Source organism: Cyanobium sp. T1G-Tous, from assembly GCF_024345455.1.
In the GTDB taxonomy this organism is placed as follows: domain Bacteria; phylum Cyanobacteriota; class Cyanobacteriia; order PCC-6307; family Cyanobiaceae; genus Cyanobium_A.
The window spans coordinates 168,328-222,354 of record NZ_JAGQBD010000002.1 but is presented as its reverse complement, the minus strand read 5'-3'; the positions used below and the strand labels follow the sequence as shown (position 1 = coordinate 222,354).

Sequence of the window (54,027 nt, the reverse complement as noted above, 5' to 3'; positions counted from 1 at the left end):
AGCACCATCGCCGGCCCCCGCAACGAATCCAACAGGTTGATTCGCACTCGCACAAAGGAAAAGGCGTGGGAGCCGTCGAATTCCTTGTCGCGTTGGAAGCCGTCGATTTCGGCGGGGCTGAGCATCTCTCTCATCCAGCCGCTGAAGGTGGCCGCATCAGTCACGGGCCATCCGGTGCCAGCCATCTCCCCCCGGGCCCGGAAGCGGGGTTCCTCTCCGACTCCCAGATGTACATCCGAGTAGCCCTTCTCGTTGGCGATGCGCACGATGCCTTCGAGGCTGTCGGGCTGGCTGCCGTTATCTACCCGGGTGGGGGCAGTTCCACTGTCTGCGGTGGGGGCCGGGGGCGCCGCTGCTGGAGCTGGGGGTGCGGCGGCTGGCGGTGCTGCGGCAGGGGGGAAAGGTGACGGGGGAAAGGGAGACGGAGGAAAGGGTGAAGTCGTCATCTGCTGCGGTCACCGGTATCTGCCCAGCTTCGCTGCTGCAGCGGCTCCTGTCAGCCCCGGACCCTTTGCTGATGACCTTCGTAGGATCAATCGGTCTGCAGCGCCTCGGTGTCCAAGCCCCTTGTCACGATCGTGCTGGGCACTCGTCCGGAGGCCATCAAGCTGGCACCGGTGATCCGGGCCTTTCAGAAGGCCGACGATTTCCGCACTCGGGTTGTGCTCACCGGCCAACACCGCGAAATGGTGAGCCAGGTAATGGGTCTGTTTGGCCTGACGGCCGACCACGATCTGGCCCTGATGGCTCCCAAGCAGACCCTCACCCACATCACCTGCGGCGCGCTGCAGGGGCTGAAGCAGGAATTTGGCGAGCATCGGCCCGATCTGGTGCTGGTGCAGGGCGACACCACCACCGCCTTCGCTTCGGCCCTGGCGGCCTTCTACGAGCAGATTCCGGTGGGCCATGTGGAGGCCGGGCTGCGCACCGACAACCTGCTCGATCCCTTCCCGGAGGAGGCCAACCGGCGCCTGATCTCCCAGCTGGCCCAGCTGCACTTCGCCCCCACGGCCCTCTCGGCTGCTAATTGCCGGGCATCAGGGGTGGTGGGCACGGTGCTGACCACCGGCAACACGGTGATCGACGCCCTGCTGTTGATGGCCGAGCAGGCGCCTCCCTACACCCTGCCCGGCCTCGATTTTGAGACGCAGCGGGTGATTCTGGCCACGGTGCACCGGCGTGAAAATTGGGGTGAGCGCCTACAGGACATAGGCCGCGGCTTCCGTGAGCTGCTCGAGCTCTATCCCGATACGTCCCTGCTGCTGCCCTTGCATCGCAATCCCACCGTGCGAGAGCCCCTGCAAGCCCTGCTCGGAGACCACCCCCGCGCCTTCCTGGTTGAACCCCTCGATTACGACCAGCTGGTGGCGGCGATGCGCGGCGCCACCTTGGTGCTGAGCGATTCGGGCGGTCTGCAGGAGGAGGCGCCATCGCTGGGTAAGCCGGTGCTGGTGCTGCGCCGCACCACGGAGCGCCCTGAGGCTGTGGAGGCAGGCACGGCCAAGCTGATCGGCACCGATAGTGCCGGCATCGTGGCCGAGGCAAGCCGTCTGCTGGATGATTCGGCGGCTTATGAGGCCATGGCCCGGGCCCACAATCCATTTGGCGACGGCCAGGCTTCAGGGCGGATCGTGGAGGCTGCGCGCACTTTCCTGGCTGGCTAAGCCTTGGGACCTGAGGTTCAGGGGCGCTTCTTGGCCCAGGGGGGCAGGTCGATGAACACCCGGGTGCCGCTTTTGAGCCCGGAGAGAATTTGGGTGTCCTTGCCGCTGCTGATGCCGAGCTCCACCGGCTGGAAGGTGGGCTGGTTTTTCGTGCCCACCAGCAGCACGCCTGGCCGCCCCGCCTCGGTGACGATCGCCACGGTGGGCACCAGCGTGTCGGCCCGCACCTGACCTGTCTGGAAGCCGACGTCGGCAGTCATGCCGATGCGCAGCTGGGGGGGCTCGCCAACCAAGCGCAGCACCACATCGAAGGAGGTGACGTTGTTGATCTTCACGGCCCGGGGGGTGACGCGCTTGACCCGTGCTTCAAAGCTTTTATCGGGAAAGGCATCCACCCGCACCGTGGCGCTCTGGCCTAGCTGCACACGGCCAATGTCGCTTTCCGGCACCTTGGCCACCACCTCCAGCCCCTGGGCTAGCTCCACAATCGAGGAGCTGGTTGCACCGGCGGTGGCCGAGGCGGTGGTGGTGGGTGTCACAAAGGCGCCAGGATCGGCGAAGCGCTGGGTCACCACCCCATCGAACGGCGCCCGCACCACCAGATCGGCTTGCTCCACCTGGCGGGCGGTCAACCGCTGGCTGGCGGCCTGTTCAGCCGCCTGGTCCACCAGGAAGGTGCTGCGCACGCTGTTGAAGTCGCTAAGGCTGATGGCGTTCTGGCGGTAGAGGCGCTCGTTGCGCTCCAGCTCGCTGCGGCTGCGGGCCAGCTGGGCCTGGGCTGAGCGCAATTGGGCCCGCAGCTCGGCGAGCCGCTCGTCGAGGTCGCCTCGATCCATGCGAGCTAGGGCCTGGCCGCGGTCTACCGGGTCTCCCTCCTCCACGTAGAGCGCCTCGATCACCCCCTGCCGTTTGGGGCTGACGTTTACGCGCTTTTCGGCCTCGAGTTCGCCGCTGGCACTCACCACCCCTGGCAGGTCGCCCGCAGCTGCAACAACGGTGTACAGCTCGAGATTGGCCCGGCTGGTGCCGCGCTGTCGCTGCACTAGGCCGATGCCAGCTACGAGCACAAGCCCTGCGGCGGCCGCGGCCCAAAGGCGCCGACGCTGCCAGGGCCGGCGCGGCGAGCTGGAAATCGCCGGCACTGAAGTGGGGGTGGAAATTGGGCTGGGGGCAGAGATCCCCATTTTCGCTGCTGGCGCCTCGACCTGCGGCCCGTAGATTTCGTTGATGCTTAAAGCCGGAATCGTCGGTCTGCCCAACGTCGGCAAATCGACCCTGTTCAATGCCCTGGTCGCCAACGCTCAGGCCGAAGCCGCCAACTACCCCTTCTGCACGATTGAGCCGAATTCCGGTGTGGTCTCCGTGCCAGACCCCCGGCTTGACCAGCTAGCTGCGCTCAGCTCCAGCAAGGAGATCATTGCCACCCGGGTTGAGTTTGTCGATATCGCCGGGCTGGTGAAGGGGGCCAGCCAGGGAGAGGGTCTTGGCAACAAGTTTCTGGCCAACATCCGCGAGGTGGACGCAATCGTGCACGTGGTGCGCTGCTTCGAAAATGACGACGTGATCCATGTGAGTGGCTCGGTTGGGCCGGCCCGCGACGCGGAGGTGATCAACCTCGAGCTGGGCCTGGCCGATCTCTCCCAAGTGGAGAAGCGCCGCGAGCGGCTCAAGAAGCAGGTGCGCACCAGCAAGGAGGCCCAGCTTGAAGATGCCGTCCTCGAGCGCATCCAGGTAGAGCTGGAGGCCGGCGGTGCCGCCCGCAATGTGGCCCTCAGCGATGAGGAGGCCCCGTTGCTCAAGCCCCTGGGGCTGCTCACCGCCAAGCCGATCATCTATGCCACCAATGTCAGCGAAGACGATCTGGCCAGTGGCAACGCCTACTGCGAGGAGGTGGCAGCGCTGGCCCTGAAGGAAGGGGCGGGCACGGTGCGCATCTCGGCCCAGGTGGAGGCTGAATTGATTGAGCTTCCCGAGGAGGATCGCACCGAATTCCTGGCGGGTCTCGGCGTAGGGGAGGGCGGCCTGCAGAGCCTGATCCGCGCCACCTACGACCTGCTGGGGCTGCGCACCTATTTCACTACCGGCGAGAAGGAAACCCGCGCCTGGACCATCCAGGCCGGCATGACCGCCCCCCAGGCCGCTGGCGTGATTCACACCGACTTCGAGCGCGGCTTCATCCGCGCCCAGACGATCGGCTACAAACAGCTGCTCGAGGCGGGTTCGCTGGTGGAAGCTCGCACCAAGGGCTGGCTGCGGGCTGAAGGCAAGGAGTACGTGGTGGCTGAGGGCGACGTGATGGAGTTTCTGTTCAACGTGTGAGCTCGGGGGCCGTTCACCAAGCCTGAACCTGCTTCAAAATGGATTTGCTGAGAGACACGCCATGACTACCCCCCAACCAACCAACCCTCAGCCCGAAGAAGCCGTGGACGTTGGCCATCCCCACGATTTTGAGGTGCAGAAGGAGCTGCACCAAAAGATCCGCAACGATCCCGACTACGACGACTGGGAATACGGCACCGAGCCCCTGCCCCACGAGGCCTGGGTGGCTAAGCAGGCATCCGCGCGCGAGCAACCGCCGGCCTCGGCTTGAAGCATGGCCCCCCTCTGAATCCGTACAACTCCTGCAACTTGCACAGCCTGTACAGATTTCGGATAGGGGTTTCAGATTTTGGACCGGGTTTCAGCTCAACTGGTCCGATCCAAAATCCGCAGCTGGCTTCGGCCTGAGCCGCTTTACCAGGTTGAGGCCTGCCAGGCATAGCAGGGTCATGCCGATCCAGAAGCCACCGGCGTGGCTCTGGGCATCGAGGGCTACACCCGCCAGCAATGGAGCACCTAGGGCGCTCAGGGCAAAACATTGGGAAAAAAGAGCCATGGCCAAGCCCTGGTGCTCCTTCGGGCTGAGCTCGATCACCGCTGCGGTGGCAATCGGCAGGAAAGCAGCTGCCCCTAGGGCCAGGGGCAGCTGGGCCAGCAGCACCAGCCAAAGCCCTTGGCTGCTCAGGGCCGAAAAGGCCAGCAGCACCGTGCCCATCGCAAAGCAGGTCAGGCTCAGCCCTAGCCCGTGCGCTATTGGACGCTTTGCCAGGGCCTGACCCACCGGCCACTGGATCAGCACCAGCACGCCCAGCTGCAGACCAACCAGCAGCGCCCCCAGGCTTTCGGGCATGGCCGCTCGCTCCAGGCCGCCGCGCACCAGATCCAGGGGCAGGGCGCTCTGCATCAGTGCCGGCAGCGAGGTGGCCAGCAGGCTGATCGCTAGTAGTGGCAGCAGTGGCGGCAACCATTGGCGCCAGGGGGTGTGGTCGGCTGGATCGAAGCTGGCAGGGCTAGTCCGCTGCAGGGGCTGCCTTAGCAGCAGCGCTACCACCACCAGCAGACAGATGATGTCGATCAGGTAGATGCCCCGCAGCCGGCCGGCTGCGGCCAGTAGCGCCCCGAGCAGGGCTCCAGCCGCAATCCCAGCCGCATCGGCGCTGCGCACCAATGCATAGCCCCGGGCGGTGGGGATCGGGGCAGGCCCCATGCGGCAGCCCAGGGGCACCGCCAGCTCAACCGCCGGCCAGTAGAGGCCGGCAGCGATGCCAATCAGCAATTGCCCCTGCACGTAGCCCGGGAAGCTAGCCGTGCCGAGCAGCCGCAGATCCCCCAGCAGGGCCGCCAGGGCAGCCAGTAGCACCGGTATCGAGCAGGCCAGGCCCCGATCCAGCAGCATGCCGCTTAAAAAACGACCCGCCGTGCCCGCCAGCGCCGCCAGCGCCAAGCCCTGGGTAACCGCCTGGGCGCTGAAGGCAGCCTGGTGGAACACGATCGGCGTTAGATAAAGCACCCCACCGGCTCCAAACGAAGCCACCAGTCGCACTAAGGCCACCTGGCGCAGCGCCGCCGGAAACTGGGCCAGCCAGCCGGACTGCGGCGGACTGGCGGAACGGAAGGGGCGCAAACGGGCCGTTAGCTAGGTGAGGGGAGTCTGGCGCCGCTTAGCGGCCCTGGAGCGAGAGAATAGACGTCCCCGCCTTTGGCCTTGGCTCGCCGCTCTTTGCGCCTTTGGTGTTGCTTTACCGGAGCCCTGGCCATGGGCTGCATGCCGGCTCGGGCTGCCGAGGAGTTGGTGCTGCAACTTGATGGCCTGGCGCTGCCCATCGACCTGGTGGCCCTGGAGTCCTGGACTCGCCAGCCCCAGCAGGCAGGTAACGACCTGAAAGCGTGGCTCAATCTGCTGGATGCCCAGAGTCGCCGCGACCTGGTCCGCTTGCTGCAGGCGCCGCTGCTGAGGGATCGCAGCTTTGGGCTGCAGCTGCTCAACAGCTGGACCGGAGAGCAGATGCTTAAGGAGGCCGGCAGCCTGCTCACCACCGGCCCTGCTGGCCGCAGCACGGCACCGCTGCTGCTCAGCAGCCTGCGTCAGTTGCTGGAGCGGCAGAGCAGCGTCTCCGCCTTGGAGCTGCTGAGGGCCCTGCCTGTGGCCAGCGTCACCCTGCGCCTCGATGGGGCGTTGCAGCTGGCTGGACAGTGGCGCAGCCAGCTGCAGCGGCAAAACACTGCCCTTGAGCGATTGCGCCAGCTGCCCCTGCCCCGGCGTAGCTCCAGTCCTTTGGGGTTCACTAGCGCCGTGCGGCGCCAGCCCCAGCGCCTGCAGTTGCCGGTGCCCCATCGGGTGGCGCCCCTGCCGCTGGAGCTATGGCCTGCCCAGCAGGCCCGCCGTGGCCCTTGGCTGCTGCTGATGCCCGGCCTGGGCGGCAGCGCCGACCAGCTCAGTTGGTTGGCGGCGGCACTGTCCGATCGGGGTTGGCCCGTGTTGGTGGTGGTCCATCCCGGCAGCGACCAACAGGCACTCCAGGCGTCGCTGCTTGGTGATGCCCCACCGCCCGGGGCCGAAACCTTGCCCCAGCGCCTGGCAGATCTGCAGGCCGTGCTCGAGGCCCAGCGGGAGGGCCAGCTGCCCTCTTTAGGCCCGGCGCCGGCGGGGGAGCAGGGCGTGGTGCTGGGGGGGCACTCACTTGGTGGCCTGGCTGCGCTGATGGGGGCTGGCCTGGTGCCGGAGCGGGGACTGGGTCGCCGTTGTGAGCTGGCCCTGGCGTCCTTGCCGCTTACCAACCTGTCGCGGCTGCTCCAGTGCCAGCTGCCTCGGATCACCGGTGATGGCGACGCCAGCGCAGGCCCCTTGCGGCCCCAGGCCACCCCCTTGCTGGGAGTGGTTGCCTTCAATGGTTTCGGCAGCCTGCTTTGGCCCCACCGCGGCCTGCAAGATCTCAACGTGCCGGTGTTGCTGGTGGGCGGCAGTCTCGATCTGGTGACCCCTCCGGTGCAGGAGCAGCTGGCCGTGTTTGCTGGTGCCACCCATTCCCGCAGCCGGCTGGTGCTGGTTGAAGGTGCCAGCCATTTCTCACCGGTGCGTATCGACAACCGGGGCGAAGCGTTGTTTCGACTCGGTGAGGAGCTGGTGGGCATCGAGCCCCTGAAGGTGCAGGCGCTGCTGCTCAACGTCACCAGCGAGTTTCTGCAGGGCTTTGAGCACCCATTGCTGCTTACCCCCCAACGCCGCGACCAGGACGGCGTCCGGGCCTACGTGCTCGATCGCAACCAGGCTCGCCGCTGGCAGGGGTTGCTGCCACCGGAGTGAGTTAAGGCTCAGAACTTGATCCGCGGATCGAGCACGGCCACCAGCAGATCCACCAGCACCGTCACCAGCACCACCAGGCCGGCCACCACCACCACGATGCCCTGCACCAGCGGGTAGTCGCGTTGGCCGATCGCTTCCTGCAGCCGGAAGGCGATTCCTGGCCAGGAGTAGGTGACCTCGATCAGCAGTGCCCCGCCGATCAGCGACGCCACGGTGATGCCCGTGATCGTGAGCACCGGCAGCAGGGCATTGGGCAGGGCGTGGCGCAGCACCACCCGGGCCTCTCCCAGGCCGCGGCTGCGGGCTGCTTCCACGTAATCGGAGCCGAGGGTGCGGCGCAGATTTAGCCGCAGCGAGTTGGCGAAGATGCCGCTGAGCAATAGGCCCAGGGTGGACGCTGGCAGCACCAGATGGCGCACGCTCCCTAGCAGCTGCTGCCATTCGCCCGTGGCCAGGCCACTGCGCAGGCTGTCGAGCAAGTAGAAGCCACTGCCTTGCGGCGGCAGCGAGGTGGGCGGGAAGCGCCCCCCCACCGGCAGCCAGCCCAGCCACACCGCAAACACAAGCTGCACCACCATTGCGGCCCAGAAGGGCGGTAGGGCATAGGTGCCGATGCCGTAGAGCCGGCCAGCTAGATCGAGCTTGCCTTCCGGGCGGGCAATGCCGGAAAAGCCCACCGCTAGACCGACAACGGCAGCCAGCAGCAGGGCCACCACCCCCAGCTCCAGGGAGGCGGGCAGGCTTTGGCGAATCACTTCCGTCACCGGTTCCTGGTTGGTGAGCGAGGCGCCCAGGTCGCCATGCAGCAATTTGCCCAGGAAGCCGCCGTATTGCTGCAGTAATGGTTGATCCAGGCCCAGCTGGGCCCGCAGCGCAGCGCGGGCGCTTTCGGGAGCGCGGGTGCCGAGCAGGGCGTCGATCGGATCCCCTGGCGCCAGCCGCAGCAGCAGAAAAACCAGGCTGGCGATCAGCCACAACATCAATGGCGCCAGCGCCAGCCGGGCGGCCAGGTAGCGCAGTAGGGCCCGGCGGCGGCTCATGGTTTGCTGCTCCCTTGGGAGGTCTGCTTACGGGTCAATTCCTGGAGCAAGAGGCGGCCGGAGCCATCGAAACGGGGCTGGCTGATGCTGGGCTGGGCCCAGGCCCGCGGTGCCACCAGCCACACCGGTAGGTAGGGGTTGGCGGCCGCCGTTTGGCGCTGGATGCGGCGCAACAGGGTGGCGCGGGCGGGGCCGGCTACAGAAGCACTGCGCTCCAGGTCTTGTTGCAGGCCGGGTTTGGCCCAGAAACTGCCACTGGCGGCGCTGGCCCCCTTGAGACAGCGCTCCCCTTGGGCTTCCTCACAGCCCAGCAAGGGTACCAGGTAGTTGTCGGCATCTGGAAAGTCGCCCATCCACTCCAGCAGGATTAGCGGGAAGGCCCCTTCCCCTAGCTGGCGGTAGGCGGTGGTGGCCTCCATGCCGGTCACCTCTAGCTCAACGCAATCGCCCAGATCTTGCTGCAGCTGGGCCTGCCAGGTGAGGGCAAACATCCGGTCGGCGGGGATGTTGGAGCGGAAGGTGAGCGGCAGGGCCAGGCGCTTGCCTTGGCAGTAACCGGCCTGGCGATAGAGCTGGCGGGCCTTGGCTGGGTTGTAGCTGGGCCAGGCCTGGGGGTCGGAGCCCTTGAGGCTGGGGGGCACCAGATCGCGCAAGGGCGGCCGCAGGCCCAGGGTGACACGGCGGCTGATGGTGTGGCGATCGAGGCTGTAGGCCACCGCTTGGCGCAGCCGGGGATCGTTGAGGGGTGGCTGGTCGGTGAGCAGGGTGAGGTAGCCGATCTCCAGTGCCGGACCGCTGCCCTCCCGCAGGCTCCCAGCTGCAGCCTGGCGTTGCAAGGCGGCCTGCTGGTCGATTTCGAGGCTGGTCGAGAGCAGCACATCCACCTCGCCGCTCTGCAGGGCGCCGTAGAGAGCGGTGGAATTACTGAGCGACACCAGGTCGATACCGCCATTGGCGGGTTTGGCTCCCCAATACCCCGCAAACGGCTCTAAGCGTTGCTGCTGACCTGTAAAGAAGCTGAGCCGGTAGGGCCCGGTGCCCACGAAGCGGTCGTTGAGGAAGCGATCGCGATGGTTTTTGTAGGCGCTGGGGGAGAGGGGCGTCAGGTTGACGGCGCTGAGCAGCTCGGCTAGCGGGCTGAAGGGGCGCTTGAGCGTCAGCTCGATTGTGTAGGGACCCACGGCCCGCGCGGCGCTTACCCGATCACCCAGCAGGTAGCTGAGCTTGCCGATAGCTAGGAAGCGCTCCAGGCTGAACACCATGGCCGCGGCATTGAACGGCGTGCCGTCGTGGAAGCGCACGCCCTGGCGCAGCTGCACCCGGGCCTTGAGCCCGTCGGCGCTTAGCTGGGGCGGCGCTACTGCCAGGCGCGGCTCCAGCTGGCCAGCGGCATTGATCGCATAGAGCGGATCGCCAATCGCGCTCAGCAGCTGCATGGCGCCGAAGGTGTAAGCGCCGCCTGGATCAACCGTGTCGATGCGGTTTTTGCTGGCAACTACAAGCCGGTTGGCCGAGGCCTCGTGCTTGGGCCGGCAGCCGGAGAGAGCCAGGCCAGCTGTCAGGCCGCTGGTCAGCAGGGCTGCTGCCAGGGTTTGGGTCAGCCGCGGAGCGCGGGGCAAGGGGCGGCCGTCAAATCAACGCCATTCAAGACCGACGCGGCCAGGCAGGGCGCACCTGTTGCAGGGAAATTTCAAACACTTCCGATCCCTGACGCGCCAGGGGCCAGCGGCGCAGCCAGCAGCGGTCGTGGTGGTCGTCGACGCCAATTACTTGGTAGAGCTGCTCATCGCTTTCAAGGTGCACGCAGGCGCCTTGGTGAAGGTTGACGGTGCTCGAGGACTGGGCACTGGAGCAGGTGGGGCCGGTCATGGGGTTAGGGGCTAACTGATTGGTGCTTGCTGGGCAGATGCTGCGGGGGACAGGGGCTGAACACTGTTCGCCTCGCTACAAACATCGGCCTGGGTGTGGGGATCTCGACAGGGCTTGCCGCAGCACTGGCCCTTTCAGATCAGGCCCCGCTGGGGTCTTAATAATTAATTTCGATTTATGCCCCTACTGTGACCTGCCGCTGGCCCCATTGGCCAGTTGATGGCGATTTGGAGACCTGATGGAGTCAATCAGGCCCGCTGCTACAGGGTGCGCAGGCAGGCGGCCACGGCCTGAATATCTGACAGGGCCTCGATTGCGGCTAGGGCCTGGCGGAAGTTGGCTTCGCAAACCTCGTGGGTAATCACCACGATTTCGGCGGCGCCGGCGCTCTGGGTTTCGAACTGCACTATCGATTGAATCGACACCCCCGCTTCGCCAAAGCAGGTGCCGATCGCACCGATCACGCCAGCCCGGTCGCTGGTGCGCAGCCGCAAGTAGTTGCGGTGGCTGGTTACGGCACTCTCGACCAGCTGGCAGTCGCGCCAGCTGCCGGCGGCCAGCAGGGGATCGAGGGGCGCCTGAATGCCCCTACCGCCAGTGGCCTGGCGGATGCCGGCGATGTTGAGAATGTCGGCCACCACCGCCGATGCGGTGGGTCCTGCTCCAGCCCCGGGCCCGTAGAACATCACCTGGCCCACGGGGTCTCCCTCCACCAGGATCGCGTTGTTGACCCCGTTCACCCCGGCCAGCGGATGGGACTTGGGCAGCAGGGTGGGATGGACGCGCACATCGAGGAGCTGCTCGGCTTGCTCACTCGGCATGGCCTGGGCCACGGCCAAAAGCTTCACCACGTAGCCAAGCTGCTCGGCGTAGGCGATGTCGCGGGCATCGAGCTGGTCGATCCCCTCCGTTGGGATGGCCTCGCGGCGCACCGGACCGCCGTAGGCCAGGCCCGCTAAAATTGCGATCTTGTCGGCGGCATCTCCCCCCTGCACATCAGCGGCGGGGTCGGCTTCGGCGTAGCCCAGCCGCTGGGCGTCGGCCAGCACGTCTGGGTAGGCGGCCCCCTCTGCCGCCATGCGGCTGAGGATGTAGTTGGTGGTGCCGTTGATGATGCCGCTCACCCGCTGGATCCGGTTGGCTCCCAGGGACTGCTTCAGGGGCTCGATGATCGGGATGCCGCCACCTACGGCGGCTTCGATCAGCACGTACACCCCGCTGCGGGCAGCGGCGGCGGCGATCTCCTCGCCGTAGCGCGCAATTACGGCCTTGTTGGCGGTTACTACCGGTTTGCCGGCCGCAATCGCCCGCAGGATCAGGGAGCGGGCTGGCTCCAGGCCACCCATCACCTCCACCACGATGTCGACCGCCGGGTCGTCGACCACGGCTTCTGGGTCGGTGCTGAGCAGTTCGGCTGCCAATTCCACAGTGCGCGGCCGGTTTGGGTCGCGCACGGCCACCCGCCGCAATTCGAGTTCGCCCACCAGCGGGTGGCGGCCGGCCGGGGTCGCCAGGATGGCCGCCACACCAGCCCCCACCGTGCCTAGCCCGAGCAAGCCGATGCCGATGGTCATGCGTTGGGGGGTAGCGGTGCGGCGATCCTATAAATCAATTGGCTTGGCCTAGGGGGTGGCCGCCAAGGACTGGGCCTGAGCCTGCATCAGCCGCAGGATGTTGAGAAAGCCGTTGGCCCTTGAGGGGGTCAGGCTGGCCTGCAGGCCGGTGGCGGCGATGAAGGCCGGATCGATGGCGGTGGCCTGCTGGGGCGTAAGCCCTTCGAGCCCTTCGATCAGCAGGGCCAGCAGTCCCTTGGTGATGGCGGCGTCGGAGTCGCCGCGCCAGTGCAGGGCGCCATCGACTAACTCCGCCACCACAAAAACCTGCGAAACGCAGCCCTTCACCTTGAAGGCGTCATTGCGAAATTCCTCGGGCAGGGGCTCGAGCTTTTTGGCCAGCCAGAGCACGTATTCGTAGCGGCGGCGGGGATCGCTGGTGCTGGCGAGGCGCTCCACCATGCGGTCGAGGGCCGGACTGCCGCTGGGGGTAATGCTCATCAGCGCCGGCCGCGGCGGCGCCAGCTCAGGGCTCCTCCCAGGGCGCCGGCTGCGGCACTGAGGCCGAGCAGTGCCAGCCCTGTTTGGCCTCCTTGCCCTGGTCGGGAGCTGTTGAAGCGAGTTGAAAGGGCCGGTGCTGCCCCTGGCAGCTCGAGATAGTCGCGGTGGCCTGGGCCGCGGTCTACCTGCAGTTCCCAGGCTGAGGTTGCGTTGCTGGGCAGCTGGAAGCGGAGCTGGCCTCTGGCATCGGTGCGACCTACTTCGATCGGTTCACCATTGGGTGGCACCAGAAGTACCACCGCATCATCGGCGGGTTCCCCATTGCCGAAACGGGTGTCGAGCACCAGTTGATCGGTGAGGCTGCTCAGGCGCTCCAGGCTGCTTTCAATCGCGTGGCTATGGGCCGGGGCGGCGCTGGCAAGCAGCAGCAGGGCCGGAATTACACGCAGATTCATGGCTGAATCAGGAAGCTTGCCAACGACTATCGCTACTTTTGCCGGCCTGCACCATCCGCACCATCGAACTCACCATCATCGAGAGGGCGTCGTGGCTCTGACCACGCACCTGAAGTTCGGCAGCCAAGACCCTTTCTGGGACCGAGGCGTAGCCGCAGGGAGCAGTAAGAGCTTTGAGATCCAAGGCGTGGCCTATTCTATGAGTTGATCTTGGCAAATAGCTGCTCGCAGCGCGTCCCGTGTAAAGGCATTGTCAAGAACGGTTCCCCCAAGAAGGGTTCCCCTAAGAACGGTGCCCCCAAGAAGGGTGCCCGAGACCGTCTTCATCGAGCCAGCCCTGCAGGGGCACATCCCAGGGGTCGCGCGGCAGCTGCTCAACCCGGCAGCCGCGGGGCAGCACCGCCAGTGCCGGCACTTGGGCCCAGGTGGGGTCGGCCCGCAGCCGGTCGTACCAGCCGCCGCCATAGCCCAGGCGGATGCCGGCCGCATCGCAGGACAGGGAAGGAATCAACAGCAGGCCCAGCTGCTCCGCGGCCAGCGCGCCGTCGCCATGCGCTGCGGATCGGGCCGCTGGTGCGGGGATGCCGCAGCCATCGGGCTCCAGGTCGTCGCCGCTCCGCCAGGGGCGGTACACCAGCCGGGCCGCCGGATCGCTTGGGGCGGCGGTGATGGCCGGCAGGGCCAGCTGGTTGGGCAGTAGGGCCTGCAGCGAGCGCAGGTCGACTTCGCCGGGCAGGGGCCAGTAGAGGCCCAGGTGGCGCCCGGGGGGCACCAGAGCTAGACAGTGCCGCCGGGCCTGGGCCTCGATGGCGGGCTGGGCCTCTGGCAGTAGGGCCAGGCGCCGGGCCCGGAATTGCTGGCGCAGGCTGGCTTTGGCGCTCACCGCTGGAACCAGCCGGTGAGGGCGGCGGCTAGGGCATCGGCGGCGTCGTCGGGGCGGGGCGGGGTGTCGAGGTTGAGCTCGCGCATCACCGCTTCGAGCACGTCGTCCTTCTGGGCGTGGCCATGGCCGGTGAGGGCCAGCTTGATCTGCATCGGTGGAAACTCCACCACCGGCACCTTGAGCCGCGCCAGGGTCATCATCAGCACGCCGCGGGCCTGTACCACCGAGATCGTGGTGCTGGAGCGGTAGAAGAAAAACTTTTCCACCACTGCCAGCTGGGGCTGCCAGGTGCGGATCAGCACCCGCAGGTCGCGGGCGATCTCCACCATCCGCTCCCCATCGCTGCGTCCAGGATCGGTGCGGATGATGCCGCAGTCGAGTAGGTGCTGGGCGCCGCCGCGGTGCTCCTCCACCTCAATCATCCCGTAGCCGACGCGGGCCAGGCCGGGATCGATGCCGAGGATCCTCATGGTTCAGCGCAGCATCGGCGGCAGGGCCTTGGCTGGAACTGCCCGCAGCAATTCGAGCTCCGCCCGTAGCGCCGGATCCTGCCGGAAGGCTCGCCACTGGGGACTGGCGATGATCTGCAGGGCGGCGTCAGCACCGAGGCGCTGGCCTGCCTCCACATCGGATGGGTAATGCACGCCGCAGAGCACCCGGTTGGCTCCACCCTGGCGGCCTACGTGATGGAGGCGCTCGCGACGCTCGGGAAGTAGATCGGCGAGCAGCTCGGCTGTGCTGCGGAACCACACGGCGTGTCCAGAGGGAAAGGAGCCGGTGTCTTCCCGTGGCAGACAGGGCTCCAGCCCAGGGTGGGCGATGTAGGGACGGATGCGGCCCTGTTGTTGCTTGATCCTTCGATAGGCGCTGTTCACCGGCGCCATGAACGCGTGTAGGCCGGCGCTGAGCATTGGCGTGGCCTTGCCGAGCTCAGTGCCCACAGCGCTGCTGAAGACATTGAGGTCGCGATCTAGTAGCAGCCAGGTGGTGGCCACGATCTCCGGGCTTCGGAAGCGCTGCAGCCACTCCAAGATCGCCAGATCAGCGGCTTCCGTGGCACTCCCGGGCGCTGGAGGGAGGCCAGCGATTGCGGCCAGTCGGCGCTGGTCGAGTTGGAGCTCCGCTGCTGCCGGTTCGGCTTGGGCGGCCAGGCATGTTTGCTGCAGGGCTAGGGCGGCCAGCAGACCAGCTACCCACTGAGACCGCCGCAGGGTGGTGCAACGGTGTGTTGCACAGGTGGCCATGGCGGTGAACGTTGCAAACAATTGGGGGGAGGCAATATTTGAGGACTTCAGGGCCGGCGATGGTCAGCTCCGCGGTTGCTGACGAGGCTCCAGGCGTGGTTCACAGCGCTGCTGGCCATCGAGCAGCTGGGCCTGGCTGTAGATCCGCACCTCGGGCTGCTTTAGGGACGGCCGGTAGCGGAGCACAACCAGCTGGTCGAAGTCGTCGTCGGCGATCGGTGCCATCGCTGGCCAGCCCAGGCCTGCGGCGAGCTGCGGCAGGCGACGGTGTTCCCAGAACAGCACCACCCTGCCGCCGGCAACGCTCGGATCGGTGAGAATTTGGCGTCCTGACTGGAAAGAATCCTCGCGGGAGGCGAGGTCGATGGCGATGTCTACGCCGGTAGCAACCGCTAGAGGCACGGCCGTCTGGTAACTGCGGGCGTTCTTACTGGAAATGGGATCGAGATAGAAGCTGCGGATCTGGCTGGGGCGCCCAAAACAGTGCGGCAGCAGCGAGGCCAGCGCAATAGCGCGCTCGAATCCCTGCGCCGACAGGTTGTAATTGGACCCCCCAGGACCTTTGTGGCCATGCCGCATCAGCACCACCAGCTCAGGCGTGGCCCGAGCGGAGGGGGCCAGTGGCATCAGGCCGATACAGGCGGTGAAAAGCATCACCCGGCCGATGCAGTCAGCAGATGAGGCTCGGGAGGCCATGGGGTGGTTCACCCCACCAATGCCAGCTCGAAGGCGCTGCGATCGCTGCTGTCGGAGCGCTCGAACACCTTGCAGAACACCTTCACCACCCGGTCGCCGGAGTCGATCGTTTCCAGAGGGTCTTTGCGCAGGCGATGGCGCAGGCAGCAGGCCACAACGCGAGCCACGTCTTCTTCGCCCACCTCGGTGCGACCCTCGAAGGCGGCCAGGGCCCGGGCGGCCCGGTTGGTGACGATGTCGCCGCGCAGGCCATCCACATCCAGCTCGCCGCACACCGCCGAGATGCGAATGCGTAGGTCGGCATCGATCGCCACTTGATTCAGAAGCTTCTGCGCCGCAATCACCCGGTCCTGCAGGGCGTCCTGGGTGGTTTGCACAGCGTTGTTGAAGCCGTCTGGATCGCTGTCGAAGGCGGTGCGCTGATCCACCACCTGCACCCGCAGCTCTGGATCGCGCACTGTGCGCACCTCCACGCTCATCCCGAAGCGATCGAGCAGCTGGGGCCGCAGCTCCCCCTCCTCCGGGTTGCCGGAGCCGATCAGCACGAAGCGGGCCGGGTGGCGCACGCTCACGCCTTCGCGCTCCACCGTGTTCCAGCCGGAGGCGGCTGAATCGAGCAGCACGTCCACCAGGTGGTCGTCGAGCAGGTTCACCTCGTCCACATAGAGCAGGCCGCGGTTGGCCTTGGCCAGCAGGCCGGGCTCAAAGGCCCGCACGCCCTCACTCAAGGCCTTTTCGATGTCGATCGTGCCGCAGAGGCGATCTTCCGTGGCGCCTAGGGGTAGGTCGACCATGGGCACCTGGCGGGGCTCCACCGGCAGCTCCTCACCCTGCTCGGCGCGGGCGCGCACCTCGGTGCTCTGCAGGTCTGGGTCGCTGGGGGAGCTGTTGTAAGGGTCGCCGGCCACCACATCGATTTCGGGCAGCAGGTCGGCCAGGGCCCGGATCGTGGTCGATTTGCCTGTGCCCCGGTCGCCCATGATCATCACGCCGCCAATGCGCGGATCGATCACGTTGAGCAGCAGGGCCAGCTTCATCTCCTCCTGCCCGACGATCGCGGTGAAGGGGAAGACCCTGCGCTTGCGAACTGGCGTCACGGCTGGCTGGCTGGAGTTGATTCGGATTGTTTCACAGCTGGGTTCATAGCTGGATCTGGAAGCGGCAACAGGCTGAGCACCTGGGGCGGGGTGGCATCGGCCGGATAGATCAGCCGCACCTGCAGCTGGCGGTTGGCCCCTGGCGCCAGGCTGATGGTGCCGAAGGCGGGGCTGGGTTCACCAGCACGCTGCACCAAATGGAAGCTGCGCCGGCCAAGGGGCCTGCTGCCCGGGCTGGCGCCATCGAGGCCCGTCACCTCCACCGTTCCGCGGAACATCACTGGCCGGCTGCCACTATTGATGCCGTTAATGCTTTTGAAGCGCAGGCCACCAATGGCGGCATCGCCCTTGAGCGGCGATTCCAGGGCCAGCTGCAGCGTCACCGGCTTGGTCGTGTCGTTGCGCAGGGGGATGCTGAGGTCGTATTCGACGCCGTAGTTGCCGTGGGCGGCCCAGGCGGTGCCCGGGTAGAAAGCCTGCAGCTCGGCGGTCTGCACCTGGCCGCTGCCGAGAGTGCCCCGCTCCAGGCTGCTGATCGGCCAGGAGATCGGCGCCCGGCTCACGCTCAGCCAGTTTTTACCGGGATCGCTGAGGCGGCTGCGCCAGGTGCTGCCCACCTGCACCCCACTCACCCGCGAATACACCATCCCCCCCTTGCTGCCCCGGGGGGTGGGGCTGTGCTCCCGGGGGCTGAGATCCCCCTCCAGCAGGGCGGCCCAGGCACCGGCCGGCGGTGGCGCGTTGCCGCTGCCAAAAGCGGCCAGGGTGGCCAGGCTCACAGGGGCCGAGCTCTCCAGCCGCAGCTGCAGGTTGCGGCCGTTGAGCAGGGGATCAAGGCCCCGCACCGGCAGGGGCAGCACCAGCAGGGTGGTGGCGGCGCCTGGGGGCAGGATCCAGCTGGCGGGCAGCTCGGTGCTGCGCTGGCGGGCCAGCAATTCGGTGGCCACCCGGCTGCCGGGGCCAGCCCACACCGGCGTAGTGCCCTGAACCATCAGGTCTGGCAGGGGCAGGAAGGGTGCGCCGGCCTGGCCGGGATCCACGGCCTGGGAAAGGGCTGTCGAGCCAGCCAGCAGCTTCAGGGTCACGGGGCCGGGGCCGCGGGGAGCGGCCAGCACCGCCAGCCACAGGGTGGAGTCGAGGCTCTCCGGCTTGCCCGCATACACGTGATGGCTGAACAGGTCGAAGCGGCCGTTCAAGGCCACATCGAGGTGGGCTGCAGGCACGCCGCGGCCGGCGCCGGGGAAAGTGGAGAGCAGGATCCCGGGCTCGCGAATCAGCTCGGGATTGTTGTCGTTTACCAGCAGCAGCCGATCCAGTCCGCCGCTCAAGGGCGCCACGGTCTGGGGGCGTAGCAGCGGGGCCGCTGGGTTGGCTTTGGTCTGGCTCAGGGCGGGGGCAGCCAGGCTGCTTAGCAGCAGCAGGGGCAGCCAGCTGGCCTGGAGCAGGCGAGCGCGGTTCATTTGCGACCTACCAGGGTTTTTGATACTTCAGCTGCCATGGCGCGGATCAGATCGGTGGAGCGGGGGTCGTTGAACGGACCTTTCACCATGAAGGCCGCCACGGCGCGCTGGCCGTTGGGGAGCTGGATCAGGGCCGCATCGGCGTAGGCAATGCCGATATCACCGGTTTTGTTGTAGACGGTGATGCCGAAACTGAGCAGCTCGCTGTCGGGGTCGGCGGCATCTTTACCGAGCCCCTGGAGTAAGCCGAGGGGAATCAGGGTGTTGGTGCGGGAGCTGCCCATGATTTCCCTAAACAGGTCCCGTGCCCGGGGACTAAGACTTTCGCCGATATCCACCATGGCGATCGACTTGGCCAGGTCGCGGCTGCTGGTGGTGTTGGTGCCGTCGAGATCGGGCAGCCAGTTATTGACTGCCGTCGCAGGCAGGCCCATGGCGGTGAAACGCTCATTGAGGGTCGTTTTGCCGCCTAGACGCTTGATCAGCAGGTTGGTGGCGCTGTTGTCGCTCACCCGGATCATCTCGGTGGCTGCTTCAAAAAACGGGAAGCGGGTGCCCACCGGTTTGTTGGCCATCCAGCCGGCTCCGCCGCCCACCACCTCTTTGGTGAGGGGCAGGGGCTCGTTCCAGCGCAACTTGCCGTTATCGAGGTCTTCCAGGCCTGCCAGCAGAATCGGCGTTTTGATTGAGCTGGCGGCCGGCAGGGGTAGGTCGGGTTGCAGCTGGGCAAAGCGGCCGTCGTCGAGCACCAGCAGGAAGGCGCTGGCGGTGAGGTCTTTCTGGGCCGCTGCCAGCTCACCCCAGCGCTTGCTCACGGCTGCCAGCTCCGTGCGGGCTTCGAACTGGCCTGGATCGAGGCCCTTGCTGTTGCTGGCTGCGCCGAGGTCGAGGCTGGGGGCCTTGATGGCGCCTTGGGCCAGGCGGGGGGCCAGCAGCTTCAGACTGGTGCCGGTGACTACGCCCAGACCAATTCCCATCACCACCAGGCGCAACACCAACCGAAAGGGGCCTCCCCAGCGGTTCTTAGGGCTACGGGGCTGACGGCCAGCGGTCACGGGCCACTCCAACGAAGTGACCTGAAGTTAAGGGGTCTGACCAGGGTTGCTCTCGCGCTCACTGGCCCAGCGCAGCTGGCGCACCATGCCGCGCACCAGTGCTACCTCTTCGGTGGAGATTTGGGCCCGCTGCAGCAGCCCCCGCAGCTTGGCCATGCGGGCGTGGGCAGTGTGGGGATGGAGGAAGCCCACGTCGAGCAGCAGGGCCTCGGCATCGCCGAGCATCGCTTCGAGGCCCTGGCGGTCGCTTGGCTCCGGCAGGGCGCCAACCTCAGGGCCGCTGCCCAGGCTGCTTTCTAAGCAATGCCAGCTATGCAGCACCAGGGCTGCAGCGTGGGAGAGGTTGAGGGAGGCGTAGGCGTCGCCGCTGCCCAGGGTGAGCAGCTGGCCAGCCTGGAGCAGCTCGTCGTTGCTGAGGCCCCGATCCTCCCTGCCGAACACCAGGGCGCAGGGGCCACTGGCCTGGGCCAGCCAGCGCAGGGCTGGCTCCGGTGCTTGCAGGGGTAGGGGTTCGCCGGCCCGCCGGCCGCTGGTGGCCACCACCCGGCAGCAGTCGGCCAGGGCGGCGCTGAGACTGGGGAACAGGCGGGCCTGCTCCAGTAGCCAGCCGCCGTGCACGGCCATGCGCCGGGCCTCCTCGCCGAGGTGGTCGCAGCGGGGCGCCACCAGGCGCAGCTCACCTACGTCGAAGTTGGCACAGAGGCGAGCGACGCTGCCGACGTTGAGCGGCCCGGAGGGTTCCACCAGCACCACGGCCAGCTGGGCGGCGCTGCTCACACAAGACCGTTCAAGTAGGCCAGCAGATCGGCCATGGCCTGGGGTTCCGGTTGGAAGCGGGGCATCGGTGGCGTGCGGCCACTCACCACCTGCTGGATCAGCTGGCGGGAGCTCTTGCGGGCGGCTACGCCATGCAGATTGGGGCCCACCAGCCCTTGGGCGGCGATGCCGTGGCAGCCGGCGCAATTGAGCCGAAACAGCCGGCCGCCTTTTTCACTGGAGCCGGTGAGCTCAAGGGTCTGACGGCTGTAGGGATCGGCCTGGGCTGCAGGCAGCACAAGCAACACCGCCACGATGCAGGCCGCGGCCGCCATGCCCACCAGGGCAGCGATCAGGCCGCGGCGCCTCTTAGCGGCATCTGGGTTTAGGGGTTGGCCGGTCACAGTTGGTGCAGGGCGCTCGCGGTGTGGGGGATGGGCGTGGAACAATTGTGCCCTGAACGCCTTGTCAGTGCTCCCATGATCGAACCCCTGCTCTGCGGCATCGTGCTCGGTCTGATCCCCGTGACCCTGGCTGGTTTGTTTGTAGCCGCCTGGAACCAGTATCGCCGTGGCACCCTGCTCGACTGAACTTCAGTCGGCGCCTCAGTTGACTCGTTAGTTGACTTGGTCCAGCAGCAGCAAGCTGGTGCTGCCGTAACGACGTTGATCGCGCTTGCTCCATCCGGCTGGAAGCGCTGGCAGCTCTGAGCTAGCGCATTCCCAGATCAAGGTGCCGCCTGGCTTGAGCCAGCCCCCTGCCAGCACACCATTTGCTATCTGGGCATAAAGGTTTGCGGCGTAGGGGGGGTCGGCATAGATCAAATCAAAGGCTGCCTGTTGATTTGGCTCCGCCAGCCAACGCCCCACCTCGCGGCAGTGCACCGCCCAGGCGCTCGCTTGGCGGCTGGCTTCTCCCAGCCCCTGATGCACCACCTCGAGATTGGTGCGGGCCACGGCGGCGATGCGGCGGTCCTGCTCGATCGCCACAACTCGGCTAGCACCCCGATGCAGGGCTTCGCAGGCCATAGCGCCGCTGCCGCTGCATAGATCCAGCCAGGCGCAGCCGGGCAGCTCGGCTGCCAGCAGGTTCATTGTCGCCAGCCGCACCCGGGAGCTGGTGGGGCGGGCGATGCTGCCCGGTGGACTCTGCAGCCGCCGGCCCCCGCTAAGCCGCAGGCTCATAAGACATCGAGCCAGGCCAGCCAGCGGCGCAGGATCTCCTCGCCGTGGGGGCCTGATTTTTCCGGGTGAAACTGGCAGGCGCCAATGGCGCCCTGCCAGACCGCGGCGGTGACGGTGGTGTCGGCGAAGCGCACCAGGGCGGTGTTGCAGGCCGGATCACTGGGTTCGGCGGCGTAGGAGTGCACGAAGTACACCCAGCTCTCCGGGCTGGCGGCCGGCAGCAGGGGACTGGGGTTTGCTGGCAGCAGGGGCTCCCAGCCCATGTGCGGAATCGGGTGGCCAGGTCGGCGGGGCAGGGCCCGTACCCGCCCCTGGAACAGGCCCAGGCCGGCGGCTTCGCCCTCATCGCTGGCCTCAAACAGCAGCTGCAGCCCCAGGCAAATGCCCAGCAGGGGCCGGCCGGCGGCGCACCAGGTCGTGATCGCCTCGGCTAGACCACCCTGGCGCAGGCGCTCCATCGCCGGATCAAAGGCTCCCACCCCTGGCAGCACCAGGGCCTTGCAGCCCTCCATTTCGGCGCCGCTATGGACGGTCTGCACCGTTGCGCCGAGCCGTTCGAAAGCCCGCTGCACTGAGTGCAGATTGCCCATGCCGTAATCGATCAAGCCGAGGCGACTCATGGGGCTGAAGAACTAGGTTGGCGGCGACCGGGCTCCGTCAGCAGCTGCTCTGGCGGTACCTCCAGCCAGTTGAGGGTGTCGAGCAGCTGGTAGAGCCGGCCGATGCGGCGGCGATTGAAGTGGAAATTCAGGCAGGGGCGCAGCAGGCCGGCATCGTCCACGGTCTCGCTCGCCTGGATAACGCCCTCATCCACCAGATCATCGAACTGCAGGTTGAGGGCAGCTAGCTGAACTGGCTGCAGGGCGCAGTTGAGCAGCAGCTCGATGCGGTTTTCGCCCAGCCTGGCGGAGTGAAAAAGGTGATAGAAGCGGCTGATGTGGGCCACTGCCTCCTCGGCACTGTGGGCCTCCATCAAGATGTCGCCGTCTTCGGGGGAGATCAGGCCGCTGGCGGCCAAACCCTGGTTGACGTCCCGCTGCCAGCCGCTCCAGAAGGGGTTGCCGGGTGGGGCAAGCAGCACCAGGGGAATCGGCGGGGTGCGGCCGGTTTGGATCAAGGTGAGCGATTCGAACAGCTCGTCGAGGGTGCCGAAGCCGCCTGGCATCACCACCAGGGCATCGCTCTCGCGCAAAAAGAAAAGCTTGCGGGTAAAGAAATAGCGGAAGTGGAGCAGCCGGCCATCGCAGCTGCTCACAAAGCGGTTGGCGTGCTGCTCAAACGGCAGGTCAACGTTGAGGCCGATGCTGGCCTCGCAGCCGGCACCGCTGTTGGCGGCCTCCATGATGCCGCCGCCAGCACCCGTCATTACATCAAATCCAGCGGCCACCGCGTAGCGGGCCAGCTCTTCGGCCAACGCGTAGCTGGGGTCGCTTTGCACCGTGCGAGCTGAACCGAAGACGGTGATCTTGCGGGTATGGCGGCGGGGGCGAAAGACCTCAAGGGCCTCACTGATGTCGGCTAGGGCGCCACTGATCAGCCGCCATTCATCTCGGCCACGCTCATGGCGACCCACCTGCAGCAGGGAAACAAGGGATCGCTCGATCAGATGCCGCTGGGGGTGGTCTTCGAGCTCATGGGCCAGAACCTGCAAAGGGCTCTGGCCGAAATGGGATGGGTCGCTCAGAACTAGATGCTCAACTGCGCTCAGAGGTACTTAGAAATCGTGGACGACAGGGTGGTTTTAGGCACGGCACCAACCACGGTGTCGACCTTCTGGCCCCCCTTGAAGATCATCAGGGTGGGGATGCTACGGATGCCGTACTGACTGGCGACGTTGGGATTCTCGTCGGTGTTTAGCTTGAACACCTTGATCTTGCCTTCGAATTCGGTGGCAATTTCGTCGACGATTGGCGCCACCATGCGGCAAGGGCCGCACCAGGGGGCCCAAAAATCGATCAGCACGGGCAAATCACTTTTGAGCACGTCTTGCTCAAAGGAGGCATCAGTGACAGCGGCAGCGCTGGACATCCTTGCAGGATCAGGGTTTGGCGAATCTAGCAAGGTTGTTTAAGGCCTACCCACGACCGTTGCAGGTCGTGATCCGGTGAGCCTGGGCAGCGGGAAGACAAAAGGCCCGGACGCGCCGGGCTGGAGGGTGTGAGGAGTGTGAGAGCCGAAGCTCGCACCTGTTGAGGCTAACGCTGCCGTCTGCCCTGGCTGTAGAAACGCCCGCCCAGGCCTATTTGCCCATGCCGAGCTGCTGGGCTTTTTGGTAAACCTTGCCCTCGGTGAGCAGGGATGGGGCAACCACCACTTCCACTTTCTGCATGTCTTTGATGGTGCGGGCGCCGAGGGTGCCCATCGAGGTGCGAATACAGCCCAGCAGGTTCTGGGTGCCGTCATCGAGACCGGCCGGACCCCGCAGGATCTTTTCCAGGCTGCCGGTGGTGCCAACTTTGATGCGGGTGCCGCGGGGCAGCACCGGGCTAGGGGTGGCCATACCCCAGTGGAAGCCCCGGCCGGGGGCCTCGCTGGCGCGGGCAATGGGGGAGCCGATCATCACGGCGTCGGCACCGCAGGCCAGGCACTTGCAGATGTCACCGCCGTTGACGATGCCGCCATCGGCCACGATCGGCACATAGCGGCCGCTCTCGGCGAAATATTCGTCGCGGGCGGCGGCACAGTCGGAAACAGAGGTGGCTTGGGGAATGCCAATACCCAGCACGCCGCGGCTGGTGCAGGCAGCACCGGGGCCGATGCCCACCATCACGCCGGCGGCGCCGGCCCGCATCAACTTCAGTGCCACCTCATAGGTGACGCAATTGCCAATGATTACGGGCACCCCGAAGGTGCGGCAAAGGTGCTCGAGATCGAGGCTCTCCTGGCCCTCAGGGCCGATGTGCTCGGTGCTGACAACCGTTGCCTGCACAAAGAAGAGGTCGGCGCCGGCTTCGGCGATGGCCTTGCCGAATCGCAGGGCGGCCACTGGAGTGGCGCTCACCGCCGCGATGCCGCCCTGCTGCTTGATCTCGGCAATCCGCTGACGGATCAGGTCTTCCCGCACCGGCTGGCTATAGAGCTCCTGCATCAGGGGCACGAAGTCCTCCTTGCCCACCGCTGCGATGCGGTCGAGGATGGGATTGGGGTCGTCGTAGCGGCACTGGACGCCCTCCAGGTTCAAAACGCCTAGGGCTCCTTGTTTGCTCAGTTCCACCGCCATGGCCACATCGACCACCCCGTCCATGGCACTGGCGATGATCGGAATCTCGCGGCTGATGCCGCCAAGGCTCCAACTGCTATCGGTGATAGCTGGATCAACCGTGCGGCCACCGGGCACCAGGGCGATCTCGTCGATGCCATAGGCACGACGCACAGTGCGGAAGCGACCGAGCTGAATGTCCACCTGGAGTCAACTAATTCGGGCCAAGCTATCAACCAGCCGCCCGCAGGCCACGGGGCAAGGCGGGATCAGTCCTTGCCGCGGAAGGCTTTCCAGCTTTGGTGCAGACCGCCCAGCAGCCGTTCGCGCTCGCTGCTGCGCAGCAGTTTGGGAATGCCATAGCGCACCGCCCACACCACCCCAACCAGCTCGAGCAGGCCGGGCACCAGGGGCAGGCTGTCGAGGGCGCCCAGCACGGCGCTGTAAACCCGTAGCACCAGCAGCAGGCCCACTAGGCCAGCCAGGATGGTTACCGGTTTGCGGGCCTGGGCCCACAGGTTGTTGAGCTCGTTTTGATCGAGCCACTGGCGCAGCTTGCCCAGCAGCAGTTCCCACTCACCACCTTCGCCGTTTTGGGGCTCGGCTTCAATCACCAGGGTGGCGGCGATGCTGGGCTCGGGGGGCGCCGCCTGTGGAGTGGGCTGTTCAACTGCCTGTGGAGCGGTTTGTTCAGTTGACTGTTGAACAGCCTCAACCTCTTGGCTGGGGCTGGCGGGATCGGTGTCGGGGTTGATGGTGGTGTCGTCGGCCATGGCGAGCGGAGCGGCGGGCGGCGCGGCGGAGATATGAATGTGGCGGGAGCTTAGGTGCGGTTGGCTGGGACACCAAGCCCTAGGCCTCAATCGGCAGCAAGCTGGGGCGGCTGCTCAGCGGCACGACAGGTAGGCGCAGGGGGAAGCTGCCTTCGATAAGGGCTTTTATCAGGGCCTCGCTGGCGGCGGCGGCCAGGCGCGGGCTGTGGGAGGGCGCACAGGCCACCGAGCGGCCTGCCACCTGGATCGTGCCGCTGAGCAGTTCGGCGTAGCTCACCGACCCCAGGCTGGGTTTGATGCGCCGCGGCACCGACAGGTCGAGCACGGGCGCCTCGAGCTCTTGGGGGCCAGCGGCGGCCTGGCGCGCTACCTCGGCATTGATCAGGGGCACCGGCGCCGCAATCGCAATCAGTAGGGCGCTGCCATGGCCCTCAAAAAAACAAGGCCGCACCCACTCGGGCCGCAGGCCATGCAAATCCACGCTCACGGCGGCGGCCGCGCCGGGGGTGCGGGCATGGCCGCTGGCCTGGCGCCGGCAACCGGGCTGGTGGCCGCTGCCAGCGCCAATCACCCAGCCGATGGCGCCGCCCACCAGCACCGGTGAGCCAGGCCCCAGCAGCGACAACCCCGGCATGGTGAGGCCGATGCTGCCGGCGCCGCCGCAGGAATAGAGGGCGTTGGCGGCTGGACCCAGCAGGGTGCCGTAGGGGCTGGGGCAGGGCCCCTGCGCCTGGCTGAGGGCCACTACGCCGTTTTCAGTGATGGCCCGCTGCAGCAGCAGCCGGCCAGCGCCGATCTGTTCCAGCCCTAGCTCCGTGTGCAGCTCCCGGCGTGGGTGCAGGGCGGTGGCCTCGCCGCTGGCGTTGAAGGGCAGCGACTGGCCCTGCAGCAGGGCGCCGAGCAGCTGGGCTCCGCCCATCGCATCACCTAGGCCGCCGCCGATCGGCAGCACCAGCTCGCCGCTGCCGCAGCCCGCTAACCCCGCCACTCCGGCCAGCTGGACGTCGCGCAGGCGGATGGGTGGATCCGTGGGGCCGAGGCTTAGGAGCAGGCTGGCCTGGTCGCTGAAACCCGCATCGGCTGCCACCACCACATCAGTGCTGGCGTAGGCCTCGGCCAGCCCGGCTTGCTGCACCAGGCTGCGAAAATCAGCGGCGGCGCGCACCTGCAGCTGGCCCCGTTGCTGCTTGAGCCTTAGCTCCGCCTCCTGGCGTGGCGGGAATGGATCGGATTTGGGCATTCCCCCTGGGCTTTAGATAAACTGACCGTTGCTAAAGACGGTCATCCATGGCGGACCCCAGCGGACCCGGTGCTGACATACCGGGGGAGTCCGGCGGCAACGGTGATTCGCGGATCATCCTGACCGATCTGCGCAACGAGATGTCGCGCTCCTATTTGGAGTATGCGATGAGCGTGATCGTGGGTCGGGCCCTGCCCGATGCCCGCGATGGCCTCAAGCCGGTGCACCGGCGCATTCTTTACGCGATGTATGAGCTGGGTCTGACCAGCGACCGGCCCTACAGGAAGTGCGCCCGTGTGGTGGGTGAGGTGCTTGGTAAGTACCACCCCCACGGCGACACGGCGGTGTACGACGCCCTGGTGCGGATGGCCCAGGACTTCAACATGCGCATGCCCCTGGTGAATGGGCACGGCAACTTTGGCTCGGTGGACGGCGATCCCCCGGCCGCCATGCGTTACACCGAATCACGGCTGCAGGCGCTGACAACCGACAGCCTGCTCGACGATATTGAGGCCGAGACGGTCGACTTCGCCGACAACTTTGATGGCTCCCAGCAGGAGCCCACCGTGATGCCGGCGCGGATTCCGCAGCTGCTGCTCAACGGCTCCACCGGCATTGCCGTGGGCATGGCGACCAACATCCCACCCCACAACCTCACTGAGCTGATCGACGGCACGCTGGCGCTGATCGCCAACCCCGACATCGACGATCTGCAGTTGATGGCGATCATCCCGGGGCCGGATTTCCCCACGGGAGGCCAGATCCTGGGTCGCCGCGGTATCCGTGACACTTACACCACCGGTCGCGGTTCAGTGACGATGCGGGGCGTCGCCTCGATTGAAACGCTGGAGGTGAAGGGCCGCCCCGACCGCGATGCGGTGATCATCACCGAATTGCCCTTCCAAACAAACAAGGCCTCGCTCATTGAGCGGATTGCCGAGCTGGTAAACGACAAGAAGCTTGAGGGAATCTCTGATATCCGCGATGAATCCGACCGCGATGGCATGCGGGTCGTGATCGAATTGCGCCGTGATGCCTACCCCCAGGTGGTGCTGAACAACCTGTTCAAACTCACGCCGCTGCAAAACAACTTCAGCGCCTACATGCTGGCGTTGGTGAAGTCGGAGCCGGTGCTGCTCACCCTGCGCAAAATGCTGCAGGTGTTTCTCGACTTCCGCATCGAGACGATCGAGCGCCGCACCCGCTACTTCCTGCGCAAAGCCGAGGAGCGCGACCATATCTTGCTGGGCCTGCTGCTGGCCCTAGACCAACTCGATCCGATCATTGCCCTGATCCGGGCGGCCTCCGATGCGGCCACTGCCCGCGTGCAGCTGCAGGAGCGCCACGGCCTCAGTGAGATCCAGGCCGACGCCATCCTGCAGATGCAGCTGCGGCGACTGACGGCCCTCGAGGCCGACAAGATCCGCCTTGAGCATGAGGATTTGGTCGCCAAGATTGCCGACTACAAAGACATCCTGGCCAATCGCGAGCGCGTACTCACGATCATCACCGAAGAGCTCGGTGCGATCCGCACTCGCTACCACTCCCCTCGCCGCACTGAGATTCTGGATCTCGAGGGCGGCCTCGAAGATATCGACCTGATCGCTAATGAGCGTTCGGTGGTGTTGCTCACCGAGAACGGCTACCTGAAGCGGATGCCGGTGAGCGAATTTGAGGCCACCAGCCGCGGCACCCGCGGCAAGGCCGGCACCAAGACCCAGGGCGAGGAGGCGGTGCGGCTGTTCATCAGCTGCAACGACCACGACAACCTGCTGCTGTTCTCCGATCGCGGTGTTGTTTACACCGTGCCGGCCTATCGGGTGCCGATCTGCAGCCGCGCTGCCAAGGGCACGCCGATTGTGCAGATGTTGCCGATTCCCCGCGAGGAGCAGATCACCTCGCTGCTGGCGGTGAGCGAATTCACCGATGACGGTGTGCTGGTGATGCTCACCAGTGGCGGCACGATTAAGCGCACCCGTCTATCGGCCTTTGCCAACATCCGCTCCAATGGCTTGATCGCCATCGATTTGGTGGAGGGGGATGCCCTCACCTGGGTGCGTTTGGCCCTGCCCGGCGACAGCATCCTGATCGGCTCGCGCAACGGCATGACGATCCACTTCCGTCTCAACGACGAGGAGTTGCGACCCCTAGGCCGCACAGCCCGCGGCGTGCGGGCCATGAATCTGCGCCCCGGCGACCAGCTGGTGAGCATGGATGTGCTGCCCGCCGAGCTCGCCGATCGGGTGGCGAGCTCGGCCAGCGCCGAAGACGACGACAGTGAGGAGGTGGCACCGAGCGAGGGTCCTTGGGTGCTGGTGGCCAGTGCCAGCGGCCTGGGTAAGCGGGTGCCGGTGGATCAGTTCCGCCTGCAGAAGCGCGCCGGCATGGGCCTGCGGGCGATCAAGTTCCGCAATAAGAGCGATGTGCTGGTGGGCCTCAAGGTGCTCGGGGCCGGCGAGGAGTTGCTGCTGGTGAGCGAGAAGGGGGTGATCGTGCGCACCCAGGCTGATGCGGTGCCGCAGCAGTCGCGGGCTGCTACAGGGGTGCGCTTGCAGAAGCTCGATGCCCGCGATCGCCTCAGCGAAGTGGTGCTGGTGCCACCAGCTGCCGAAGATGAGGAGCTGCCCGTCCTGGAGGTGGTTGGTGAGGCCCCGGCCGATGCCGCCCTAGATGCCTGAGCCATAGGTTCCATTCCCATGGCCGACCTCTGGATCGCAAACACCATCAGCGATTTGATTCAGGGCGATGTGAACGAGCACCTGCCCCTGGAGCGCATTCCTCTCCAGGGTGATGTGTTGGGATTGGGCACCACCACCAGCATCGACAACGGGGAGCTCACCTTCCTGCAGGATGCCGATGGCGTGGTCACCACGATCTGGAAATGCCAGGCCAGCGATGGCGGTATTCGGGCCTTGCGGCCTGGGGATGGCAGCAGCCACTTCCCTTACGTTTGTTTCAGCGGTGATGCCACCGCCGTGCGCACGCCGGTGGATCTGGCCAGCCTGAGCGAGGTGCGGGGCCGGCCGTTGCAGGAGCTGGTGGCTGAGGCGATTGCCCAGCTGCGGCAGCAGGGCCGGTTAGCAGAGGCGCCGATTTATGGCCTGCGCCTGGTGTCGCAGTGGGAGTCTCTGGTGATCACGGTGGCCTCAAAGTTGTGCATGGGGCAGCAGCGGCGCAACACCTCCGTGGCCAGCAGTGCGGCCAGCGATGGCACCGCAGCGCGAAGCATCTACCAACTGCTGCAGCACTACCGATTAGCGCCGGAGAATCCCGGGGATCCCAGCGATCCGATCCGGTTTCTGGGCCGCTCCCTGGAGTGGGATTGCTGCGGCTTCTTCGACACCGATCCAGCCCAGGGCCGGGTCACGATCCCCGATCCCCACGCCCATCTGCATCTGCACGGCTGCAGCACTGATCTGCGTTACGGAGGCCATCTTCACCACGAACATCCCGGCACACGGCTGGCATCCCTGCAGCGGCTGGTGCTCTATCCCTTGCAGCAACTGCACCAGCTGGTGAGTGATCTGGCCATTGAGGCGCTGTACTTCCGCGATGGCAGCGCCCACTTCACCGTGGCCAATCGTGGTGCCATGGATGTGAGCGATGTGGGCGTTGCCGTGGTTGTCAACGACAGCTATGGCGGCCATCGCTATCTGCGGCTCCCCTGGCTGGCTGCCGGTGCCAGTGAAACCTTCAGCGTTCCCCTGCAGCTCCCCGCGGGGTGCCATCGTCTCGAGGTGATCGCCGATCCCGAGGGTCAGATCCTGGAGGAGGCAGCTTTTCAGTTCAACAATCGCGCCACTCTCGACATCCAGCTGCCAGATGTCTGAGCTGTTGGTTTTTGATGTGCTGGTGGTGGGTGCAGGCCCGGCGGCACTGGCTATCGCTGCCGAGCTGGCGGAGCAGGGGCTGGCGGTGGTTGTGCTGGCGGCAAGCGATTGCCGCGACCCCTGGCCCAACACCTACGGGATCTGGGGAGACGAGGTGGATGCCCTAGGCCTTGGCCACCTGCTGGAGCATCGCTGGAGCGACACGCTGAGTTATTTCGGTGCCGGCAGCAGCGATCCTGCCGATCCAGCCAACAGCCCCACCGCCCACGGCCGCGACTACGGCCTGTTCGACAAAAACAGGCTGCAGCAGTTCTGGCTGGAGCGTTGTGAGGCTGCCGGCGTGCAGTGGCTGCGCGGGCAGGCACTGGAGTTGGCGGTGGAGGAGGGGCGCAGTCGGGTGCGCACTGCCCCCGCGAGTGATGGCGAGGCCGGTGGCGCTGCTCCAGCCGTGATCGAGGCGCGGCTGGTGGTGGATGCCAGCGGCCACAAGGCGGTATTTGTGCGGCGGCCCGACCAGGGGCCGGTGGCGGGCCAGGCGGCCTACGGGGTGTTGGGCCGGTTTACGGCGCCGCCGGTGGAGCCGGGGCAATTCGTGCTGATGGATTACCGCTCCGACCATCTCAGCGACGCGGAGCGACAGGAGCCGCCCACCTTTCTGTATGCGATGGACCTGGGTGGCGGTCGCTTCTTCGTGGAGGAAACCTCCCTCGCCCTGGCGCCGCCGGTGCCCTATGCGGCGCTGCAGCAGCGGCTGGAGCGGCGCCTGGCCCACCGCGGCGTGGCGATCACGCAGGTGGAGCACGATGAATTCTGCCTGTTTCCGATGAATCTGCCCCTGCCGGATCTGGAGCAGCCGGTGCTGGGCTTCGGTGGGGCCGCGGCGATGGTGCATCCGGCCTCGGGCTACATGGTGGGGGCCCTGCTGCGCCGGGCCCCTGCGGTGGCCGCAGCGGTGGCGGCGCGGCTGCGGGCTGAACCGGCCGCCACTTCGGCGGAGCTGGCCGCAGCTGGCTGGCAGGCGCTCTGGCCCCCGGAGCTACGCCGTAAACAGGCCCTCTATCAATTTGGGCTGGAGAAATTGATGCGCTTCTCCGAGCCCCAGCTGCGCAGTCACTTCGCCAGCTTCTTCTCCCTGCCCAGCGTCCAGTGGTATGGCTTTTTGACCAATACGCTCAGCCTGGGCGAGCTGCTGGCGGCGATGCTCGCCCTATTTGCCACGGCACCCTGGAGCGTGCGCTGGGGCTTGATGGGCATGCGGGGCCGGGAGTTGCAGCTGGGACTGCGCATGCTGGATCCCTAGTTTTGTGCCTAGGCCTGGACCGGCGCCGGCAGCCAATCGGCTGCGTTGAGCAGGGGGAATAGGCCGTCTTCGATGGCTATCGCCTTGAGCCATTTGGTGGGTAGCTCGGTGCCGTTTTCGATCGCATCCAGCAGGCGCCAGAAGCGATCAAGGTGGCGCTCGATCCTTTCTTTGGCCAGTCCGGTGGTGGTGCCCGCCCGCAGGATGAAGCTCCAATCAGAGCTTTGGGCCAGCAGCAGCTCCCGGCCCGCCTGGGTGAGCAGGTCTCGCTGGGCTGGGCTGCCAACGCCGCGCTGAACCCGAGCCACCATGGCCTGGGAGGCCCGTTGCCACTCGGCCACCACCCAGGCGTTGGTCTCGTTGAGCCAGTAGTCGTGGTAGCCCCCCTGGCCCCAGCTGCTGGGGGAGGGGCGGCACACCTGCAGGGGCTCGACGCCTCCGAGGGCCTCCCGCAGGGTCACCAGGCGCACGCCGGCCTCATTGGCCTGGCGGAATAGGGCAGCTAGAAACTGGGGCCCCTCAAACCACCAATGGCCAAATAGCTCGGCATCGAAGGGGGCCACCAGCAGCGGCCGGCGCTCCATCGAGCGGGCCAGGCCGCTGAGCTCCTCGGCTCGGCCCTGCAGGTAGGTGGCGGCATGCTCCTCGATGCGCTCGGCGGCAACTGCGGGTTCGTAGGGCTGTTTCTGGTCGAGGGGGCAGCCCTGGGCCGTGACCCGGTGCAGTTTCAGGCCGAGGGGCCGGCGGCTGGTGATTGCATGGCTGGCTAGTTCGCTGTCGGGTAGATCCCAGCCCAGGTCGCGGTGGAATTCCCGGTAGGCGCCGTCGCCGGGGTAGCCCTCGCGGGCGCTCCACACCGGCAGGGTGGCGCTGCTGTCGCGGCCGAAGAAGGCTGCCCCAGCCGGCGAGCAGATCGGTGCGAACACGCCATAGCGGGGGCGGGGTTGGGCGTGCAGCAGACCGTGGGCATCGAGCACCGAGTAGCGCAGACCGCAGCCCACCAGCTGCTGATCGAGGCCTTCGTAGTAGGCGCATTCCGGCAGCCAGATGCCTAGGGGCCGCTCACCCAGCAGGCGTTCGTGCTCGCGCACTGCGGTGATCAGCTGGGCCCGCACCGCCTCTGGCACCTGGCGCAGCAGGGGCAGGTAGCCGTGGGTGGCGCCGCAGGTGATCAGGTCGAGCACCCCCTGTTGCTGCAGCCTGCGGAAGCGGGGGATCAGTTGCCCCTTGGCCTGACGCCACTGGTTCACCACCGTCTCGAGTTGGGCAGCTAGGTGGCTGGCGGCTGCTGTTTGGTCTTCCGGGGCTTGCTGCAGCAGCTCCTGACGGACGGCGATCCAGGCCAGGAAGCGGCCATTGAGCTGGGGATCGGCCAGCAGGGAAAGCAGGGTGGGCGAGAGGCCGAGGGTGAGCCGGGGGCGCTGGCGCCGGTCAGCGGCGGCGGCCTCGAGCACGGCCAGCAGCGGCAGGTAGCACTCCTGGAGCGCTTGGAAATACCAATCTTCCTCAAGCGAACCGGGTTCGCTGGAGCGCACGTAGGGAAGATGCGCGTGGAGGACTAGGGCCAGATCGCCTGCGGCCATAACCATCCTGCGATAACGGCACTCTAGGCGTAGTGCCCGCATACAATGGGCTATCTCATAGTCATTCCGCCTAGAGGGGCTCCCTTATGGCCCGCGATCCCGGCCGCGTATTGATCTTTGATACCACCTTGCGCGATGGCGAGCAGTCGCCTGGCGCCAGCCTGAACCTCGAGGAGAAGCTGGCGATCGCCCAGCAGTTGGCGCGGCTGGGGGTGGACATCATCGAGGCCGGCTTCCCCTTTGCCAGCCCCGGAGATTTCAACGCAGTGCAGCGCATTGCCGAAACCGTTGGCACGCCGGAAGGGCCGGTGATCTGCGGCCTGGCTCGGGCAGCTGCCGGCGACATCAAGGCCTGCGCTGATGCGGTGGCGCCCGCTGCTAAGCGGCGCATCCACACCTTTATTGCCACCAGCGACATCCATCTCGAGCACAAGCTGCGCAAGAGCCGCGCTGAGGTGCTGGCGATCACCGCCGAGATGGTGGCCTACGCCCGCTCGCTGGTGGACGACGTGGAATTTTCCTGCGAAGACGCCGGCCGCAGTGATCCGGAGTTCATGCATCAGGTGATCGAGGCGGCGATCAGCGCCGGCGCTACCACGATCAATATTCCCGACACCGTGGGTTACGCCACCCCAGCGGAATTCGGCGCCCTGATCGCCGGTATCAATGCCCAGGTGCCCAACATCGACCAGGCGGTGATCTCGGTGCACGGCCACAACGACCTGGGCCTGGCGGTGGCCAACTTCCTCGAGGCGGTGAAAAACGGCGCCCGCCAGCTGGAGTGCACGATCAATGGCATAGGTGAGCGGGCTGGCAACGCCTCGCTCGAGGAGCTGGTGATGGCGCTGCACGTGCGGCGCAGCTACTTCAACCCCTTCCTGGGGCGGCCAGCGGAGAGCACCGAGCCGCTCACGGGCGTGCGCACCGAGGAGATCACCAAGACCTCGCGGCTGGTGAGCAACCTCACCGGCATGGCGGTGCAGCCCAATAAGGCGATCGTGGGCGCCAACGCCTTTGCCCACGAGAGTGGCATCCACCAAGACGGCGTACTCAAGAACCGCCTCACCTACGAAATCATTGATGCCCGCACCGTTGGTTTGGCGGACAACCGCATCTCCCTGGGCAAACTCAGCGGGCGCAGTGCCTTCCGGGCCCGGCTTGAGGAGCTGGGCTACACGCTCGAGCGTGAGGACCTCGACGATGCCTTCGCCCGCTTCAAGGAGCTGGCTGATCGCAAGCGGGAAATCAGCGACCGCGATCTAGAGGCGATCGTGAGCGAGCAGGTGCAGCAGCAAGATGGCGGCAGCTTCACCCTCAAGAGCGTGCAGGTGAGCTGTGGCACGGGCTTGCAGCCCACCGCCACCGTCACCCTGGTAACGGCGGATGGCGCCGAGCTCAGCGAGGCGGCGATCGGCACCGGGCCGGTGGACGCGGTGTGTCAGGCGCTCAATCGGCTGGCCCAAGTGCCCAATGAGCTGGTGGAATTTTCGGTGAAATCGGTCACCGAAGGCATCGATGCCATGGGTGATGTGACGATCCGGCTGCGCCACGAGGGCGTGCTCTATTCGGGCCACTCCGCCGACACGGACATCGTGGTGGCCGCCGCCCAGGCCTTCGTGAACGCCCTCAATAGGCTGGTAGCCGGTGGGCGTCACCAGCCGCTGCACCCCCAGAAGGCTCCGCTGCCCGTAGTGGGCGATCTGCCCCTGGCCGACCGGCCACGGGTTTAGGCCTGTGGGTCTATGCCTGTGGATCTGGTCGTTTGGGTGCGGCGTTTCAGCTTGGGTTCGCGTCCCTGGGTCGGCGATGTTTTTATTAATTAGCTAAGCCAAGACTAAGCTAAGCGCCAAAACACGACTAAGCGCCAAAGCACGAAATCCCCCACCCCTGGCCAGTCCCCCCGCCTGAGTCATCTTCTTCCCCTCAGCTCCCCCGCCATGAGCCTGCCCTTCTCAGGACCGCGCCGCTCACGGCTCAGTGCCGCCGCCCAGCTGATTTTGCTGTTGCTGGTGGCCCTGGCGATGCTGGTGCCGCTGCTGTGGCTGGTGAGCACCTCGCTGAAGGGTCCGGCGGAGGACATTTTCACCAGCCCGCCAGCCCTCTGGCCCAGTCAGCCCAGCTTTGAGGCCTACAGACGCCTTTTTAGCGACAATCCAATCGGCACCTACTTGCTCAATAGCACGATTGTGAGTGGCCTGGCGGTGCTGGCCAATGTGCTCTTCTGCTCGCTGGCGGCCTATCCCCTGGCCCGCATGAATTTTCGCGGCCGGGGCTTGGTGCTGGCCCTAGTGGTAGCAACGATTTTGATCCCCTTTCAGGTGGTCATGATTCCGCTCTACCTGTTGATGGTGCAGATCGGCCTGCGCAACACCCTTTGGGCCCTGATCATTCCCCAGGCGGCCACCGCCTTTGGCATTTTCCTGCTGCGGCAGAGCTTCCTGGGGGTGCCGGTGGAGCTGGAGGAGGCGGCCCGCTGCGATGGCTGCACGCCGGTGGGGGAGTGGTGGAACGTGATGATTCCAGCGGCCCGGGCCGACCTGATCACCCTGGCGATGTTCGTGTTCATCGGTACCTGGAGCGATTTTCTCTGGCCCCTGGTGATCCTCGATGAACCCGAGCTCTACACGCTGCCACTTGGTCTGCAACAGCTGGCCAGCAGCTTTTCGCTCGACTGGCGCCTGGTGGCGGCAGGAGCGGTGATTTCGATCCTGCCGGTGCTGGTGGTGTTTATCGGCCTGCAGCGCTACATCCTGCCCAGCGCCGCCGGCGATGCAGTCAAAGGCTGAAAACCAGTGAGGGATTGAAAAGCTCCTGCTTGATCAGTTTGTAGATGCAGGGGGGCGCACAGGCGGCAGGGGCGGCACCCCCAAAGGCAGCTCATCGCTTTTCGGGTCAGTCGCTTCGCTGGGGCGGGCTGCGCGCAACTTGCTGAGCTCAGCCCGCAGGTTTGCGGTTTCGCGGCTCAGCCCATCGATGCGGGTGCCGTTGCGCTCCACCGCCTGCAGCCGCTCCACGGTGGTGCGCAGCTGCTGTTCCAGGCCAGTGGTGCGATCGAGGGCCCGGCTGTTCTCCAATCCCTGCACCCGCTCCTGCAGCTGGCGGATCGTGTCGTTTTGCTGGCGGGATTTACCCACGATCACCAAAAAAAGCACCACCAGCATTGCCGTGACACCGGCCTGCAGCCAGGGCACCCAGGCGAGAGAAGCGCCGTTGGGGCTGGCTTCGGTGCTGATCGCGGCTTGGTCAGGGGCTGGGGTCATCAAGGCAAGCAGCCAGTTCTGCCTATATGCTGGCGGGCAGAAGGAGTTTTGTCAGGGGTGGCTGGGGGATTGTGAGGTGTTTGCAGGCAGGAGGCCAGGCAGTTTTTAAGCCATCTCTTGATGGACACCCGCCACGTTTCCGGCCTGGATTACGAATTTGGTTTCGTAATAAACCATGTTGCAGCCAAAGGCTACTGAGTTCAACGTGGCGCTACCGCGGCAAGTTGCTGCGGATCGCAGCGGCTCCAGGCGTTGCGATCCGCAGCTGTGCTGCCAACTCCTAGGGCCAGCAAGGCTTTTTCGGCCTGCTGCTGGCGGGCCTTGCTGCGTTGCCGCTTGGCCTCCTGCTCACCCTGCCAGTAGCGGCGCTCGGCGCGATCGCTGCTGCGCCAGACCGCCAGGGCCTGCTCATAGCGCTCCTGCTCAAGCTCCTGGTCTTCGCGGGTGAAGCGTGCCAGCAGCTCCGGATCTGGTGCCGCAGGCCTCCGAAGGGGGGAGTAGGCCTGTTGCTTGAGATTGGCTAGCTCGCTGCTGCTGCGCCGCAGCTCCTGCAATTGACGCTGCACCGCTGGCTGCTGGCCGCGGCAGCGGCTCACCAGGGCACTCAGCTGCCGCTGGGCTGCCTCCGCCTGCTCGCGCTTTTGCCGCTCCGCGCCATTGCAGCCCAGCAGCGTTAGCGCCATCAAGGTGGTGCAAAAAAGGTTGGCCGTGGCGCGCCGTTGCTGCATTGGTGCCCTTAGGCAGCCCTACGGCCTAACTCGCCAGCGGGCGGCAGAAACTGCCACAGCCGCCGGTAGGCCTCCAACTCCAGATCACCCCAGCCCACTAGCTCGGGGTTGCTGCTCTGGATCGCCTGATAGAGCTCCTGCCGGCTACCCGGCAGGACCTTCAAGCGAAGGATGGAGAGGGCCTCCGTCCGCTGCATGGGTGCTTGAAAACTCCCTCCAACCAACCGGATCTCGCTACCCGTGTCAAGCCACTCAGACCTGCGGCTGGTCTCCAGCTGCACCAATTCATCAGCCATTGCCCTAGTGCCCCAGCCGCCGGGCGGCTCTCAGCAGCTCCGCTTCCGTGGCCCCGTACACCGCTTCTGCTTCCGCGGCGCTGCGGCCGATGCAGGTCATGCCGAGCTTGCCGTATTGCGACAGGCAGCCCAGCAGGTGAAACACGCTGCCGCGCAGCTGGGACGGGTCGAAGTGCAGGCCCGCCTCAGCCACGATGTCGATCAGATCCACCGGCAGCAGCCCGCGCAGGTGCGGCGCCGTGAGGTTGTCGGTGGCCTTGTAGTGCAGGGCCGGGCCGCTGGGGGCGTGATACAGCCCGCTGGCTGGATCGAGGCTGCCGCTGGTGATGGCGCTTAGCGCCATGTAGGGGTGGGTGGTGCCGCCCTGGCGCAGGTTCACCTCGATCGCCTGCAGATCCCAGCGATCGCCAAAGCGCCGGGCGATGAAATCCACCGCATAGCGCTCCAGCGCGCCCTCTGCCGCTAGCGCCTCGCCCACCGCCTGGCCGTGGCGCATCAGCTTGGCCCGGTAGGACTCGGCCGCCGGGAAGCTGCAGCCCAGGTAGGTCTGGCCGCTGGGGCCGCCTAGCACCTGCTCATGGCTCGAGAGCACCTCCACCGCGCCGGCCTGCCCTCCCCTGCCGGGATAAATCGTGCCCTGCACGCTTGGTGAGCTGAGCTCCTCCCCTCCCTCCAGCCAAGCCTCCACCAGCGCCCCCTGCACCGCCAGCTGCTCCTTCCAGCTGGCGGCTGGCATCGGCAGAGCCTCCAGGGCCTGCCGCAGCCGCCGCCGCCGCTCAGCGCCACTGAGTCCCGCCAGCTGCAGGGGTTCGAGCGGCAAAGGGGCATTGCCCTCGCCGCTGAAGCCCTCATTGAGCTTCACCACGCACTGGCGCAGCTCGGGGTGGGCTTCCCAAAGCTCAGCCGCCGCCTCGGTGAGGTCGTCGAGGTTGTGGGTGAGGGCCGAGCCGGGGGGGTGGGGCACGCCGCAGCGGGCGAACAGCTCGCGGCTGCCGGCCTTGCTGCCCCAATAGCCCAGGGCCGGATCGGTGCCCAGCAGCGGCACCTGCAGCCGCTCCGAGAGCTGGCGTTCCAGGTCGCTCACAACAAAGCAGTTGATGAAGCTGCGCCCCGGCCGCAGCAGCTCGGCGATGCGCCCCAGCAGGGCCGGCCGCTCCAGCAGCTTGGCGGTGAGGGGTCGGCTGGAGGCGTCGTCGGTGTCGACTAGGTGCAGCCGCCGCCGCGCATGGGAGGTGGGCACCCCCGGCAGCAGCTCCAGCACCGCATCCACCACCAGCTCCCCCAGCGGTTTGCTGGTGGCATACACCATGCGCACCCCCGGATCCCGCAGCCGGATCAGCGAAAACAGTTGGCGCTCCTCGTAGTGGTGGGCGCCGGTCACCAGGTCGATCTGGTTCTGGTCCATCGACAGCGACGGCACCATCAGCACGTCCACATCCGGCCCCTGGGCTGCGGTGCTCTGGCCCCACTGCGGCTGCAGTTGGGCCTGGAGCTCGCGGAAGCTGAGCAATGTCATGGGAGTGGGGGCAGGATCGAGTGCCAGCTCCCATGCTGACGGCACGCTCGCCCAACCCCCATGGCAGTTCCTTTGGTTAGTCCTGCTGTGCGCGCCCTTGGCTACCTGGCGGCGTTGCTCACCACCTTGAGCTTCTTCCCCCAGGCCCTCAAGACCCTGCGCAGTGGCGACACCAGCGCCATCTCCCTGCGCATGTACGGCCTGTTTACCGCCGGCATTGCCCTGTGGGCCATCTACGGGTTTTACACAGGCGATGGCCCCTTGATCGTGGCCAACCTGGTCACCCTGGTGCCCGCGGGGATCGTGTTGGAGCGCAAGCTGCAGTCCCTGCGCGCTCCGCGCCGATGAGCGCCCGGATCCGCCCAGCCCTGGACTCGCTGCTGCACGGCCTGATCAGTCTGGGCCTCGGTGCCCTGCTGGCCGCCTTCATCCTGGCTGGTGCCAGCCAGCAGGGGGGGCAGGGCAACTCCCAGCTAGCTGCCGACAGCCTGCGCATGCTCTGGTCGCCGGCGATATTTGCCGGGGTGGGTGTCCTGCTGATTGCCAATGGGCTGCTGCGCTGCCTGTGGCTGCTGCTGAAGAGGCAGCAGCGGGCTAAGCCCGTGCTGGTGCGGAGTACTCCTGGGCGCACCGTTGCTGCTGAGCCGGCTGTCGCCGAGTTAGCACCGCCGCCCCCGGATGCCTACCGGCGGGCCTGCGCTGAGCTTGGAGTCGAGCCAGGCAGCGACTGGGCCCTGGTGCGCTCAGCCTGGCGCCGCAACCTGCCCCAGTGGCATCCCGATCAGGGCGGCGCGCTAGATGTCTGGCGGCGCAAGCTGGCGGCCTACACCCTGCTCGAGGCCTGGCAGCAATTTGAGGAGCCGCGCTAGGCGCTGTAGCCCTTTCTGGCTGGGATCGGGTAGGCGATGCGCCGGTGGCGCATCCGCCGCCACACCCGCACGAAGGCCCGGATCAGTAGTTCCAGTTCGGCCCGACTGATGCCGCTTTCGGCTAGCTGGTTGTCGTCTTGGCGAGCTTCGATGATGCGGCGCACCATCTGGCGAGCCTCGCTTTCGCAAGTGCCGGGCGGCAGGGAGCGCAGGGCGGCTTCGCAGCCATCGGCCAGCATCAAGATCGCCGTCTCCCGGCTGCGGGGCGTTGGCCCCCGATAGCGGAAGCGCTCCTCGGCAACGCCCGGATCCCGTTCGCGGGCATGGTGCAGGAAGTAGCCCATTTTCAAGGTGCCCTGGTGCTCTGGAATGAAGTCGGCCAGGGGCCGTGGCAGCCGGTAGCGGCGGGCCAGCTTCAACCCCTCATCCACATGGGCCTGCAGGATGGCGGCGCTGGCGAAGGGGTCGTCAAGGCTGTCGTGCGGGTTGGCGCCCTCGCCCTGGTTCTCGATAAACCATTGGGGGCCGTGCAGCTTGCCTACGTCGTGATATAGCGCCCCGGTGCGCACCAGATCGATGTCGGCCTGGATGGCCCGCGCCCCCTCCTCAGCTAGGCCCGCGATCATCAAGGTGTGCTCGAAGGTGCCGGGTGCTTCCACCGAGAGCCGCCGCAGCAGGGGCCTTTGCAGGTCGGCCAGCTCCATCAACCGCGCCCGCGTCACCAGGCCAAAGAAGGTTTCCACCAGCGGCGCCAGCAGCAGGCCCGCCATCAGCAGGCCGCCCAGCAGCAGGGCTTCGCTCACGAGGTCCACCTGGGCCACCGCTCCCGGCCCCTGCAGCCCCCATTGAAGTGGTAGCCACTGCAGCAGCAGACCGGCGCCGGGCAGCAGCACCGCCAGTTGCAGTAGTTCGGCCCGGCTGCGCTGTCGTCCGGCCGCCAGGGCAGCCACGCTGCCCACCGCTGCCGCCACCAGCAGCCTCACTCCCATCAGGGCCGTGATCGGCATCGGCCACAGGAAGCTGGCTGCCGCCAGCCAGGCCAAGCCGCAGGGGGTGCCCAGCCCTTGGGCCAGCAGCAGCGCCGGGGGCACCAGCAGCACCAGCGGACTCGCCAGGGGCCCCAGCCAAAGCGCAAAACCCTGCACTACCAGCAGTGCCCCCAGGGCCAGCAGCGCTTGCCGCGGCTCCAGGCAGGCCCGCCAGCGGCGCAGCACCAGCACCAGCACGCCAGCCATGGCCAGCGCTTCTAGGAAGTGACCAAGCCAGGCCAGGGGCCGCGGCCGCCGGTTCACCAGGCCGAAGTAATCAAGTACGTCAAAGGCCTGGGGGCTGATCGTGTCGCCCTGACGGGTGATCAGATCTCCCTGCTGCACCGTGATCGTGGGGATCCCCTGCTGGGTGATCAACGCCTCGATGCGCCGCTGGCTCAGGCCTGGATCACTGCGCAGGTTGGAGTGGCCCTGCAGGGAGCTAGCCAAAAGCCGTGCCCCCAGCCCCCGCGGTAGCGGTGCCAAGGGCTCGAGCTGCAGGGTGGCCGCCTGAAGCAGCTGGCCTTCTGCGACCCCAGCTGCCAGCCCCTGGCTGAGCATGCGCAGCTGGGCTTGGCGCACCTCCCGGCCCCAGGCCGTGAGCTGGGTGCCCCCGGCCCCCCGCAGCCAATTGCGCTCTTCGGTGGTAATTGCCACCGGTTCGATGCGCTGCTGGTCTGATTTGGCCTGCTGCTCCACCGCCTGCAGATCCTGCTCCAATTTCTGACGCAGCTGCCTGTTGACCTGCTCATCCACCACCTGCACCGTGCTGCGAGGCACCACCTCCTGGCGCCGCTCCTCCAGGGCATTGCTATCCACCACCTTTGCCGCCTGCGGTGCCCTAGCAGTGAAGGGAGCCTCCATGCCGGGTCGCAGGTTTGGCTCCACCAACCAGGGCCAACTCGATACCAGTGCCACCAGGGCGCACACCAGCAGCACTGACGCTGTATCGCGATTGCGCCAAACCCCCGGCGAATGCCGCGGGCGCTCCAGCCGCAATAGCTGCCGCCACAGGGTTCGCAGCCGCCTTAACACCATTCCAAAACGCTAGCGGGCCCTAGGCCGGGCGGGATTGCAAGCTGGGGAGGCGTGCTTGCTTTCTGCACCATGGCCACCCTTATGGACGGCCGCCAGCTGGCCGGTGAGATCGAACTCCGGTTGCAGGCGACGATCGCTGAGCGACTGGCAGCCGTGGGGCGCCCGCCTGGTTTGGCGGTGTTGCGGGTGGGCGACGACCCGGCCAGTGGCGTCTATGTAGCTAATAAGGAAAAGGCCTGCGCCCGGGTGGGCATCACCAGCCTCGGCGCCCACCTCAGCGCCACGGCCAGCGCTGCCGAAGTGCTGGCCGCGGTGCAGCAGCTCAACGCCGATATCGCCTGCGACGGCATCCTGCTGCAGCTGCCCCTGCCTGCCGGCCTCGATGAAGGCCCGCTGCTGCTGGGGATCGACCCGGAGAAGGATGCCGACGGCCTGCACACTTTGAATCTGGGCCGGCTCCTCAAGGGTGAGCCGGGGCCGCGTAGCTGCACCCCCGCTGGTGTGATGGCCCTGCTGGCCCGCCACGGCGTGGCCCTTTCCGGCCAGCGGGCCGTCGTGGTGGGCCGCAGCATCTTGGTGGGCCAGCCGATGGCGCTGATGCTCCAGGCCGCCGATGCCACCGTGAGCGTGGCCCACTCCCGCACCACTGATATTGCTGCCCTCACCCGCCAGGCCGACGTGCTGGTGGTGGCCGCCGGCCGGCCCCGCATGATCGGTGCTGAGCATGTGAAACCTGGTGCCGTGGTGATTGATGTGGGCATCCACCGCACCGAGAGCGGCCTATGCGGCGATGTGCGTTTTGAGGAGGTGGAGCCCCTCGCCAGCGCCATCAGCCCCGTGCCCGGTGGCGTGGGCCCGATGACTGTCACCATGCTGCTGGTGAACACCGTGGTGGCCTGGTGCCGCCGTGCCGGCGTCGAGCACGGCCTGGGCGATTTGGTCCCCTGAGCGGGCGGGGCCCGACCAGCGCCGCTCTAATAAGGCGGGCTAGCTGTATCCAGGTTTGGCTGTTGATACCCAGGTTTGGGTATTTTTACCGTCAGCACTCCCAGTCAGTTAACCAATGCTTCTATAAGGTCTTTGATTTTGGAGTCTATGAATGGAGATCTCTATAGTTTTGTCACAGGTTCTCCGGGCTCAGGAGTCCGTGGAGTTGCTCTTGGACGAAGAGGTCCATGGCAAGCATTTCAGCCAAATTTCCGAGGCGCTGGAAGCGCTTAAGCTCGCTGAGATGCGTAGCTATGAACTGTTGAAAGAGCGTTCAGCGGTGCTCGGTAAGTGCATGACCACGTTGTCGTACACACCGAAAAGTAGGTAGGACTTGCTGCCTTTTTAATATTTATCCCACTGGAATTAACCATCCTCGTGCAGCAGGGCGTAGGCCGACCCCTTGCGTTTGAAAACCTCCAATCCCGGGCCTGTCAGCTTGGCAACGATGGTGGGGGGCCATGGGCGGCTGGAGGGCTGAGAACCGGGCTTTTGCAATGGAAATGTTTTTACGCGCCTGACTGCCAGGAGGTTGCCTGAGAGAATCCCTGCGAACAACCTGATTGGCATGACGGCGGCGGACTCCAGCCCCTTTGACTTCGCTGCCTATCTGGAGGCGACCCGCGTGCGGGTAGAGGCGGCCCTTGATGGCTCCCTGGGGCCGGAGCGGCCCGAATCCCTGCGCGAGGCGATGCGTTATTCGCTGCTGGCCGGTGGCAAGCGGCTGCGGCCGATCCTCTGCCTGGCGGCCTGTGAGCTGGCTGGCGGCAACAGCGAACTGGCCATGCCCACGGCTGTGGCCCTTGAGATGGTGCACACCATGTCGCTGATCCACGACGACCTGCCGGCGATGGACAACGACGATCTGCGCCGCGGCCGCCCCACCAATCACAAGGTGTATGGCGAAGCCAACGCCATCCTGGCCGGTGATGCCCTGCTCACCCGCGCTTTTGAGATGGTGGCGCTGCGCAGCCCAGGTGTGCCGGCCGAGCGCTTGCTGGCGGTGGTTGGCGAGCTATCCCTGGCTTCTGGCGCCCCCGGCTTGGTGGGAGGTCAGGTGGTGGATCTGGAGTGCGAGGCCAAATCCGTCGATCTCGACACCCTCGAATACATTCACCTGCACAAAACCGGCGCTCTGCTGCGGGCCTGCGTGCTCACCGGCGCCCTGATCGCCGGCGCTTCCGAAGACTTGCTGGCCGCCCTGCGCACCTACGCCCGCGGCATTGGTTTGGCCTTTCAGATCATCGACGACATTCTTGATGTCACCTCCAGTAGTGAGGTGCTTGGCAAAACCGCCGGCAAGGATCTCACCGCCGACAAAACCACCTACCCCAAGCTGCTGGGCCTAGAGGAGTCGCGCCAGCGGGCTGATGCCCTGGTGGCCGAGGCCAAGGCCGCCCTGGCTCCCTGGCAAGCCAGTGCCGCGCCCCTGCTGTCCCTGGCCGACTACATCACGAGCCGCGACCGATGAGTAACCCCGTGCTGATTGGCGTCTTCGATAACGGCGTGCTCTGGTGGGGCCTGGCGGCCTGTGGCGCTGCCCAGCTCTCCAAGCTGGTGATTGAGCTGGTGGTGCATCGCCGCTGGAATCCGCGGGTGCTGGTGGAAACCGGTGGCATGCCCTCGAGCCACTCGGCCCTGCTCACCGGCACCACCGCAGCCCTGGGTTGGGTGCAGGGCTTTGAGGGGCCCCTGTTTGCCCTGGCGGCCGTGCTCTGTTTTGTGGTGCTCTACGACGCCTCTGGCGTGCGCCGCGCCGCCGGCCTCACCGCCGCCCGCGTTAATGAGATGGGACCGGACGCCAAGCCCCTCAAGGAAAATCTCGGCCACACCCGCCTGGAGGTGCTGATCGGTGCCCTGATCGGGCCGCTGGTGGCCTTGCCCGGTCTGGTGCTGGCTGGCTCGCCGCTGCATCTGGCCCAGGGCCTGGGCTGGTTCACCGCGGTTGGTTGACCCCGCTGCGGCCCTCACCGCCGACCAGCAGGTCGCAGTAGAGGCTTTTGCCGATTGGCTGGCGGCGCCCGCAGATGGCACGCCCTTTGTGCTTAGTGGCTACGCCGGCACCGGCAAAACCTTCCTCTCGATGCGCTTTCTGGCCCAGGTGGAGGCCACTGGCCTCTGCTGGACCGTGGTGGCCCCCACCCATAAGGCCGTGGGTGTGCTGCGCTCCTACCTGGCTGGGGCTGGCCTTTCGCCCACCTGGTTTCCTTCCACCATTCACCGCTTGCTGCGGCTGAAACTCAAGCGCCAGCGCGATATCGAGCGCTGCGAGGAAACCGAGCAAACCGCCGTCGCCCTCGAGCACCTGGGCCTGGTGCTGATCGATGAGGCCTCGATGGTGGACTCCACCCTGCTGGAGATCAGCTTGCGCTGCGCCCACCCTTTTCGCACCCGGCTGGTGTTTGTGGGCGATCCGGCCCAGTTGCCGCCGGTTGGTGAACCCGTGAGCCCGGTGTTCAGCCTGGGCCGGGCCAGCCGGGCCGAGCTGCGCCAGGTGGTGCGCCACCAGGGGCCGGTGCTGCGCCTGGCCTCGGGGTTGCGCCAGGGCGACCTGCCCTGCCGCCGGCCGCCGCCGCTGCCGCCGATCCGCAACGCCAGCGGTCAGGTGGCCCTGCTGGAGCGCGGCGCCTGGCTGCAAGCCGCCCAGGCCGCCCTGCGCCGCAGCGCCGAAACTGACAACCCCGATCTAGCCCGCATCCTCTGCTACACCAACCGCTCCCTCGAGCAGCTGGTGCCGATCGCCCGCCGCGCCCTGCACGGCGAGATGGCCGACCAGCTGCCGGTGCTGCCAGGGGAGGTGCTGATCACCCGCGCTGCCGTGATGGCCCCTGCCTGCCGCGAGGGCGAAGATGCCGCCGAGGAGCCCGACATGCTGCTGGGCTCCAACCGGGAGCTGGTGGTGCGCGATGTCATCCCCGAGCGCTGCGATCTGGCCGACTTCGGCGTTACTGATGCGCCGGTGATCGATACCCTCACCGCCCGGGTGGAGGCCGGCGATAGCCAGCTGAGCCTGCGGCTACTGCCGCCCCTGGGCTCGGCGGCCCGGATCGCCCTCGAGGCTGTGTTGGCCCGCCTACGCCAGCAGGCCAAGGACGCCGGCAAGCAGGACGGCAAGGGCCTGTGGCGCCGTTTTTTCCTGGTGCGAGATGCCTTTGCCTCTCTAGGTCCGGCCGCCGTTCTCACCGTCCATCGCAGCCAGGGCAGCACTTTTGCCGAGGTGTTTGTCGATGGCGATGTGTTCTGGCCCAGCGACACCGTGCTGCGCCGCCAGCTGGTGTACGTGGCCGTGAGCCGGGCCAGCCAGGCGGTCACGCTCCAGGCCGGCGCTCCGGGTGCCGGGCCCAGCGCCCTAGCCGACCAGCAGCTCTGGAGCGATTGGTTGCTTGATCAGAGGTAGGCGACGCTGCCATCGCCGCCGATCACAAGCGTGCCTGTTTGAAACTTGACCTCTTCGAAAGAACTGGAACTGCCGATACTTTCAAAGCTGATAGCCGTCATGGACACTCCACGCTGATCGGTGATGCTCTGGCCATTGGTGTAGTTGTATTCGTCAGTATTGTCTGAAATCACATAAGTACCCTCCTTAAGGAACAGGCTGTCGCGGTCGCCTCCGCCATCTACGGTTTGGGGGCCAAAGCCAATCAATCGATCAAAGCCAGGGCCCATATCCAGATATCCCTTGCCATCAAATCCCCCGCGGCGAACATTGACAAAGTCCGAACCCTTGCCCATATAGATGTAATTGTCGTTGCGCAGGCCGGCTAGAACGCCGACGCCTCTTAGGGTGTCGTTGCCGCTGCCCATGTCGAGGTAGCCGCTGTTGGTGATGCCTTCCTGTCTGCGGCTTTTGCCGAGCATCAGGTCTTCGCCGCCTTCGCTGTAGATATTGCCTTGATTTTCCAGGCCTCTGGAGTTTGCGGAGATACCAGTGATCGTGTCATCTTCCAGGCCGGTGTTAATCGTGTCTTCGTTGTATAGCCCTGATTCCTGATCTGATTCACCGCGTACCAGATCGTTGCCAGCCTGGGTTTTCAAGCTGCCGCTGATCCTTACCCCGCTGATTTCTTCGCTGCTGCCATTGATGATGTCATCGCCGGCTAGGGTTTTAGCATTGAAGCGGCCGGAGAGGCGAATCCCTTCTTCGCTATCCCGCACCCGATCCCGGCGTGGAGTCCAACGTCCATCTGTGCCATTAGACCAGCCTTTGTTGGTGAGTTGCGTGGTCATGGTGTTTATATTTTGTTGGCTTTTTCATCTTGACCACGTTGAATGGCTTTGGGCCTGAGTAATGCACATCTGGCCCACTTTGCTCCAGATCTGCGATCTGCTCAGCTCAGGCCAGCCGCAGGCCTTCGATGCCCTGCCAGCCCAGATACACCGCCAGGGCCACGCTCACCAGGCCCACCAGCAGGTCGCCCTTGGCGAACAGCCACTGCTTGCCCCGCTCCAGCCCCACTAGTTTTTTGGATTTGGGGGACCGCGATCTTTTAACCGAGTCGGCCTTCGTGATCAGGTCGGACTCGATGATCACCAGTGCGTCTTTCTAGCCCAGCACAACTGGGGAATCCATCACCAGCGCTTCAGCGACGACGACGAGCCCCCGCAGTGACGAGCCTCCTCGCGCAGGCTCTTAGTCAAGTCGTGAAGCAACCGAAGAATGAATAGGGAAAGCGTGATGGGATGGCTTACCAAGTGATCTGGCTTAATTTTTTGCAAGGGAACTTCTAGTCAGCATGGCGCGAAATCCAAGTGCTGATCCCGTGGGTATTCCCAGGTTCAGCACGTTTTCTGCCCATGGCATCCCTCTCATCCCGCCTGCGGGCGGGTCTCGGTGTGGCCGCTCTTACGGCTGCTGCTCTTACCCTTCCGAGCTGTGCGGGCATCTGCGGCCCGCGCGGCGGTTGTGGGAGTAAGCAGGAGCAAAAGGCAGGAGGTTGCGGTGCTGCCAAATCGGGTGGCTGCGGCGCGGAGCGCTGATGCACCTGCGCCAGCGCTATCAGGCCGGTTGCCGCAGCCTGCGCCACTGGCTCATGGTCAATGAGCGGCATGGTTCCTTGGTGCGTGCTTGCACTGGTGAGGGGGTCGTGCTGGCCGATCGCCATTACCCCGAGGACGACTGGCGTGATCCGCTCAGCGGCGGCCAGGCTTATTACCACTGCCATCGGCCAGGTGAGGAGCATGGTCACCTGCACCTCTTTATGCCCGCCGAACCTGGAGCAGATCTCACCCATCTTCTGGCCATCGGTCTCGATCCCCGGGGTCTGCCCCTGAGCCTCTTCACGGTGAATCGCTGGGTCGCCAACGACGCTTGGCTCCCCGCACAGCTGAGCTGCCATCTTTTGGAGCGTTTTAGCCTTGCTGCGAGCGAGGCAGATCGGCACACCAGTGGATGGCTGGAGCAGTTACTCCGCTTCTATGCTCCAACAATTCAGTCTCTGCTGTTGGAGCGAGACCGAACCCTCGAGGATCGGGAAGGCTCACTGGAGCAGGCGCTTGAGGATCGGGATCTTGAGATCCCCAGCCAGCTGACCGTCGACTGGGGTGCCGATCTCGATTCCGTTCAACAGCAGTGGAAATCACATGTGGAGCAGCTTCGATCCGGCGCTGTTGCACCATCCGGCCGGGATGGTGCTGTTCGTGCTGGCCTATGCCGTGGCTGAAATGCTGCTGCTTCCAGCGCTGCCTGCCACGGTCCTGGCCGGCAGCGTCTATGGCCTGACGTTGGGGTCGTTCTTGGTAGTGCTGGGGGCATCCCTGGGAGCTATGGGGGTGTTCACGCTGGCGCGGTGTTGGCTGCGCCCCCAGGCCAGCCGTTGGTTGGAGCGCTCCCGGCACATGAAGGCCCTGCAGAGGGTGGTGAGCCAGGAAGGCCTGCGGGTGCTGTTGCTGGCCCGTCTCTCGCCTGTTCTCCCTTTCAACCTCCTGAACGTGGCTTACGGCCTTAGCGACATCCCTCCGCTCACCTTCGGCCTCGGTCTGATCGGTATCGTCCCTGGCACGGTGCTGTAAGTGGGGCTTGGGTCCGCTGTTGCCGATCCCCAAGCCGGTGCCGGGAGCCTGCACTTGATCGGACTGCTGGCCACGCTGGCCTGCGCGCTGCTCCTGGCGCGACGGTTGTTGCCCCGCTCTGCTCCAGCGCAGTCCGAGGACGATCCCTGAGCCTTCCTTCCTTTCCCATGACTGTGCAGCCACAGGCAGGTCCACTGCATTCCATGGAGTGACAGGTCTCGGGGCGATAGCGCTCTCTGCCAATCCCCATAGGTGTGCCGGCATGGTCTTGATGGGAGCCGTTGCCGGCTGCAGCGCAGCCAGCGAATAAATGCTCAGCCTCAGCGGATCCAGCACGGTGGCCCCCCTGGCCGCCGAGATCGCGGACGCGCGCAGCGGCACCGCCCAGATCGGTCTGGGGTAGAGGGCGCTCAAGTCGGAGGAAGCGGATCTGCAGGCCACCACGACCGCCATCGACGGGATTGCCCTGCTCGGAGATCACCGCTGCCTACCTCGATGGTGTCCGGGGCTGACGCGGCAGCGCTTCAGCAGCAGGAGCCACTCGTTGCAGCTGTGCCTGCCGCGGAGGAGGCAGCGGCTGCGGCAAAGGTTGTGGCCTCCGGTACTCCAAACGGCAGGGCTGTTCCGCAGCCCTCGAACAGGCCGTAGTGGCGGCTGAAATCGCCGATGAAGTTGAAGTGGGGTGCCAGCCGGCTGCCTTCGAGCATGCGGAAGGTGTTGCCGCAGACGGGAAACACCTTGCCGGCCTCGATCCAGTGGTGCTTGTCGAATGGCAGGGCGTGGGGGTGCTCGGCGATTGTGCCGCGATAGATCACCGCCTGGCCGTGGTCTTCGCAGGCATCCTCCAGCTCGGGGAGGTGGAACAGCCGGTAGGTGGCGGAGAAGAAGCGGATGGCGCCGGTGCGGGCGGCCAGCTCGGCATCGGTGATCTCCAGGGGCCGGTCGCTCACCAGGCGGGGATCGGCGAAACCGGACTGGCGGGCCAGGCGCAGAAAGTCGTTCCTGTAGAGGGCGCCGCTGAGGCATTCGCCGTAGAGCACCTCATCGTGGCGCAGCGCCTCGGGCACGCGCCGGTCGGCGTACACGTCTGCGAAGAAGAACTCACCGCCGCTCTTGAGCAGGCGCCGCACCCCGTTCAGCACGGCCAGCTTGTCGGCCGAGAGGTTCACCACGCAGTTGGAGATCACCAGATCGAAGCTGCCGGGCTCCAGGGGCAGCTGATCGAGCTGCTCGATGCGGCCCTCCAGGAACGTCACATTGGCGAAGCCGAACTGGTCGGCGTGGTGCTGCTGGTGCCGCCGGGCCACCGCCAGCTGCTCGGGCGTCATGTCCACCCCCACCACCGCGCCGTCGGGTCCCACCAGCTGGGCCAGCAGGTACACATCACGGCCACTGCCGCAGCCCAGATCCAGTACCCGCAGGCCCTCCAGCAGCGGCGGCACCACCAGTCCGCAGCCGTAGTAGCGCGACAGCACCTCGGGATGGATGCGGGCCAGCAGCGGACGCAGGGCTTCTGGCACGTTGCTGGCGTCGCAGCAGGCGTCGGTGCGCAGGTCGGCGCTGCTGCTGAGCGTGGCGCCGTAGTACTCCTGGACACTGCGGCTGACGTCGGTGGGGCTGGCCATGGAAGGTTGCAGGGGGTTGGACAGGAGGCTTCGGGGGGCTCAGCCGCGTCGCCGCCAGGCGTGATAGCGGCGCAGCCAGGGCATCAGGTGTTGGGGCACCCGCTGCTTCTTCCAGCTGGCGGCGGCGAACTTGTTGGCCTCCGCCATGGTGGGGTAGGCGTGAATGGTGGCAAAGATCCGGCCCAGCCCCAGGCCCCACTTCATCGCCAGTACAAACTCGGCCAGCAGTTCGCCGGCGTGCTCGCCCACGATCGTGGCGCCCAGGATGCGGTCACTGCCGGGCTGGGTGAGCACCTTCACGAAGCCCTGCTCGGCGCTCTCCACGATCGCGCGGTCGAGTTCGTGCAGGGGGAAACGGGTCACGTCCACGGTGATGCCCTGCTGTTCGGCGTCGGCTTCGGTGAGTCCCACCGTGGCCACCTCCGGTTCGGTGAAGGTGGTGCGGGGGATTACCCGGTAGTCGGCCTTGAAGGCGCGCAGGTTGCCGAACAGGGCGTTTACCGCCGCATACCAGGCTTGGTGGGCGGCGGTGTGGGTGAACTGGAACGGTCCGGCCACATCGCCGGCGGCGTAGATGTTGGGGTAGTTGGTCTGCAGGAAGTCGTTGGTGGTGACCGTGGCGCCGGTAGGAATGCCCAGCTCCTCCAGGCCGTAGCCCGTGAGCCGGGCGCGGCGGCCTAGGGCGCAGAGCACGGCATCGCAGGCGATCGCCCGCCCCTCGTCCCCCTGCCGCACCCGCACTGTTACCGCACCCTGTGGGCCGGGCTGGCGCTCGAAGCCGAGCACCTGGGCGCCCATCAGTAGGGTCACGCCGTCGGTTTCCAGGGCCCGCTGCACCTCGACGGCCACGTCCGCGTCTTCCTTGCTGAGCAGGCGCTCGCTGCGCTGGATCAGGGTGATAGGCAGGCCCAGCTGGGCCAGGGCCTGGGCCAGTTCGCAGGCGATTGGCCCACCCCCCAGAATCGCCATCCGCGGCTGCTCCAGCGCGCAGTTGCCCAGCCAGCTCCACACCGTTTCGCTGGTGAGCAGCGGCACAGCCTCGCTCCCCGGCCAGTGAGGCAGCACCGGCTCGGCGCCGGTGGCCAGCACGATCGCGCGCGCAGTGAGCATCTGATCTTCCCCATCGGCCCCCTGGATCGCCACGGTCCAGGGATCGAGCAGGCGGGCCTGGCCGCGCAGCACCTCCACCCCTAGGCCCTCGTAGCGCTCGACGCTGTCGTGGGGCGCAATCGCCTCCACCTTGGCTGCCACCCGGGCGAACACCTGCCGCACGCTCAGGCGCGGCTCCACCGGCTCTAGGCCGTAGCGGTCGGCGCGCCGCATGCGCGCCGCCAGCCGCGCCGAGCTGATCAGCGCCTTGCTGGGCACGCAGCCGGTGTTGAGGCAGTCGCCGCCCATCTCGGCGCGCTCCACCAGAGTCACGCGCGCCTTGACCGTGGCGGCGATGTAGGAGGTCACCAGCCCTGCCGCACCGGCGCCGATCACGATCAGGTTGCGGTCGAAGTGGCGGGGGGGCTGCCAGGGGCGGTAGAGCCGCCAGATCTGCCAGCGGCGGGTCGCCGCCTTCGCCAGCCAGGGGAACAGGGCCAGCAGCAGCAGCGAGCCCAGCAGCGGCGGGCTGAGGATGCCGCCCAGGCCCCGCAGCTGGGCCAGCTGGGTGCCGGCGTTCACGTACACCAGCGTGCCGGGCAGCATGCCGATCTGGCTGGTGAGGTAGTAGCTGGCGGCCCGCATCGGCGTCAGCGCCATCAGCAGATTCACCAGAAAGAAAGGAAACACCGGCGCCAGCCGCAGGCTGAGCAGGAAGAAGACCCCATCGCGTGCCACGCCCGCCTCAATCGGCGCCAGCTGGCGGCCGAAGCGGCGCCGCACCAGATCGCGCAGCAGGGTGCGGGCCACCAGGAAGGCCAGCAGGGCCCCCAGGCTGGAGGCGAACGACACCAGCAGGGTGCCGAGCCCCAGGCCGAAGATCGCCCCGCCGCCCAGGGTGAGCACTGCGGCCCCCGGCAGCGACAGGGCCGTCACCAGAACGTAGATGAGCATGTAGGCGCCGGCCACCAGCACGGGCGCCTGCGCCCGCCGCTCCAGCAGGGCGCCATGGGCGCGCTGCTGGCCCTCCAGGGTGAGTTGGTGGTGCAGGCCCAGAGCGAAGAACAGGGCGACCACCATGGCGATGGCGGCGATCAGCAGCATTTGGCGCCAGCGGGCGTGCCGACCGGTCGGTGGCTCTGCGGGGGAGGTCATGCATCAGGCTCTATCTCCTCGTTACCGGTGAAGCCTTGCCGTGGATTGCCCGCGGAGGGGGAGATAAAAACCACCAGGTCCGCTGGCCGGTACTGCCATCACCGGGTTTTGGGAGGGTCGGTTTCCTGCAGCTTCCTGTGCGAGTCGTGATCCTGGCCAAGGCCCCAAGGCCCGGCGCGGTGAAAACCAGGCTGGCGCCGGCCCTGGGGCAGGACGGGGCCGCCCGCCTGGCGGAACGGCTCTTGCTCCGCACTATTGGTACTGCCTGTGCCAGTGGCCTCGGCGTGGTGGAGCTGTGTGCGACTCCCGCCCCCGATGATCCGGCCTGGCGGCGGCGGAGCTGGCCGCCGGAGCTGGTATAGAGCGAACAGACCGACGGTGATCTGGGCGGGCGCATGGCAGCGGTGGCCCAGCGGGTGCTGGCGTCGGGAGCAAATCTGCTGCTACTGGGGATGGATTGTCCTGAACTAGAGGTCCACCACCTGCAGACGGCTGCGGTCCAGCTGTCCGGCACCGATGCCGCGCTGATCCCCAGCCTGGATGGGGGCTATGTGCTGCTGGGCCTGCGCCGCTTTCACCCCAACCTGTTTGATGCAGTTCCCTGGAGCACCGCCGCGGTCTGCGCCCTCACCCGCGAGCGGCTGCGCACGCTTGGATGGTCGTGGAACGAGCAGTGCCCCCTGGCCGATCTCGACGAACCTGCCGATCTGGATCGCCTGCCGAAGACAATCCGTGGGCAACTCGGAATCGACCATGTTTCTGGATCATCCGCCACAAGCGGTCGGCCCGGCCCTGCTCAACAGCATCCAGGTGGTGATTCCGGTGCGTGATGAGGAGCAAACGCTCAGCCATGTGGTTGGGCAGCTGCAGGCCCAGGGACTGCGCCGCATCCGTGTGGTGGACAACGGCAGCCGCGATCGCAGCGCCACCATTGCCCGGCACATGGGGGCTGAGGTGCTCAGCGAACCGAGCCCCGGCTACGGGCGGGCCTGCTGGCGGGGCTGCCGCAACCTCGATCCGGCCGTGCGCTGGATTTTGTTCTGCGATGGCGATGGCGGTGATCCGCTCGAGGAGCTGCCCCGCTTCCTGGATCAGCTCAGCGATCACGACTTGCTGCTGGGCGACCGCACCGCCACCGCCGCCGGCCGGTCGGCGCTGACGCCTCTGCAGCGCTGGGGAAACTGGCTGGCCACAACGCTGATCGCCCTGGGCTGGGGATTCCGCTACCGCGATCTGGGCCCTCTGCGGCTGGTGCGGCGCTCGGCGTTCGAGGCCATGGGGATGCGCGACCGCGGGTACGGCTGGACCCTGGAGATGCAGGTGCGGGCCATCGAGCTGGGTCTGCGCGTGCGCGAGATGCCCGTCTCCCATCGGCCCCGCCTGGCCGGCCACTCCAAGATCTCCGGTCGGTGGGGCGCCAGT

At 66.5% G+C, this 54,027-nt stretch carries 56 protein-coding genes and 1 pseudogene (2 of these 57 cut by a window edge); 21 read left to right on the top strand and 36 right to left on the bottom strand.

Annotation, left to right across the window (positions count from 1 at the left end):
• A protein-coding gene (locus KBY75_RS02620; protein ID WP_255022846.1) for a type IV pilus twitching motility protein PilT crosses the window boundary here: on the bottom strand, positions 1–446 show its 5' portion. 772 nt of this gene lie to the left of the window's left edge; 446 of the gene's 1,218 nt are visible here — the first part of the coding sequence; it begins with the start codon at positions 444–446; the stop codon falls past the left edge of the window.
• A 108-nt stretch (positions 447–554) separates the two neighbouring features.
• Between KBY75_RS02620 and wecB the strand changes: the two genes are divergently transcribed.
• A complete protein-coding gene (gene wecB, locus KBY75_RS02615; protein WP_255022845.1) occupies positions 555–1,664 on the top strand; it encodes a non-hydrolyzing UDP-N-acetylglucosamine 2-epimerase in 1,110 nt (369 codons plus the stop codon).
• A 17-nt stretch (positions 1,665–1,681) separates the two neighbouring features.
• On the opposite strand, the gene KBY75_RS02610 is transcribed toward wecB, so the two are convergent.
• Complete coding sequence (locus KBY75_RS02610; RefSeq protein WP_255022844.1) at positions 1,682–2,848, bottom strand: efflux RND transporter periplasmic adaptor subunit; 1,167 nt, start codon at positions 2,846–2,848, stop codon at positions 1,682–1,684.
• Positions 2,849–2,891: 43 nt separating this feature from the next.
• Between KBY75_RS02610 and ychF the strand changes: the two genes are divergently transcribed.
• Positions 2,892–3,983: a redox-regulated ATPase YchF gene (gene ychF, locus KBY75_RS02605; protein WP_255022843.1), complete on the top strand. Its 1,092-nt coding sequence runs from the start codon at positions 2,892–2,894 to the stop codon at positions 3,981–3,983.
• A gap of 61 nt (positions 3,984–4,044) precedes the next feature.
• On the top strand, positions 4,045–4,254 hold the full coding sequence (locus KBY75_RS02600; protein WP_254935966.1) for a hypothetical protein: 210 nt from the start codon (positions 4,045–4,047) through the stop codon (positions 4,252–4,254).
• A gap of 90 nt (positions 4,255–4,344) precedes the next feature.
• Here KBY75_RS02600 and KBY75_RS02595 read toward each other — a convergent pair whose 3' ends face one another.
• Positions 4,345–5,607, bottom strand: a complete 1,263-nt coding sequence (locus KBY75_RS02595; RefSeq protein WP_255022842.1) for an MFS transporter — start codon at positions 5,605–5,607, stop codon at positions 4,345–4,347.
• Between the two features lie 81 nt (positions 5,608–5,688).
• Between KBY75_RS02595 and KBY75_RS02590 the strand changes: the two genes are divergently transcribed.
• Positions 5,689–7,287 carry an alpha/beta hydrolase gene (locus KBY75_RS02590; protein WP_255022841.1) on the top strand — a complete coding sequence of 533 codons (1,599 nt, stop codon included), beginning with the start codon at positions 5,689–5,691 and terminating at the stop codon, positions 7,285–7,287.
• 8 nt (positions 7,288–7,295) lie between these two features.
• Here KBY75_RS02590 and KBY75_RS02585 read toward each other — a convergent pair whose 3' ends face one another.
• The 16 genes from KBY75_RS02585 to KBY75_RS02510 all read right to left on the bottom strand — a co-directional run bounded on the left by KBY75_RS02585 (position 7,296) and on the right by KBY75_RS02510 (position 20,300).
• Positions 7,296–8,327, bottom strand: a complete 1,032-nt coding sequence (locus tag KBY75_RS02585) for an ABC transporter permease (RefSeq protein WP_255022840.1) — start codon at positions 8,325–8,327, stop codon at positions 7,296–7,298.
• Positions 8,324–9,763, bottom strand: coding sequence for an ABC transporter substrate-binding protein (locus KBY75_RS02580; RefSeq protein ID WP_396097854.1), 1,440 nt, complete (start codon positions 9,761–9,763; stop codon positions 8,324–8,326). The genes KBY75_RS02585 and KBY75_RS02580 overlap by 4 nt, the downstream gene beginning before the upstream one ends.
• A gap of 208 nt (positions 9,764–9,971) precedes the next feature.
• A complete protein-coding gene (locus KBY75_RS02575; RefSeq protein WP_255022839.1) occupies positions 9,972–10,196 on the bottom strand; it encodes a hypothetical protein in 225 nt (74 codons plus the stop codon).
• 260 nt (positions 10,197–10,456) lie between these two features.
• Positions 10,457–11,770: a homoserine dehydrogenase gene (locus tag KBY75_RS02570; RefSeq protein ID WP_255022838.1), complete on the bottom strand. Its 1,314-nt coding sequence runs from the start codon at positions 11,768–11,770 to the stop codon at positions 10,457–10,459.
• Positions 11,771–11,818: 48 nt separating this feature from the next.
• Positions 11,819–12,250, bottom strand: coding sequence for a SufE family protein (locus KBY75_RS02565; RefSeq protein ID WP_255022837.1), 432 nt, complete (start codon positions 12,248–12,250; stop codon positions 11,819–11,821).
• Positions 12,250–12,705, bottom strand: coding sequence for a hypothetical protein (locus KBY75_RS02560; RefSeq protein WP_255022836.1), 456 nt, complete (start codon positions 12,703–12,705; stop codon positions 12,250–12,252). Before KBY75_RS02560 ends, KBY75_RS02565 begins: the two co-directional genes overlap by 1 nt.
• A 7-nt stretch (positions 12,706–12,712) precedes the next feature.
• Positions 12,713–12,889, bottom strand: a complete 177-nt coding sequence (locus KBY75_RS02555) for a hypothetical protein (RefSeq protein ID WP_255022835.1) — start codon at positions 12,887–12,889, stop codon at positions 12,713–12,715.
• Between the two features lie 99 nt (positions 12,890–12,988).
• Complete coding sequence (locus tag KBY75_RS02550) at positions 12,989–13,588, bottom strand: 5-formyltetrahydrofolate cyclo-ligase (protein ID WP_255022834.1); 600 nt, start codon at positions 13,586–13,588, stop codon at positions 12,989–12,991.
• Positions 13,585–14,058, bottom strand: a complete 474-nt coding sequence (gene ruvC, locus KBY75_RS02545) for a crossover junction endodeoxyribonuclease RuvC (RefSeq protein ID WP_254935977.1) — start codon at positions 14,056–14,058, stop codon at positions 13,585–13,587. The genes KBY75_RS02550 and ruvC overlap by 4 nt, the downstream gene beginning before the upstream one ends.
• Positions 14,059–14,061: 3 nt before the next feature.
• Positions 14,062–14,832: a phosphatase PAP2 family protein gene (locus KBY75_RS02540; protein ID WP_255022833.1), complete on the bottom strand. Its 771-nt coding sequence runs from the start codon at positions 14,830–14,832 to the stop codon at positions 14,062–14,064.
• 63 nt (positions 14,833–14,895) lie between these two features.
• Complete coding sequence (locus tag KBY75_RS02535) at positions 14,896–15,528, bottom strand: hypothetical protein (RefSeq protein WP_254935979.1); 633 nt, start codon at positions 15,526–15,528, stop codon at positions 14,896–14,898.
• Between the two features lie 8 nt (positions 15,529–15,536).
• Positions 15,537–16,625: a magnesium chelatase ATPase subunit I gene (gene bchI / locus KBY75_RS02530; RefSeq protein WP_254935980.1), complete on the bottom strand. Its 1,089-nt coding sequence runs from the start codon at positions 16,623–16,625 to the stop codon at positions 15,537–15,539.
• Positions 16,622–18,085 (bottom strand): DUF3370 domain-containing protein, encoded by a 1,464-nt coding sequence (locus tag KBY75_RS02525; RefSeq protein ID WP_255022832.1) that lies wholly within the window; start codon positions 18,083–18,085, stop codon positions 16,622–16,624. Before KBY75_RS02525 ends, bchI begins: the two co-directional genes overlap by 4 nt.
• Positions 18,082–19,062 carry a serine hydrolase gene (locus tag KBY75_RS02520; RefSeq protein WP_255022865.1) on the bottom strand — a complete coding sequence of 327 codons (981 nt, stop codon included), beginning with the start codon at positions 19,060–19,062 and terminating at the stop codon, positions 18,082–18,084. Before KBY75_RS02520 ends, KBY75_RS02525 begins: the two co-directional genes overlap by 4 nt.
• 105 nt (positions 19,063–19,167) lie before the next feature.
• Complete coding sequence (locus KBY75_RS02515; RefSeq protein WP_254935982.1) at positions 19,168–19,917, bottom strand: RNA methyltransferase; 750 nt, start codon at positions 19,915–19,917, stop codon at positions 19,168–19,170.
• Positions 19,914–20,300 (bottom strand): c-type cytochrome, encoded by a 387-nt coding sequence (locus KBY75_RS02510; protein WP_396097837.1) that lies wholly within the window; start codon positions 20,298–20,300, stop codon positions 19,914–19,916. Before KBY75_RS02510 ends, KBY75_RS02515 begins: the two co-directional genes overlap by 4 nt.
• A gap of 75 nt (positions 20,301–20,375) precedes the next feature.
• Between KBY75_RS02510 and petG the strand changes: the two genes are divergently transcribed.
• Positions 20,376–20,486, top strand: coding sequence for a cytochrome b6-f complex subunit V (gene petG / locus KBY75_RS02505; RefSeq protein WP_094559756.1), 111 nt, complete (start codon positions 20,376–20,378; stop codon positions 20,484–20,486).
• A gap of 27 nt (positions 20,487–20,513) precedes the next feature.
• Here petG and rsmD read toward each other — a convergent pair whose 3' ends face one another.
• The 7 genes from rsmD to KBY75_RS02470 form a co-directional block, all read right to left on the bottom strand.
• Entirely contained in the window at positions 20,514–21,080 is a 567-nt protein-coding gene (rsmD, locus tag KBY75_RS02500; protein ID WP_254935983.1) for a 16S rRNA (guanine(966)-N(2))-methyltransferase RsmD, read from the bottom strand.
• The gene (gene hisH, locus KBY75_RS02495; protein ID WP_255022831.1) at positions 21,077–21,700 is read right to left on the bottom strand and encodes an imidazole glycerol phosphate synthase subunit HisH; all 624 of its coding nucleotides are present in this window, start codon (positions 21,698–21,700) and stop codon (positions 21,077–21,079) included. Before hisH ends, rsmD begins: the two co-directional genes overlap by 4 nt.
• The gene (locus KBY75_RS02490; protein ID WP_254935985.1) at positions 21,697–22,731 is read right to left on the bottom strand and encodes an LOG family protein; all 1,035 of its coding nucleotides are present in this window, start codon (positions 22,729–22,731) and stop codon (positions 21,697–21,699) included. Before KBY75_RS02490 ends, hisH begins: the two co-directional genes overlap by 4 nt.
• A gap of 53 nt (positions 22,732–22,784) precedes the next feature.
• On the bottom strand, positions 22,785–23,108 hold the full coding sequence (trxA, locus tag KBY75_RS02485; protein ID WP_106501486.1) for a thioredoxin: 324 nt from the start codon (positions 23,106–23,108) through the stop codon (positions 22,785–22,787).
• 211 nt (positions 23,109–23,319) lie between these two features.
• Positions 23,320–24,483, bottom strand: a complete 1,164-nt coding sequence (locus KBY75_RS02480) for a GuaB3 family IMP dehydrogenase-related protein (RefSeq protein WP_254935986.1) — start codon at positions 24,481–24,483, stop codon at positions 23,320–23,322.
• A 65-nt stretch (positions 24,484–24,548) separates the two neighbouring features.
• On the bottom strand, positions 24,549–25,052 hold the full coding sequence (locus tag KBY75_RS02475; RefSeq protein ID WP_255022830.1) for a CAAD domain-containing protein: 504 nt from the start codon (positions 25,050–25,052) through the stop codon (positions 24,549–24,551).
• Between the two features lie 79 nt (positions 25,053–25,131).
• Positions 25,132–26,292, bottom strand: a complete 1,161-nt coding sequence (locus tag KBY75_RS02470) for a homocysteine biosynthesis protein (RefSeq protein WP_254935988.1) — start codon at positions 26,290–26,292, stop codon at positions 25,132–25,134.
• Between the two features lie 47 nt (positions 26,293–26,339).
• On the opposite strand from KBY75_RS02470, the gene gyrA reads away from it, so the two are divergent.
• From gyrA to crtL, 3 genes are read left to right on the top strand one after another with little or no spacing between them, the layout of a single operon-like run.
• Complete coding sequence (gene gyrA / locus KBY75_RS02465) at positions 26,340–28,970, top strand: DNA gyrase subunit A (protein WP_255022829.1); 2,631 nt, start codon at positions 26,340–26,342, stop codon at positions 28,968–28,970.
• A gap of 18 nt (positions 28,971–28,988) precedes the next feature.
• Positions 28,989–30,122, top strand: coding sequence for a CARDB domain-containing protein (locus KBY75_RS02460; RefSeq protein WP_254935990.1), 1,134 nt, complete (start codon positions 28,989–28,991; stop codon positions 30,120–30,122).
• A complete protein-coding gene (gene crtL, locus KBY75_RS02455; protein ID WP_255022828.1) occupies positions 30,115–31,422 on the top strand; it encodes a lycopene beta cyclase in 1,308 nt (435 codons plus the stop codon). The genes KBY75_RS02460 and crtL overlap by 8 nt, the downstream gene beginning before the upstream one ends.
• Before the next feature lie 8 nt (positions 31,423–31,430).
• Here crtL and KBY75_RS02450 read toward each other — a convergent pair whose 3' ends face one another.
• Complete coding sequence (locus KBY75_RS02450; RefSeq protein ID WP_255022827.1) at positions 31,431–33,005, bottom strand: glycoside hydrolase family 57 protein; 1,575 nt, start codon at positions 33,003–33,005, stop codon at positions 31,431–31,433.
• A gap of 86 nt (positions 33,006–33,091) precedes the next feature.
• Between KBY75_RS02450 and KBY75_RS02445 the strand changes: the two genes are divergently transcribed.
• Positions 33,092–34,735 (top strand): 2-isopropylmalate synthase, encoded by a 1,644-nt coding sequence (locus KBY75_RS02445; protein ID WP_254935993.1) that lies wholly within the window; start codon positions 33,092–33,094, stop codon positions 34,733–34,735.
• A gap of 207 nt (positions 34,736–34,942) precedes the next feature.
• Positions 34,943–35,791, top strand: a complete 849-nt coding sequence (locus KBY75_RS02440; protein WP_255022826.1) for a carbohydrate ABC transporter permease — start codon at positions 34,943–34,945, stop codon at positions 35,789–35,791.
• 33 nt (positions 35,792–35,824) lie between these two features.
• Here KBY75_RS02440 and KBY75_RS02435 read toward each other — a convergent pair whose 3' ends face one another.
• From KBY75_RS02435 to KBY75_RS02420, 4 genes are all read right to left on the bottom strand, one after another.
• Positions 35,825–36,265, bottom strand: coding sequence for a hypothetical protein (locus KBY75_RS02435; protein ID WP_254935995.1), 441 nt, complete (start codon positions 36,263–36,265; stop codon positions 35,825–35,827).
• A gap of 200 nt (positions 36,266–36,465) precedes the next feature.
• Positions 36,466–36,993, bottom strand: a complete 528-nt coding sequence (locus KBY75_RS02430) for a hypothetical protein (RefSeq protein ID WP_255022825.1) — start codon at positions 36,991–36,993, stop codon at positions 36,466–36,468.
• Between the two features lie 8 nt (positions 36,994–37,001).
• Positions 37,002–37,289, bottom strand: a complete 288-nt coding sequence (locus KBY75_RS02425) for a hypothetical protein (RefSeq protein WP_255022824.1) — start codon at positions 37,287–37,289, stop codon at positions 37,002–37,004.
• A gap of 4 nt (positions 37,290–37,293) precedes the next feature.
• Entirely contained in the window at positions 37,294–38,805 is a 1,512-nt protein-coding gene (locus tag KBY75_RS02420) for a peptide ligase PGM1-related protein (RefSeq protein ID WP_255022823.1), read from the bottom strand.
• Between the two features lie 60 nt (positions 38,806–38,865).
• Here KBY75_RS02420 and KBY75_RS02415 point away from each other — a divergent pair, with 60 nt between their 5' ends.
• Together KBY75_RS02415 and KBY75_RS02410 are read left to right on the top strand one after the other, a co-directional pair.
• Entirely contained in the window at positions 38,866–39,153 is a 288-nt protein-coding gene (locus KBY75_RS02415; protein WP_254935999.1) for a SemiSWEET family sugar transporter, read from the top strand.
• Positions 39,150–39,674 carry a hypothetical protein gene (locus KBY75_RS02410; protein WP_254929258.1) on the top strand — a complete coding sequence of 175 codons (525 nt, stop codon included), beginning with the start codon at positions 39,150–39,152 and terminating at the stop codon, positions 39,672–39,674. Before KBY75_RS02415 ends, KBY75_RS02410 begins: the two co-directional genes overlap by 4 nt.
• Here KBY75_RS02410 and KBY75_RS02405 read toward each other — a convergent pair.
• Positions 39,671–41,740: an HDIG domain-containing metalloprotein gene (locus KBY75_RS02405; protein ID WP_255022822.1), complete on the bottom strand. Its 2,070-nt coding sequence runs from the start codon at positions 41,738–41,740 to the stop codon at positions 39,671–39,673. The genes KBY75_RS02410 and KBY75_RS02405 overlap by 4 nt on opposite strands.
• 69 nt (positions 41,741–41,809) lie before the next feature.
• Between KBY75_RS02405 and folD the strand changes: the two genes are divergently transcribed.
• From folD to KBY75_RS02385, 4 genes are all read left to right on the top strand, one after another.
• Positions 41,810–42,688 (top strand): bifunctional methylenetetrahydrofolate dehydrogenase/methenyltetrahydrofolate cyclohydrolase FolD, encoded by an 879-nt coding sequence (folD, locus tag KBY75_RS02400; RefSeq protein ID WP_255022864.1) that lies wholly within the window; start codon positions 41,810–41,812, stop codon positions 42,686–42,688.
• A gap of 607 nt (positions 42,689–43,295) precedes the next feature.
• A complete protein-coding gene (gene crtE, locus KBY75_RS02395) occupies positions 43,296–44,198 on the top strand; it encodes a geranylgeranyl diphosphate synthase CrtE (RefSeq protein ID WP_255022821.1) in 903 nt (300 codons plus the stop codon).
• Entirely contained in the window at positions 44,195–44,680 is a 486-nt protein-coding gene (locus tag KBY75_RS02390; protein WP_254936004.1) for a divergent PAP2 family protein, read from the top strand. Before crtE ends, KBY75_RS02390 begins: the two co-directional genes overlap by 4 nt.
• A complete protein-coding gene (locus KBY75_RS02385) occupies positions 44,673–46,124 on the top strand; it encodes an ATP-dependent RecD-like DNA helicase (RefSeq protein ID WP_255022820.1) in 1,452 nt (483 codons plus the stop codon). Before KBY75_RS02390 ends, KBY75_RS02385 begins: the two co-directional genes overlap by 8 nt.
• Here the strand turns inward: KBY75_RS02385 and KBY75_RS02380 are convergent.
• Both KBY75_RS02380 and KBY75_RS15430 read right to left on the bottom strand, forming a co-directional pair.
• Positions 46,115–46,954, bottom strand: a complete 840-nt coding sequence (locus KBY75_RS02380; RefSeq protein WP_255022819.1) for a hypothetical protein — start codon at positions 46,952–46,954, stop codon at positions 46,115–46,117. The genes KBY75_RS02385 and KBY75_RS02380 overlap by 10 nt on opposite strands.
• Positions 46,955–47,060: 106 nt before the next feature.
• Positions 47,061–47,258 carry a hypothetical protein gene (locus KBY75_RS15430; RefSeq protein ID WP_396097831.1) on the bottom strand — a complete coding sequence of 66 codons (198 nt, stop codon included), beginning with the start codon at positions 47,256–47,258 and terminating at the stop codon, positions 47,061–47,063.
• A 445-nt stretch (positions 47,259–47,703) separates the two neighbouring features.
• On the opposite strand from KBY75_RS15430, the gene KBY75_RS02370 reads away from it, so the two are divergent.
• Both KBY75_RS02370 and KBY75_RS02365 read left to right on the top strand, forming a co-directional pair.
• A complete protein-coding gene (locus KBY75_RS02370) occupies positions 47,704–48,387 on the top strand; it encodes a DUF6969 family protein (protein ID WP_255022818.1) in 684 nt (227 codons plus the stop codon).
• Positions 48,353–48,736, top strand: a complete 384-nt coding sequence (locus KBY75_RS02365) for a TVP38/TMEM64 family protein (RefSeq protein WP_255022817.1) — start codon at positions 48,353–48,355, stop codon at positions 48,734–48,736. Before KBY75_RS02370 ends, KBY75_RS02365 begins: the two co-directional genes overlap by 35 nt.
• 524 nt (positions 48,737–49,260) lie before the next feature.
• Here the strand turns inward: KBY75_RS02365 and KBY75_RS02360 are convergent.
• On the bottom strand, positions 49,261–50,361 hold the full coding sequence (locus KBY75_RS02360) for a methyltransferase domain-containing protein (protein WP_255022816.1): 1,101 nt from the start codon (positions 50,359–50,361) through the stop codon (positions 49,261–49,263).
• Between the two features lie 39 nt (positions 50,362–50,400).
• Positions 50,401–52,605 (bottom strand): FAD-dependent oxidoreductase, encoded by a 2,205-nt coding sequence (locus KBY75_RS02355; protein ID WP_255022815.1) that lies wholly within the window; start codon positions 52,603–52,605, stop codon positions 50,401–50,403.
• Positions 52,606–52,742: 137 nt separating this feature from the next.
• Here KBY75_RS02355 and KBY75_RS02350 point away from each other — a divergent pair, with 137 nt between their 5' ends.
• The 3 genes and pseudogenes from KBY75_RS02350 to KBY75_RS02340 form a co-directional block, all read left to right on the top strand.
• Positions 52,743–52,967, top strand: a complete 225-nt coding sequence (locus tag KBY75_RS02350; protein WP_255022814.1) for a hypothetical protein — start codon at positions 52,743–52,745, stop codon at positions 52,965–52,967.
• A 15-nt stretch (positions 52,968–52,982) separates the two neighbouring features.
• Positions 52,983–53,435 (top strand): annotated as a pseudogene (locus tag KBY75_RS02345) (DUF2064 domain-containing protein); the annotation flags it as partial.
• Positions 53,359–54,027 carry the 5' portion of a glycosyltransferase family 2 protein gene (locus KBY75_RS02340; protein WP_255022813.1) on the top strand. Its footprint extends 63 nt past the window's final position, so the window shows 669 of its 732 coding nt (coding positions 1–669); its start codon is at positions 53,359–53,361; the stop codon falls past the right edge of the window. The pseudogene KBY75_RS02345 and the gene KBY75_RS02340, both read left to right, overlap by 77 nt.

Excerpts from the sequence above, each read along its gene's own strand:
- KBY75_RS02610 (WP_255022844.1), bottom strand. The coding sequence starts at position 2,848 with ATGGGGATCTCTGCCCCCAGCCCAATTTCCACCCCCACTTCAGTGCCG.
- ychF (WP_255022843.1), top strand. The coding sequence starts at position 2,892 with ATGCTTAAAGCCGGAATCGTCGGTCTGCCCAACGTCGGCAAATCGACC.
- KBY75_RS02600 (WP_254935966.1), top strand. The coding sequence starts at position 4,045 with ATGACTACCCCCCAACCAACCAACCCTCAGCCCGAAGAAGCCGTGGAC.
- KBY75_RS02585 (WP_255022840.1), bottom strand. The coding sequence starts at position 8,327 with ATGAGCCGCCGCCGGGCCCTACTGCGCTACCTGGCCGCCCGGCTGGCG.
- KBY75_RS02580 (WP_396097854.1), bottom strand. The coding sequence starts at position 9,763 with ATGCAGCTGCTGAGCGCGATTGGCGATCCGCTCTATGCGATCAATGCC.
- KBY75_RS02575 (WP_255022839.1), bottom strand. The coding sequence starts at position 10,196 with ATGACCGGCCCCACCTGCTCCAGTGCCCAGTCCTCGAGCACCGTCAAC.
- KBY75_RS02570 (WP_255022838.1), bottom strand. The coding sequence starts at position 11,770 with ATGACCATCGGCATCGGCTTGCTCGGGCTAGGCACGGTGGGGGCTGGT.
- KBY75_RS02565 (WP_255022837.1), bottom strand. The coding sequence starts at position 12,250 with ATGAGCATTACCCCCAGCGGCAGTCCGGCCCTCGACCGCATGGTGGAG.
- KBY75_RS02560 (WP_255022836.1), bottom strand. The coding sequence starts at position 12,705 with ATGAATCTGCGTGTAATTCCGGCCCTGCTGCTGCTTGCCAGCGCCGCC.
- ruvC (WP_254935977.1), bottom strand. The coding sequence starts at position 14,058 with ATGAGGATCCTCGGCATCGATCCCGGCCTGGCCCGCGTCGGCTACGGG.
- KBY75_RS02540 (WP_255022833.1), bottom strand. The coding sequence starts at position 14,832 with ATGGCCACCTGTGCAACACACCGTTGCACCACCCTGCGGCGGTCTCAG.
- KBY75_RS02535 (WP_254935979.1), bottom strand. The coding sequence starts at position 15,528 with ATGGCCTCCCGAGCCTCATCTGCTGACTGCATCGGCCGGGTGATGCTT.
- KBY75_RS02525 (WP_255022832.1), bottom strand. The coding sequence starts at position 18,085 with ATGAACCGCGCTCGCCTGCTCCAGGCCAGCTGGCTGCCCCTGCTGCTG.
- KBY75_RS02520 (WP_255022865.1), bottom strand. The coding sequence starts at position 19,062 with ATGGGAATTGGTCTGGGCGTAGTCACCGGCACCAGTCTGAAGCTGCTG.
- petG (WP_094559756.1), top strand. The coding sequence starts at position 20,376 with ATGATCGAACCCCTGCTCTGCGGCATCGTGCTCGGTCTGATCCCCGTG.
- rsmD (WP_254935983.1), bottom strand. The coding sequence starts at position 21,080 with ATGAGCCTGCGGCTTAGCGGGGGCCGGCGGCTGCAGAGTCCACCGGGC.
- hisH (WP_255022831.1), bottom strand. The coding sequence starts at position 21,700 with ATGAGTCGCCTCGGCTTGATCGATTACGGCATGGGCAATCTGCACTCA.
- trxA (WP_106501486.1), bottom strand. The coding sequence starts at position 23,108 with ATGTCCAGCGCTGCCGCTGTCACTGATGCCTCCTTTGAGCAAGACGTG.
- KBY75_RS02475 (WP_255022830.1), bottom strand. The coding sequence starts at position 25,052 with ATGGCCGACGACACCACCATCAACCCCGACACCGATCCCGCCAGCCCC.
- KBY75_RS02470 (WP_254935988.1), bottom strand. The coding sequence starts at position 26,292 with ATGCCCAAATCCGATCCATTCCCGCCACGCCAGGAGGCGGAGCTAAGG.
- gyrA (WP_255022829.1), top strand. The coding sequence starts at position 26,340 with ATGGCGGACCCCAGCGGACCCGGTGCTGACATACCGGGGGAGTCCGGC.
- KBY75_RS02460 (WP_254935990.1), top strand. The coding sequence starts at position 28,989 with ATGGCCGACCTCTGGATCGCAAACACCATCAGCGATTTGATTCAGGGC.
- crtL (WP_255022828.1), top strand. The coding sequence starts at position 30,115 with ATGTCTGAGCTGTTGGTTTTTGATGTGCTGGTGGTGGGTGCAGGCCCG.
- KBY75_RS02450 (WP_255022827.1), bottom strand. The coding sequence starts at position 33,005 with ATGGCCGCAGGCGATCTGGCCCTAGTCCTCCACGCGCATCTTCCCTAC.
- KBY75_RS02445 (WP_254935993.1), top strand. The coding sequence starts at position 33,092 with ATGGCCCGCGATCCCGGCCGCGTATTGATCTTTGATACCACCTTGCGC.
- KBY75_RS02440 (WP_255022826.1), top strand. The coding sequence starts at position 34,943 with ATGAGCCTGCCCTTCTCAGGACCGCGCCGCTCACGGCTCAGTGCCGCC.
- KBY75_RS02435 (WP_254935995.1), bottom strand. The coding sequence starts at position 36,265 with ATGACCCCAGCCCCTGACCAAGCCGCGATCAGCACCGAAGCCAGCCCC.
- KBY75_RS02430 (WP_255022825.1), bottom strand. The coding sequence starts at position 36,993 with ATGCAGCAACGGCGCGCCACGGCCAACCTTTTTTGCACCACCTTGATG.
- KBY75_RS02425 (WP_255022824.1), bottom strand. The coding sequence starts at position 37,289 with ATGGCTGATGAATTGGTGCAGCTGGAGACCAGCCGCAGGTCTGAGTGG.
- KBY75_RS02420 (WP_255022823.1), bottom strand. The coding sequence starts at position 38,805 with ATGACATTGCTCAGCTTCCGCGAGCTCCAGGCCCAACTGCAGCCGCAG.
- KBY75_RS02415 (WP_254935999.1), top strand. The coding sequence starts at position 38,866 with ATGGCAGTTCCTTTGGTTAGTCCTGCTGTGCGCGCCCTTGGCTACCTG.
- KBY75_RS02410 (WP_254929258.1), top strand. The coding sequence starts at position 39,150 with ATGAGCGCCCGGATCCGCCCAGCCCTGGACTCGCTGCTGCACGGCCTG.
- KBY75_RS02405 (WP_255022822.1), bottom strand. The coding sequence starts at position 41,740 with ATGGTGTTAAGGCGGCTGCGAACCCTGTGGCGGCAGCTATTGCGGCTG.
- folD (WP_255022864.1), top strand. The coding sequence starts at position 41,810 with ATGGCCACCCTTATGGACGGCCGCCAGCTGGCCGGTGAGATCGAACTC.
- crtE (WP_255022821.1), top strand. The coding sequence starts at position 43,296 with ATGACGGCGGCGGACTCCAGCCCCTTTGACTTCGCTGCCTATCTGGAG.
- KBY75_RS02390 (WP_254936004.1), top strand. The coding sequence starts at position 44,195 with ATGAGTAACCCCGTGCTGATTGGCGTCTTCGATAACGGCGTGCTCTGG.
- KBY75_RS02380 (WP_255022819.1), bottom strand. The coding sequence starts at position 46,954 with ATGACCACGCAACTCACCAACAAAGGCTGGTCTAATGGCACAGATGGA.
- KBY75_RS02370 (WP_255022818.1), top strand. The coding sequence starts at position 47,704 with ATGCACCTGCGCCAGCGCTATCAGGCCGGTTGCCGCAGCCTGCGCCAC.
- KBY75_RS02365 (WP_255022817.1), top strand. The coding sequence starts at position 48,353 with ATGGTGCTGTTCGTGCTGGCCTATGCCGTGGCTGAAATGCTGCTGCTT.
- KBY75_RS02360 (WP_255022816.1), bottom strand. The coding sequence starts at position 50,361 with ATGGCCAGCCCCACCGACGTCAGCCGCAGTGTCCAGGAGTACTACGGC.
- KBY75_RS02355 (WP_255022815.1), bottom strand. The coding sequence starts at position 52,605 with ATGACCTCCCCCGCAGAGCCACCGACCGGTCGGCACGCCCGCTGGCGC.